Origin of the sequence: Pseudarthrobacter sp. J1763, assembly GCF_050490295.1 — a bacterium.
Taxonomy (GTDB): domain Bacteria; phylum Actinomycetota; class Actinomycetes; order Actinomycetales; family Micrococcaceae; genus JBNPEO01.
Map to the genome: position 1 here is coordinate 230686 of NZ_JBNPEN010000003.1, position 57671 is coordinate 288356.

Sequence of the window (57671 nt, forward strand, 5' to 3'; positions counted from 1 at the left end):
GAGTACAAGCCGGCGTTGAGTGAAGACATGGCTGCAGTGAGGACCACCAAGTTCATGATCGAGTCCATACCCTGAACACCGATGGAGCCGAAGAACGTCACAAAGGGGCTCTCTCCTGCCTTGTATGCGTTGAACGGCAAGAGCATGGAGAGCAACACCAAGGATCCAACATAGAAAACACCAATACGGATGATGACCGTGTTGATGGCCTTAGGCATCACTTTCTCCGGGTTCTGTGTCTCGCCAGCCGCAGTACCAATCAGCTCAATTGAGGCATAAGCGAAGACAACACCCTGCATCACTACCACTACGGGAAGCAGGCCATTAGGAAAGAATCCCCCATGGTCAGTAATCAGGCTGAAGCCAACTTGTTGTCCTTCGACTGGCGTGCCGAAAACAACAAAGTAGATTCCAACCAGCAAGAATCCCACTAGCGCTACAACCTTGATCAGTGCGAACCAGAACTCCATTTCACCGAAGACCTTCACGGAAACCAGGTTGAGCCCCAGAACAAGTAGGAGCGCTGCAAGAGCCCATACCCACTGCGGCACGGACCCAATCCAGGGAACGTACTTTGCGAAGAAATGCATGTACAGCGCGATGGCCGTGATGTCCACAATCGCTGTCATGGCCCAGTTGAGCCAGTAGAGCCAACCGGAAACAAACGCCGCTTTCTCGCCAAAGAATTCTCGGGCATAGGAGACGAACGATCCTGAGGAAGGACGGTGGATCACCAGTTCGCCCAAGGCCCGCAAGATGAGGAAAGCGAAGAGACCACAAATGGCGTAGCTGAACATCAGGCCAGGGCCAGCGCTGGCAAGACGTCCACCGGCGCCCATAAAGAGCCCTGTTCCAATGGCACCACCAATGGCGATCATTTGGATCTGCCGTGATTTGAGTCCCTTATGAAGTCCTGCATCTTCGGCGGTTAATGCCTCATTTGGCGGATCTTGAACCAAATCAGAGGTGTCTATTTTGTTGCTGTTGTGCATAAGCTTGCCTATCTTTTGGTGGTGCGCGCGCCATTGCACGCTGCCCGCTTAGTCGCTGAGGTTGGCCAGGTGTTCGGGACGCAAAAGCTCGTCCAATTGTTCGGCCGTGAGTAGCTTGTGCTCGAGAACCAGTTCGGCCACACCGCGGCCAGTTTTTAGGGCCTCGAGGGCAATCATGGTCGACGCCGTGTACCCCAAGCGGGGATTAAGGGCAGTCACCAAGCCAATGGAGTGTTCCACTTGTGACCGGAGTTTGTCTTCGTCGGCGGTAATGCCCTTGACGCATTTGTCCGCAAGGGTGATGCAGGCGGCTTCGAGGTGGCGCATGCTTTTGCTCAAGCTGTGGACGATGATTGGTTCAAAAGCGTTCAGCTGAAGCTGTCCGCCTTCCGCCGCCAAGGTAATGGTGACGTCGTTACCGATGACCTCGTAGGCCACCTGATTTACTACTTCCGGGATCACCGGATTGATCTTGCCAGGCATGATCGACGATCCTGCCTGAACGGCTGGCAAAGTAATCTCGCCAAACCCTGCGCGAGGGCCTGAAGAGAGCAGCCGCAAATCGTTGCAAATCTTGGAGAGCTTCACCGCCACGCGTTTGAGAACACCCGAGAGGTGAACAAAAGCGCCCACGTCTTGAGTGGCTTCGATCAAATCCACAGCCGTGATCATGGGAAGTCCGGAAATTTCGGCGAGGTGCCGGCAAGCAATTTCCGAGTAACCCTTGGGAGCGTTGAGACCTGTGCCGATGGCCGTGGCGCCCAGATTGATCTCGTGGACCAACAATGTGGCTTCGGCGAGACGGGATTTGTCTTCGCCCATGGTGATTTCGTAGGTTTTGAACTCTTGACCCAAAGTCATGGGGACAGCGTCTTGAAGTTGAGTTCTACCCATCTTGACCACCGTGCGGAATTCCTTTGCTTTTTCAGCGAAGGCGGCAATCAAGTAATCCATTGCTGCAACTAGGGACTGTGACGCGAAGATTGTTGCCACATTCACAGCAGTGGGATACACGTCGTTAGTGGATTGGCTGAGATTTACGTGGTCAATCGGGTGCAGGAAGTTATATTGGCCCCGCTGGTGCCCTAGGATCTCGAGCGCACGGTTGGCGATGACTTCGTTGGTGTTCATGTTCGACGACGTTCCGGCACCGCCCTGAATAACGTCCACCACAAACTGGTCGTGAAGGTTTCCCGCAATCACTTCTTGGCAGGCTTGAATGATCGCACTGGCGCGCTCCTCGTCGAGCAGACCTAGTTCGCGGTTACTTTGTGCTGCAGCTTGTTTGACCATCGCCAGCCCGTTTACCAAATGGGTGTTGGTACCGAGCGTTTGGCCGGTGATGGGGAAATTTTCCACGGCGCGCAGTGTATGAATTCCCCAGTAGACGGTCAAAGGAACGTCGCGGTCCCCAATGAGGTCGTGTTCGCGACGGAATCCGCTGGCTGAGCTCTCTTGGTGATCCAAACTAGCGGTATGTTGTTCGGTCACGGTGCTCCTCGGCTGAAAACTGCTGGACTGGATACAGCTTGGGTACGGCGTTTATCAAAGCAACGCCAAAGGTGAAACTCTGGTAGAGATACTCAGGCGAATAAACTCAGGCCTCGCAGGACGCCAACGGGATTTCCTCCGCCGAAAACTGCAAGGTTGTTGAAGGCATCAAGGTCACTCGCGTCAACGCCGAGGGCCAGAAGTGCTGGAACGGCGGCGGGCATCCGTGCCCGGTCACCGCCGTCGGATATTTTCAGCGCAATGGCTGCTCCGCTGTCAAGGGCCAGCATTTGAATGCCTTCAAAGCCGTCTTTAGCTAGAAGACCAGGCACTGCGCGCATGATGGCCGTAACGTCGCGGCCTTCACCGGCTACAAGTTCCGGATAGGCGCGCATGGCGCCAGCTACTCGGTGTTCTGCGGTACCGGGCTCGGCGGAGACCAATCGACCGAATGCCCGTGCCATTCCGGTCAGCGTCAGGCCAAAAACTTCTGTTCCGCAGCCGTCAGTGCTGATGGTGTTGAGAGTCTCCCCAGTGAGTTCACTGACGGCCTCACGGATGAGCACCGGCAAGGGGTGGTTGTGGTCCAAGTAGCTTTCTACAGGCCAACCGTTGACAACGCAGGTAGCCAACATTGCCGCATGTTTTCCCGAGCAGTTCTGCGCCAACTGAGTGGGTCCGTGGCCAGCTTCAAGCCAAGCCGCACGCTCATTGAGCCCGTAGGGAAGGTCTGTCGAGTTACGCAGCGCGCTGGGGTGAAGACCGGCTGCGGCTAGTGTGCTCGAAGCAATGTCTTGGTGCTGTTGAGCGCCCGAATGGCTCGCAGCTGCAAGGGCGAGTTGTTCATCGCTCAGCTCTACGCCTGCCCGCAGCATGGCTACCGCCATCAGCGGTTTGAGCGCTGACCTGGGGTAGAACAATGCGGTGGGCTCGCCACACGAAAGTACTGTATCGCCGTCGGGCCCTAGAGCGATCAGCGATCCATAGTGAATGCTTTCCACAAGGTCACCACGGCTTTGTGTTGCGAGCGGTGCATGCTGGGGAAGGTCAGCGATTGCCATGCGTTGTTTCTCCAATAATAAGGTTTAGGGCGTCATCAACGGCGTGTAGGTGAATTGCCATCGCTTTGCCAGCAGCTGCACTATCACCGCGAGTAATCGCCTCGAGAATGAGCCGATGCTCAGCATCAGATTTAAGTCTGCGGCCGGTTAAGAGATTGATGGTTTCGGACTGATTAACCATGGCGTCTCTGATGTCGTGAACAATTCGTTCGAAGACACCGTTGCCGCTGGCCGTGGCGATCGCGGTGTGGAAGGCGCCGTCGAGGGTGACCCAAATTTCGGGGTCGTCTTCCTCCCCCATGGCGTCAACAATCCCTCGCATTTGTTCGAGTTGTTCACGGCTACGGCGGGTGGCTGCAAATTCTGCTGCCGGTACTTCGATGTGTGGGCGCGCTTCCATCAGACTGCGTGCCGAGAACTGGCCCAGTGTCAGGTCTTGTTGGGGACGGTTGGCGATAACAAAGGTGCCTTTTCCCGTTTGGGTAGCGGTTAAGCCCAAGGCGGTGCAGGATCGTAGGGCTTCCCGCACCACTGAACGACTCACGCCGTACTGGGCAGCAAGCGCGGTTTCCGAGCTCAACTTGGATCCAACCTCGAGTCGGCCGGATTCGATGGCCCCTTTAATGGCCGTGAATACGGCTTCCGCAGCACTGACACGCACAATCTGTTGCTGTCCGGCTGTCCAGCTGTCTGACAAGTTCACGCAACGAATATGACATGACTCACAGCCCGATGTCAACGCTGCAGCCCCCGCTTAAGGTGCTGCTAACAGCCCGCACTGACCATACGCAACGGCGCCTGGCGGTAGATGTAACGGCCAGTCTCAACGAATCCAGCCTGGGTATAGAGGGCCTGAGCCCCTTGATTTGCAGCTGTGACCAAAAGCCACATCACGCTGTGCCCTTGAGCCTGACTTGCAGCGGTCAGTGCCTCAAGAACCCGGCGAGCGTGGCCTTGGCGCCGGAATTCCGGGTACGTTGCCAGAGAATACAAACCGCCATACGAGTGACCTTCCACCTCACCTAGGGCAAGACGTCCGACGGCGGCGGCTGCCCCTCCAGGTTCACGCACCAAGGCGTACACGGACGGACTTGAGGTCAAAATCCGCCGGGCAATGGCACGTTCCGCAGCACCTCCGCGGCCGTCCACGGACCACCACAGATCCATCCATTCCTCGCTCGGCTCAGAGGAAAATTCAGCCCCAGAATCACTCAGCGCCTGGTCCTGGGCCCGCTGTTCAGCTCCACTCTCAGAAAATGCGCCGCTGTCAGGAAACGAGCTACTGTCAGGAAAAGATTTGACCATGATGATGGTCTCGCTCTGACGGGTATAGCGCTGCCCATCTAAAACCTTGTTCAGGGAATCGTTGGCGGGTGAATCGGTGAGCTGGAAAATCAACGGAAGTTTGCGGTCCCGGTACCACAAGCGCGCCTCTTCAATGGCAGGTTCCACCGGGGTAACTGCGGTTCGTGGCCACACCGAGTTGGCGCGCTGGGTGACGCCCTCTGCTGCCCGCAGCAACCAAGCTCCCGTGTCCTTAACGTCCAATCCCGGCCACGCTGCATTCATCAGTTGCTCGATGGGCAGGGTGACCGGGACAGTGGACATTTTTTTGGGCTGTAAATTAGCTCTGGGCGGAAGCGTCGCCTGAGACCGATGCCTTGACTGTTGCCTTTGCTTCGGGTTTGAAGTCCACACCAGCTTCCTTGCGCTGCTGCGGGGTAATCGCAGCAGGCGCACCGGTTAGCGGATCAAACGCACCAGCCTTCGGGAACGCAATAACGTCGCGGATGGAAGCTGAACCGGTCAGGATGGCCATAATGCGGTCCCAACCGAAGGCAATTCCACCGTGCGGCGGGGCGCCGAACTTGAAGCCCTCGAGCAAAAAGCCGAAGTTGCGCTCGGCGTCCTCTTGGGACAGGCCCATAACCTCGAACACCCGCTCCTGCAGCTCACGCTGGTGGATACGGATGGAACCGCCACCAATCTCGCTACCGTTGCAGACGATGTCGTAGGCCTGAGCCAATGCCTCGCCCGGGTTGGTATGGAAGGTTTCAGCTATCTCAGGCTTCGGTGAGGTGAAGGCGTGGTGCAGGGCAGTCCATGCACCGGCACCCACCGCAACGTCTCCTGCGGCCGTGGCAGCTGCTGCAGATTCGAACATCGGGAAGTCAACTACCCACAGGAACGCGTATTCGCCTTCCTTGATCAACCCAGCACGCTGAGCAATCTCTACACGAGCTGCCCCAAGCAGCTCACGGGCAGGGTTGGACTCGCCAGCCGCAAAGAACACACAGTCGCCGGGCTTGGCGCCAACAAATTCAGCCAAGCCGGCCTTTTCGGTTTCGGACAGGTTCTTAGCCACCGGACCGGTGAGCTCGCCATCTTCCTGAATCAGCACGTAAGCCAAGCCCTTAGCACCACGCTGCTTAGCCCATTCCTGCCATGCGTCCAGCGCACGACGAGCCTGAGAGGCACCGCCGGGCATCACCACAGCGCCGGTGTATTCGGCCTGGAACACACGGAAAGTGGTGTCCTTGAAGAACTCCGTCATGTTGGTCAATTCAAGACCAAAGCGCATGTCCGGCTTGTCTGAGCCGTACTTCTCCATGGCATCCGCGTAGCTCATACGCGGGAACGGAGTCTGGACCTCGACGCCGATCGTCTTCCATACGCTTGCCAGGATGCGCTCGGCCAAAGCGATAACGTCATCCTGCTCCACGAAGCTGGCTTCGATATCGAGCTGGGTGAATTCGGGCTGGCGGTCAGCGCGGAAGTCTTCATCGCGGTAGCAGCGGGCGATCTGGTAGTACTTCTCGAATCCACCAACCATCAAAAGTTGCTTGAACAGCTGCGGGCTCTGCGGCAAGCCGTACCAGTTACCCGGGGACAAGCGGGAGGGAACCACAAAGTCACGTGCACCACCGGGGGTGGATAGCGTGAGCGTTGGGGTCTCGATCTCAACGTAACCGTCAGCATCAAGAACCTCGCGGGCAGCCTTGTTGACCTGGCTGCGCAAACGAATGTTGTGGGCCATGTTCGGGCGGCGCAAATCAAGGTACCGGTGTTTGAGGCGCGCTTCTTCGCCCACCTCAACGTGCTCGTCAATCTGGAACGGAAGCGGCTCGGAGGTGTTAAGAATGGTGACCTGATCAGCGATCACTTCTATCTCACCCGTTGCCAGCGCGGGGTTTTCGTTGCCTTCAGGCCGCTTGGACACTGTGCCGGTGACCTGCAGAACGTATTCGTTGCGCAGACCGTGGAAAACTTCTTCTTCACGGACAACCACTTGAGCCACGCCGGATGCGTCGCGGAGATCCACAAAGGCCACCCCACCGTGATCGCGACGGCGGCCCACCCAGCCAGCCAAGGTAACGGTTTGTCCAATGTGCTCGGAACGAAGGGATCCGAGGTCATGTGTGCGCAGCACAGCATTCCTTTCCGCAAAGTTGAATAGGATCAAAGCAGCGTTCGATCCCGTTCGAGTTTACCCGTGATCTTGTCTCAGCACGGCAACCCTAGAGAGAGGCCCTACTGATGCCCGGCACTGGAGAGCTTCGCCGCAGCCTAGGGGTGCGCGATGCCACGGCGATCGGCCTGGGTTCAATGCTGGGTGCTGGGGTCTTTGTTGTTTTTGCACCTGCAGCAGCCTTGGCCGGTCCTTGGTTGCTGTTTGCGGTCGTTTTGGCCGGGGCCGTGGCCTATGCCAACGCGGTTGCGTCGGCACAATTAGCCAGCGTCTACCCGGCCAGTGGCGGAAGCTACGTTTACGGGCGCAAACAGTTGGGCCAGTGGCCAGGATTTATTGCCGGCTGGGGCTTTGTCACCGGTAAAACAGCGTCGTGCGCTGCCATGGCCCTCGTTTTCGCTGGGTACCTTGCACCGGGCTTCAAAATCCCAGTGGCCATTGCGGCCGTGGTGGCGCTGACCGTAGTCAACCTGTTCGGAATAACCCGCACGGCCCTTTTAACCCGAATTTTGCTTGCACTCACCCTAGCCACCTTGGTCTTCGTCCTGATTGCCTGCCTACTCCCCTACAACCAGTCAGTCCCCGCGGCCGCCAGTTCGGCCACAACTGAAACGCTCGGTAGTTTTTGGGGAATATTTCCGGCCGCAGGGTTGATGTTCTTCGCCTTTGCTGGCTATGCGCGGATAGCAACGCTAGGTGAAGAGATGAGAGACCCTGCGCGCACCATCCCGAAGGCGATCTTGGGCGCGCTGGCAGGGGCCCTTTTGCTGTACCTCGTAATAACCATTGCTCTGTCAGCCCATTTAGGCACAGCGCAACTGGCTGGTAGCAGCGCGCCGTTACTGACCGCCGTCGAACATTCACCCTTGAGCCCCGCAGCGCCGATTGTTCAGGCCGGTGCTGCAGCAGCCAGCCTCGGAGCGCTTTTGGCGCTCGTCACCGGTGTCGGCCGCACTAGCCTAGCCATGGCTCGCGAAGGGGATCTGCCCAAGCCTTTAGCTCGGGTCAGTCACCGCCTAGCAGTTCCGTATGTCGCCGAGATCAGTGTTGCGGTGGTGGTGATTCTGCTGCTGCTCGGGGGAACCACCAATAGCATGATCGGTTTCTCCAGCTTTGGCGTTTTGGTGTACTACGCCGTCACCAATTTAGCCGCAATGACTCTGAGCGAACGGCCTAGCTGGGGACCCAAGTGGCTCAACCTTGTGGGCCTGTGCGGCTGCGTACTTTTGGCGCTGACACTGCCTTGGCAATCCAGCCTGGGTATGACAGCTGTGCTGTTGCTCGGAATTGCTGCGCGGTGGGTTCTCCGCACAGTTGCTAATCTACGCAATCCGTAAACAGGGAACCCACCACTAAGGACTTAGCTGGCGTCTGCTGTTTTCACCACAATTTGTGGTGTGAGATCCTCTGCAGCCGGCATCCACGTTGTGGGATCGGCTTCGTACTGCTCGCCTGAGCGAATGTCCTTGATCTGGTGCGTACCGTCCTCGGAAGTGAACCAGACAAAGGGAATGCCTCGACGGTCAGCAAACTTAATCTGCTTACCGAACTTGTCTGCCTTGGCAGCCACCTCGGTGCTGATACCTCGTGAACGCAAAGCCGCCGCAACGTCTTGTGCTGAACGCCAGCTATCCTCATCACTCAACGCCACCAAAACAACAGTGGGCACTGCGCGGCTGGGAGAAGCAAACTCTTGGCTCAAAATCCTAGAAACCAGACGAGTCACACCAATGGACAATCCAACCCCCGGGAACTTCCGGTTGCCTTTGGTCGCTAGCGCGTCATACCGGCCGCCGGAGCAAATTGAGCCTAGCTGTTCGTGCCCAACCAGGACCGTTTCAACCACCGTTCCGGTGTAATAGTCCAGCCCACGCGCAATGCTGAGATCCGCGATGACCTTGCCCGGTGCTCGGTCAACCGCCGCTGCCACCACTGCTTCAAGTTCGCTCAGGCCCTCTTCGAGGAGATCGTCAGTGACGCCCAGGGCACGAACTTTCTCCACAAAGGAAGTGTCGGTGGTTTGGATACTTGCCAATGAAAGAGCCGCATTGGCCTGCTCATCTGTGGCACCCAACTCAGACTTGAGCAGTTCAGCAACTTTCTCAGCACCGATCTTCTCAAGCTTGTCAATGCTGCGAAGCACCCCAGCTGTGTCAGTCAATCCGATACCCCGGTAGAAACCCTCGGAGAGTTTGCGGTTGTTGATGCGCAAACGGAAATCGGGGATCGGCAGTGCCGAGAGCGCTTCGGCGATGACCACCGCAATCTCCACGTCGTAGCGGAACGGCAGTTCGCCGTCACCCACCACATCAATGTCTGCCTGAGTAAACTCGCGGGCGCGGCCCTCTTGGGGACGCTCGCCGCGCCACACTTTCTGGATTTGGTAGCGGCGGAACGGGAAGGCCAAATAGCCCGCGTTCTCAACCACGTAACGAGCAAACGGAACCGTGAGGTCAAAGTGCAAAGCCAAAGCATTCGGATCGGATTTGGCGCCCGCGGCTTCCTCATCCTGCAAACGGCTCAGACCGTAGACCTCTTTATCGATCTCGCCCTTGCGCAGCAACTGCCCCACTGTTTCGACGGCACGGGTCTCAATGGAGGAGAAGCCGTGAAGCTCAAAAATTCTCCGCAAAGTGTCCAAAACATGCAACTCCACGAGCCGTTCCTCAGGAAGCCATTCGGGGAAACCGGACAGTGAGGCGTTGCGTGCCATGGTGGGAGTACTCCTTAGGAAATGTGCTTAACAAAGTGCAAGCAACACGGGTCCGCGTGTTGGCCTAACGGCGGGCACACAGCGGACCGTGCATAAACTATGTGCGGCAGTCAGTTTATACGTTACGCCGGTGCAACTCTAATGTGCCCTGCGGCAACGCCAATGGTTCAGGAGGGCCCATGGCCGGCACCGGCAAGCAATTACGCGAGCAGAAGCGTCGAATCGCGCAGATGGAAGCCAAGCGTGCCCTCCGTACAGACCAACTGGCCAGGCGCAAGCGGGATAACTTTCTGATCGGTATTGTGGCTGCAGTAGCCGTGGTTTTGGCGGTTGTTCTTCAGCTAACAGCATTTGCCTCCAACCCCACGGAGGCAGAATTTGCCGCGGCCGAGGCCGGCCTGGGTGGCGCCTCGGCTAGCCCCTCGGCCAGCGCGTCCCCAACGAATGGGGCCAACATTCCCAAGCCTGAAACCGCCGCAGGCAAAAAATTTACCGGACAGTTGAGCCTTAACGGCAAAGCAGTGGGTGTTGAACTTGACGGCACCACAGCACCACAGGCCACGGCAGTTTTTGCTTCATTAACCCAACAGAACTTCTTTAAGGGCCTCAGCTGCCACCGGCTCACCACGGGCTCGGCAAGTATTTTGCAGTGTGGTTCAAAGGACGGCAAAGGCAGTGCTGACACCAGCTACGAGTGGGGACCGGTAGAAAACACCCCGGCAGACGGGAAGTACCCAGCTGGCAGCATCGCCGTAGCCCGAGGCGCCACCACCGCCAGCAATGGGACGCAGTTCTTTATTGTCTACAAGGACACCGTGTTGGATCAAAGCACTGGCGGCTACACCATTATGGGCAAGGTGACCTCTGGCCTTGATGTGGTGACACAGATTGCTGCTAAGGGCATCAAAGGCGGGGGCACAGCCACAGACGGCGCCCCTGCTGCGGCCGTCACGATAGACTCGTTCTCTCTGAAGTAAATCTGGGCGCAGCAAGCCAACTACGCACCGGCAACTCGGGCATTATCCTCCAAGCGAAAGACTTTTAGCGGTGACCAACAGTCAGCAATCCGACGAAACACGTGAAGCAGCCAGCACTGAAGAGCAGGTGACTTCTTCCCAAACCGATGCACCCGAGAGCGCAGCGACAGCAACGCCTGCTGCACCAGCTCCTTCTGCGCCTGCTGGCCCTCGGCCCAGCCCTGCCGCCTTTGCAGCACGCCCCAAGCCCGCCGCAGTGGTGCCAGCACCAGCTGCCGCAGCACCCACTGTCAACCTCGTAGAGGCAGCAAAGTGGGGTCGAGTTGAAGGGGACGGTCACGTCTTTCTAACGGTCGACGGCGTTGAGCAGCCAGTGGGTCAGTACCCGGATGTTAGTGCCGACGAGGCCCTGGCATATTTTGCGCGGAAGTACGAAGACGTTGCAGCTCAGATTCTCTTGCTGGAACAGCGTGTGGAATCTAAGGCACCCACCACAGATATGAATAAAACCGTGGGTCACTTGCGTGAAGTCCTCGCCGAGCGACACCTGGTGGGAGACGTCTTGGGTGCTGAGGCCCGCTTGGACGCCTTGTCCACCAAGATTGCTGAACTTGAAGCTGCTGAAAAAGCAGCTCATGAAGCAGCCCGGGCCCAAGAGATTAGCTCCCGTGAGGCGATCGTCGCTGAGGCAGAAGAAATCTCTTCGCAAGACCCGGCTTCTATCCAGTGGAAGACCTCAAGCGCCCGGATGAACGAACTCTTCGAGAGCTGGAAGACGGCACAGAAGTCCGGTTTGCGATTGGGCCGTGCCACTGAGGACACTTTGTGGAAGCGATTCCGCCACGCACGCACCGTCTTCGACAAGCACCGCCGCGCATACTTCTCTCAGCTGGACAGCACCAACGCGGCCGCCAAAAACGCTAAAGAGCAACTGATTACTCAGGCCGAAGAGCTGGCTAGCTCAACTGACTGGGGTTACGCCGCAGGTGAGTACCGTCGATTGATGGACCAGTGGAAGGCCGCTCCGCGTGCCAGCCGCAAGGAAGATGACGCTCTCTGGGCTCGTTTCCGTGCCGCCCAGGACGTTTTCTTCAAGGCTCGCCAGGCAGCCAATGACGAAATCGATCAAAGCTACGCCGCCAACCTTGCGGTGAAGGAAGACCTTCTTGTGGAAGCTCAGTCCATCCTCCCGGTGAAGGATCTGGCTGCAGCCAAGAAGGCACTGCAGTCCATTCGTGACCGCTGGGAAGCTGCGGGAAAGGTTCCGCGCGCAGACATGGGCCGGGTGGAGGCTGGGCTGCGCAAGATCGAAGATGGAGTACGTCAGGCGGAGGACGAGAACTGGCGCCGTACCGATCCTGAAACTAAGGCACGTACCAACAGCATGCTGGACCAGCTTGAGGCTACGATCGCTGGACTGAAGGAAGATCTGGCAGCGGCCGAGAAGTCTTCAGACCAGCGCAAGATCAAGTCGGCTAAGGAAGCTCTTGAAGCACGCGAAGCTTGGCTCGAGACCATTCGTAAGTCAGCTGATGAACTGGCCTAACAGCTTTTTGCAAGCCCCCACGGCGGCTCTGAGCCGCTGAAGATCAAACATTCGCAGGGATCCTGCCCCGTTTTCCACATACGGGGCAGGGTCCCTGTACTCGTTGGCGGGCACACGCCAAGATGTAGTAATGAATTCCGCCTCCGCCACCAGCGCAGCTGACCCGCCTCCCCCAGCATTCGTTCCAAACCCGGACGCAGTGCTGATGCCGGGGACACCGTTCACTTCTGCGGAACTTCAGTCCATGGCTAACGACGGCGTCCTGCAGGCGCTTTACGGGATGAGTTACGTTTCTGCCGCTCTGCCTAAGGCTGCTCGCCTACGTGCCCGTTCGGCCAGCCTGCAAGTGCCAGAACGCGTGCGCCAAAAGGTAGTAGCCGGCCGAATGACAGCTGCGTGGATTCACGGGTGTGCTGATGTTCCAGAGCGGCTAACACTCCTTGTAGACGCCAACCGGAGGCTCTCTAGTCTGCGTCCACACCTTCGCTGCAACCTCCACGAAGTTCATCTGGGGCAAATGGATGTTCAGAGCTTGGGCGGGCTGATGGTCACAAGCCCACTGCGAACAGCAGTTGATCTGGCCATGCACGTCCGGGCAGAGGACAGTCTCCCTGCCCTGCGATTGTTCTTGGACAACCCAGAATTTGGACTAAGCCAACGATTGCTGGTGAGCGCTGTCTCTGCCACACCGCGTGTGCCCAACAAACTCAAGGCCCTCCAAGCACTCTGGTACCTCGAAAATGAAACCGAGCCCTTCACCGCGAAGAAACTGCACCATTGCCAGTCGGTTTAACGCCGCCGATTTCCAGTGGTGCGGTAGACATCAAACACACCGTCGATCCGGCGCACTGCGCTAAGCACGTGGCTGAGGTACTTAGGATCTCCCATTTCAAAGGCGAACTTGGAAATCGCAACACGCTCGGTAGAAGTATGGACACTAGCCGCCAGGATATTCACATGGTTCTCGGAGAGAACGCGTGTTACATCGGAAAGAAGGCTCTTACGGTCCAAGGCTTCAACTTGAATCTCCACCAGAAACACACTCGATTGGGTGGGTGCCCACTCAACTTCCACAATGCGGTCCGGCTGCTCACGCAAACCTGAGACGTTAGTGCAATCAGTGCGGTGCACAGAGACACCCGAGCCACGAGTCACAAAACCCAAGATGGGATCCGGCGGAACGGGGGTGCAACAACGTGCCAGTTTGACCCACACATCGTCCACACCGCGGACCACCACGCCGGAGTCTGAGACGCGCGCCCTGGCTTTGTGGACCGGGACTGTCATCTCCACGAGGTCATCGTCTGGGCTCTCGTGACCACCAAGATTGTCCAGGATCTTTTCAACCACAGACTGGGCTGAAGTGTGCCCGTCGCCCACGCCTGCGTAGAGACCGGAAATGTCTACGTACTTGTAGTCTTCGGCTACTGCCATCAGCGCGTCGTGTGTCATGAGCTTTTGAAGCGGCAGGTTTTGTTTGCGCAAAGCGCGGGTCAGGAGATCCTTGCCCTTTTCAATGGCTTCTTCACGGCGTTCTTTGCTGAACCACTGACGGATCTTGTTTCGTGCCCGTGCACTCTTAACAAAGTTCTGCCAATCCTGGCTGGGCCCGGCGCCTTCTGCCTTGGAGGTGAAGATCTCTACCCAGTCGCCTTGGTTGAGTTCACTGTTGAGCGGCACCAATTTGCCGTTGACGCGCGCACCAATGGTGCGGTGACCAACATCGGTGTGCACGGCATAGGCAAAGTCCACGGGCGTTGAACCAGCCGGCAAAGCCATCACTTCACCCTTGGGGGTGAAAACAAATACTTCTTGAGTTTTGATCTCAAAACGCAGCGAATCGAGGAACTCGCCGGGATCCGAGGTTTCTTCTTGCCAGTCAACTAGGGACCGCAACCAGCCCATGTCGCCGTCGCGCGGACTACCAGGGCCTTGGGCCGTTCGGTTGGGCTGGTCTTTGTACTTCCAGTGGGCCGCCACACCGTACTCGGCGCGGCGGTGCATCTCATGAGTTCGGATCTGGATCTCAACGGGTTTACCACCCGGCCCAATCACCGTGGTGTGAAGTGACTGGTACATGTTGAACTTGGGCATGGCGATGTAGTCTTTGAACCGCCCAGGCAAGGGATTCCAACGCGAGTGCATGGCGCCCAAGGCCGCGTAACAGTCTCGAACGGTATCCACCAAGACGCGGATACCCATCAAATCATTGATGTCATCAAATTCTTTGTCCCGCACAATCATCTTTTGGTAGATCGAATAGTAGTGCTTGGGACGGCCGCTGATGGTGGCCTTGATTTTGGACTGTCGCAGATCCTCGGTGATCTGGTTGCGGATAACCGCAATGTTCTTTTCGCGTTCCGGGGTCCGGTCCCCCACCATGCGCACAATTTCCTCGTACACACGCGGGTACAGAGCTGCGAAGGACAAGTCTTCGAGTTCCCACTTGATGGTGTTCATACCCAGGCGATGTGCCAGAGGTGCAAAGATCTCAAGAGTTTCGCGGGCTTTCTTCGCTGAAGACTCGGCCGAAACAAAACGCCATGTGCGGGCGTTGTGGAGGCGGTCGGCAAGCTTGATCATCAGCACACGAATGTCTTTGGCCATGGCCACAACCATTTTTCGCACAGTCTCGGACTGGGCAGCATCACCAAAGGTGACCTTGTCTAACTTGGTGACCCCGTCCACGAGCATGGCAACTTCAGGACCAAAGTCCTTCGTCAGCTGCTCAAGGGAGTAGTCCGTGTCCTCCACCGTGTCATGCAATAGGGCTGCTGCCAGAGTAGTGCCGGTCATACCCAGTTCAGCGAGGATTGTTGCCACCGCCACCGGGTGAGTGATGTACGGGTCCCCACTCTTGCGCTTTTGGCCTTGATGTTGGCGCTCAGCCACCAAGAACGCGCGCTGGAGTTGTTCTAGGTCCTCTTTGGGGTTGTTGGCCCGCACAATACGCAGGAGTGGTTCCAGAATGGGCGAATAGCCCACCGCTCCCCTGCCCGTAAGTCTTGCCAAGCGAGAGCGGGTACGTTCGCGGCGGCCCGGGAAAGTTGGGCGCATACCGGATCTATCCACGGCTACACCTATGCTTGTGGGCGCAGCGGCAGCGGCGTTTGCTGCGGCATTCGCCGTAGCCTCGCCCGCACTGGAACTAGCACTCTGCCCAGGCGTACGGGACGTGCCCGCACCGCTGTCCTGAGCTGCCGCCGTCGTACTATCTTTCACAGTTGAGCCCTCCGCGCCTGACTTAATTTACCCAGTCTATTCCGCAATAGGGACTAGTGCAGAATGAAGACACCAAAGGGGCCGGTGACTGAGATCTTACCCAGTCACCGGCCCCTTCTGCGCCTGTTCTAAAACGTGTCCAACTACACCGTTGCAGCTTCTGATTCGCGGCGAGCCTCAACCTTGTTCGCCTGCTTGACGAGTTCCGGTTCACCCTCGCGCAGCCACGCGTAGAGCGGGGCGGCGATGAAGATAGTGGCCAAGGTACCGATGAAGATGCCCACAAACAGCGCCAAGGACAGGTCGCGCAGGGTTCCAGCACCCAAGAGCCCGGCACCGATGAACAAAATCGCACCCACCGGAAGGATTGCCACCATCATGGTGTTGATGGAGCGCACCAGGGTTTGGTTGACGGCCAAGTTCACTTCTTCGCCAAAACTACGGCGCGTGGATGTGGAAATGTGTGCGGTGTTCTCGCGAATCTTGTCGAAGACCACCACTGTGTCATAGAGCGAGTAGCTGAGAACCGTCAGAAATCCGATGATTGCCGAGGGAGTCACCTCAAAATCACTCAAGGCGTACACGCCGGCTGTGATGAACATCGTTACCAGCATGCCCGCCAGAGCGGAGACGGACATCTTCCACGTACGGAAGTACAAAGCCATCAGCACGGCGGCGAGCACCACAAAGACCACCAAACCAAGGAGTGCCTGTTGGGTGACGTCCTGACCCCAGGTGGGGCCAACAAAGCTTGAAGTGACTTCGTTTTGGGTCACACCGTAGGCCTTGGCCAAAGAAGCTTTCAGATCCACTGTCTGTTCAGCAGTGAGCTTGTCCGTCTGAATGCGCATGGTGTTGCCAGCAACATTGGCAACACGCGGTACGGAACCGGACACCACATCATGAACCGCTTTTTCGCCCAAGAGAGAGTCGGTGGTTTTGACCTGGGAAACCGTGAATTCGGATCCACCGCGGAACTCGATGCCAAGGTTAAAACCACCCTTGAGGATCGGGACCAAGATGGAGATGAGAACCAGCACCGCTGCGATCGCGAACCAGATCTTTTTGGAATTCACAAAGTTGTAAGAGCGCTTTCCGGTGTAGAGCTCGTTACCGAAGGTTGAAAAGAAGCTAGACATTACTCGCCATCCTTCGCAGTGTTCTTAGCGGAACCGGAAAGCTGGTTCTGCCGTTCGGCCAAGCGTCGCTCGGCAATGGTCATGCGTCGCTCAGCCTCAGCTGCAGCTCCAGCGTTCTTGGGGCGTACGACGGCGGGACGATCGCCCGGTTCGCGTAGCCGGCCAGCGCCACGGTACAGCGGCACAGCGCCCAAACGTTCCGGGTCAAGTCCCGAGAAGCGGTGGCCCTCGCCGAAGAACTTGGTGCGAGCCAAGAGCTGCAGTGTGGGGTGCGTGAACATAAAGACCACCAAGAGGTCAGCCAGTGCTGTCAGACCCAAAGTGAAGGCGAAGCCTCGGACGCTACCTACAGCCACAAAGTAGAGGACCACGGCTGCCAGAAGGTTCACTGCTTTGGACGCTAGAACCGTACGCTTGGCACGCTTCCAACCATTTTCAACGGCGGACACTAGTCCGCGGCCCTCGCGTAGCTCATCACGAATACGCTCGAAGTAGACAATAAACGAGTCAGCTGTCTGCCCGATCGCCACGATGATACCGGCCACACCAGCCAATGACAGACGGTAGTTTTCCGTCCAGCCCAGAATCGCGATAGCGAGGTAGGTGAGGACACCAGCCACCACAAGGGAGGCAATAGTGACAAGACCAAGAGCACGGTACTGGAAGAGAGAGTAAACAACCACCAGCAGCAAACCGATCAAACCGGCCAAGAGACCCATCTTAAGTTGCTCGCCACCAAGGGTTGCCGATATCTGCTGATCAGACTGGATCTCGAAACTGATCGGCAAAGCACCGAACTTCAGCTGATCCGAAAGTGCCTTAGCGGAAGCCTCTGTGAAGTTACCGGTGATCTGCGGCTTGCCGTCGGTGATAACAGCCAAAGAACGCGGGGCAGAGATGACCTTGTCATCGAGAACAATCGCGAACTGAGAACGCGGATCTGTTCCTTGCTCGCCACCAGCAGCAATGTAGAACTGGTTCAAGCGCTGAGTAACTTCTTTGAACTTAGCGGTACCTTCAGCGTTGAACTGAATGTTGACGGCCCAGTCATTAGTCACTGCACCTTGGCGTCCCTGCTGGAGTTGGAACGATGAACCGGAAATATCCTGGCCCTTCACTTCAACCGGTCCAAGGATGTACTTGATCGCAGGTGTGGTAGCCGTTGCTACTTCACAGGTGACTAGTGGTTTGGCCGGATCTGACCGGGCAGCCTTTTGGGCTCCGGTCAGGGTGGAGCAATCCAATGCCTCGAACTGCTTATAAACGTCTGCTGTCACCCAGTTCTGATCGCTGCCATTGGTGGGCTTGGCAGTTGGCTGGGGCAGCTTATCTGCGGCCGTGCGTGAAGCAGCAGGCACAGCTGCCCCGTCGCCGCTCTGAATGACGGGACGGAAGTTCATGTCGGCAGAAGCCTGAATCAAGGCACGAGTCTCGGCGCTGGGAGTGCCGGGAAGGCTCACTACAACATTGCGGCCAGACTGCGTGCTAATTTCAGCCTCGGAAACACCTGAACCGTCAACGCGTTGGCGGATGATTTCCACCGCTTGGTTCAGTTGTTCCTCGTTGACTGATCCGCCGCCCTCTACCCGCGGTGCCAGGATCATCTGGGTTCCGCCTTCAAGGTCCAAAGCGAGCTTGGGCTGCCACGTGGCTTTGTTAGTAACCACACCGCCGGTCAACACCGCCGCGAGGGCCAACAAGATAACGCCCAGCCACAGCAGCGTGCGCCGCGCGGGGTTCTTCGGGCCTTTTCGTGCCATCATCGATCTTTCTTTTGGGTGCCGTCAGAGCGGCAGGATACTCAGAGAATCTTGGACCCATGGAAATTCGACGGCGCGTTCTCGCACCGCCGAATTCCGATCCAGATTGCTGGGTTGACTACTTGTCCTTGTTGCCTTGCTCGTTGAGACGGTTGAGGGTTTCCTCAGGCGTTTCATTGGCAACCGGCGCATCTGCAACGGGGCCCTTGTTCAGGGTTGCATCGTTAGCAGTGGTGTTTTCCTCGGCGACAACCTCATCGGCGGTCAGCGAGGAAGCGTCGTTGGGAACAGCGGCGGTTTCCGGCTCAACAATCTTGGTAACGGCCTGACGGTGAACGGTGGCTAGGTTACCGGGGGAAAGTTCCAGCACTACCTTGTTGTTCTCTTCGTCCATGGACACGATGGTGCCGTAGAGACCAAAGCTAGTCATAACGTCCACACCCGGGGCGAACTGGGACTGAAGAGTCTGTTGAGCCTGCTGCGCCTTCTTATTGCGGCGGAACATCATAAAGATGAACACGGCGAAGATGACAAAAAGCAAGATGGTGGTGATATCCACAGGGAAAATTCCGTTCTTAGATGCAATTCGGTGGTGATACTACCCGTAGATTCCAATGGATCGCAGGTCAAACGGCCGGACAACGAGGCGAAAACGTGCCGAGCGTCATATCAGTCTAAGCGGAAACCCCGTACACAAGGAGTTCCAACAACCCCTAGCCGCGTCGAAATGTCTGGCTATCACCGTAAGCAATGGGTGTCTGCGGCTCGATTGAGCCCTCGGCAGAATCCTCGAACACTTCGCCAAAGAGCTCTGCTTGACGTGCCGCCGAACCAGCCTGGCCAAAACTGCCTTCGGGGGCAGTGAGACCTAGGTGTTCCCACGCGGCCGCCATAGCTATACGACCCCGAGGGGTTCTCCCGAGGAGTCCTTCGCGCACCAAAAATGGTTCGGCCACGGTTTCTACAGTTTCGGGTTCTTCACCAATGGCGATGGCGAGCGTGGACAGGCCCACTGGACCGCCACCAAATTTGTGAACCAGAGCTTCTAGGACTGCACGGTCCAGACGGTCCAACCCCTTGTGGTCCACTTCGTACATGTCCAACGCGGCAGAGGCCGTGCGGGCATCGATCTGCTCGATTCCGTGAACCAACGCCCAGTCACGGACACGGCGCAAGAGCCGGTTCGCGATACGCGGTGTACCACGTGAGCGGCCCGCAATCTGGGAAAAGCCAGCGGAGTTCACCTTCAGGTCCAGCAAACCAGCTGAACGGCGCAAGACCAGTTCCAGTTCTTCCACCGCATAGAACTCCAAGTGCCCGGTAAACCCGAAACGGTCGCGGAGAGGGCCAGGCAGCAAACCGGCGCGCGTAGTTGCACCCACCAGAGTGAAGGGCGGCAGTTCTAGTGGGATGGCCGTTGCGCCTGCGCCTTTGCCCACCACAATGTCCACCCGGAAATCTTCCATGGCCATGTACAGCATTTCCTCGGCCGGACGGGACATCCGGTGGATTTCATCGAGAAACAGCACTTCGCCATCGGAGAGCGAAGACAGAATGGCTGCTAAGTCGCCCGCGTGTTGAATCGCTGGACCACTACTGATGCGCAGTGGGGCATTCATTTCGGCAGCAATGATCATAGCCAGAGTGGTTTTACCTAAGCCTGGCGGGCCGGAAAGCAAGACATGATCAGCGCTGCGCCCACGCATACGGGAGGCTTGCAGGACCAAGTCCAGTTGTTTGCGGACACGATGCTGGCCCACAAAGTCATCAAGGTTTTTGGGCCGAAGAGCTGCCTCAATGAGCCGCTCCTCCGGTTCCTCTCCCCCGTTCATCAGGGACGGTTCACTCACGAGTGCCTACCCCTGCCTTGCCGCAGGTGCGCGGCTTGAGGTTCGGGCGCCATCTTGACCCAACCAACGCAAGGTGGCTCGCAAAATTTCGGCAACATTGCCGCCCTCTGCGATCTCGGGGGAATCCGCCATCGCCTTGTCCACACTGGCGCCAGCATCCTTTTCCGACCAGCCAAGCGATGCCATGGCGGCCACAACTTTGGGTTTCCACAGCGCTTCGCCCACAACGGCAGGCGTTGCTGGGGCGCTGGCCGGCGTGCCGTGAGGGACAAGCTTTCCAGCCAGTTCCAGCACAATCCTGCCGGCGACTTTGGGCCCGATGCCAGGAACTTTGGTAAAGGCTTTGCCGTCACCAGAATGGGCAGCCACCCGAATGGTCTCTGGATCGTGAACGGCGAGCACTGCCAACGCCAAGCGCGGCCCCACACCGCTAACGGTGAGGAGAATATCGAAAACTTCGCGTTCGTCGTCGTCCTTAAACCCGAACAGCGTCAGTGAATCCTCGCGGACAATCATCGACGTGAACAGCTTGGCTTCCTCGCCCACCCGCAAGGTCCCAAGGGTTTGCGGGGTGGCGTTCACTGACATACCCGCACCGTTGAGATCGATGACCGCAGTGGACAAACCAAGGTGCGCCACGGGGCCGCGTAGAAAACTGATCACGAGTTTCTCCTGAACTGCTATCCGAACATATCTACGAATAGCGTAGCGTGCGGCCCTGACAGAAAGAGCCATTCAGTGTTTGCGGCGTGCCTTAGCTTCGGCCTCAGCCCAAGCCCGCTGGGCTGGTGTGAGCGAGTCACTGCCGGGTCCCGTCGTCGAAATCGCTGCGCCGCTTCCAGCCCGCCAAGCGTGCGTAATCGCCAAGGCTAAGGCGTCAGCAGCGTCAGCTGGACGCGGCGAATTTTCCAGCCGCAGGATCTTGGTGACCAGTTTGGTGACGGCTTCTTTATTGGAAGTACCGCTACCGGTCACAGCAGCTTTAACTTCCGACGGCGTATGGAGAGCCACCGGGATACCACGACGCGCCGCCGCCGCAATCACCACGCCTGACGCCTGGGCCACACCCATCACAGTGCTCACGTTGAGTTGGGAGAACACTCGCTCCACGGCAAGGACATCGGGCTGGTAGCGGTCTAACCACTCATCAATGGCGTTGGCAATCACGAGCAATCGCTGATCCAACGTCTGGTCAGGCGTGGAGCCAACAACTCCCACGTCCACCATGGTTGCGCGGCGGTTACGTTCGACATCCACCACGCCCAAACCGCAACGAGTAAGGCCCGGGTCAACTCCCAAAACGCGCAGGGTCAACTCCGGGCCTCCTCAAATTGTTTGCGATTAGTGCACTGTGTTAAGTCCTACTCCGCTTCGAGGGCGGCCTGAACTTCTTCGCTCAAATCGGCGTTGGTGTAGACGTTCTGAACGTCATCCAACTCCTCGAGAGCATCAACGAGCTTCATAAACTTCTTGGCACCCTCAACGTCCAAAGGAACTTCCATGGACGGAACAAACTCGGCTTCATCGGTGTCATACTCGATGCCAGCTTCTTTGAGTGCGTCACGGATAGCCTGCAGGTCCTGCGGCTCGGAGAGGATTTCCCAGGTGTCGCCGTCGTCTTTAACTTCCTCGGCACCTGCGTCCAAAACAGCCATCAGAACGTCGTCTTCACTCAGACCGTTCTTCTGCAGCGCTACAACACCCTTGCGGCTGAAGAGGTAGCTGACCGAGCCGGGATCTGCGATGGTTCCGCCGTTGCGGGAAATGGCCAAGCGAACCTCAGAGGCTGCACGGTTCTTGTTATCGGTAAGGCACTCAATCAACAGTGCAGAACCCTGCGGGCCGCGGCATTCGTACATAATCTCGGTGTAGTCAACAACCTCACCGGTGAGGCCAGCGCCGCGCTTGATGGCGCGGTCAATATTGTCAGCGGGCACCGAAGTCTTTTTTGCCTTGGTCACGGCAAGTTCCAAACCAGGGTTACCGGAGAGGTCCGGGCCGCCCATACGTGCAGCAACTTCAATGTTCTTGATCAGCTTGGCAAAGGACTTCGCGCGGCGGCTATCGAGGATGGCCTTCTTGTGCTTAGTGGTTGCCCATTTGGAGTGGCCTGACATGCTTTACGCTTCTCCTCTGATCATGCGAATAAAAAGTTCGTGGACGCGCAACTCCCCCGTCACTTCCGGGTGGAAGGAGGTAGCCAGCAATTGGCCGGAGCGCACTGCCACAATTCTAGCCTTTCCATGCAAAGTCTCCGTGTGTGCGGCGTTTCGCGGTTCAACTTGGGCCAAGATTTCTACCCCGTCGCCCACACGTTCCACCCAAGGCCCACGGATAAATACTGCATGGACTTTCTCTACCTCGGGGTTGCCGTTACGGCCAGCGCTGAATTCAAGACCAGCGAAGTCTAGGTCCGTTTCAAAGGACTCGCGTTGGCGGCCAAAGGCGTTGCGCCGGACCGTAATATCCAGTCCACCAAAGCTGCCTTGTGGGACACCTTTAAGGTCAGTGGTGGGATCAGCGATCTCATCTGCCAACAAAATCATGCCCGCGCACGAGCCGTAGACCGGTAGCCCCTCACGGATCCGTTCCTTGATGGGCTCAGCCAGATCAAAGATCCTAGCGAGTTTGTCAATGGTGGTGGATTCCCCGCCCGGGATGATCAGCCCGTCAACGCTGGCCAGTTCGCTGGGCCGGCGGACACCAATGGCTCTGGCGCCGGAACGCTCTACGGCCTGGATGTGTTCACGAACATCGCCTTGGAGGGCAAGAACTCCAACATGTGGATCAGCAGTGTGTGCAACTTTCACCTGAACATTCTAGGCGTGTGGTGCGCCCCGGAGCTGCGGAGCACTGAACCCAGTAGCATTGACAAGGATTCAAAAGACGAGCGAAGAGGTAGGCACTATGTGCGGAATCGCCGGTTACCACGGTTTTGGTGAAGATGAAGCGATGTTGCGGGTTATGAATGACTGCATCGAGCACCGCGGCCCCGACGGCGAGGGCTACTTCACCGAAGGCAACGTGGGTTTGGCCCACCGCAGGCTCTCGATTATCGACGTCGCGCACGGCCAAGAGCCGATGATTAGCGCCGATGGCGACACCGTTTTGGTGTACAACGGCGAGGTGTACAACTACCAAGAGTTGCGCGCCGAGCTCGAGGCTTTGGGCCGTTCCTTCCGTACTCAATCGGACACTGAAGTGGTGCTGCAGTCCTATGAGCAGTGGGGCACTGAAGCGTTTGACCGCTTTAACGGTATGTTCGCTTTCGCCATCCTGGACAAGAAAAAGAACGTCACCGTTCTGGCACGCGACCACTTTGGTATCAAACCTCTGTACTGGGCTAACGCCGGAACCGATGCAGCGCCCAAGATCATTTTTGCCTCAGAAATCAAGCCGATTCTTCAGACCGGCAAGGTGGCCCGCAAAGCCAACGAGCGCATTTTGTACCGCTACTTGCAGTACCGCATCCACGATGACTCTTCAGAGACCTTCTTTGACGGCGTCTCCAAGTTGCAGCCCGGCGAGATGATGCACATCAACAATGAGACTGGCACCTTCCAGATCAGCTCATTTACCCGCCTGCGTGAAGAACTCGAAGAGCTCTCCACGGTCAACCGCGAATACACCCCGGCTGTGACCGAGGAGTACCGTCAGCGTTTCACCGAGGCCATTCGCCTGCGCCTGAAATCTGAAGTTCCTGTGGGCTCGGCCCTCTCCGGTGGTTTGGACTCTTCGGCGGTGGTGGTCACCATCAACAAGCTGATGCAGGAGAACGCCGAGTCAACCTCTTCGATTGGTGCAAAGCAGAACACCTTCAGTGCTGTTTTCCCCAATTCGATCAACGACGAAGAGCACTACGCTGACGCAGCTATTGCCAAGTGCAGCGGCAACATCCAAGCCCACAAGATCCTTCCCAAGGCAGAGAATTTTGCTGCCGACTTGGATGACTTTGTGCGGACCATGGAAGAGCCCATCATTTCCTCCGGCCCCTACGCGCAGTACTGCGTGATGAAGGAAGCCTCCAAGCACGTCACTGTGTTGTTGGATGGCCAGGGTGCTGACGAGATGATGGCCGGCTACATTCCGTATTACTTCGCTTACTTGCGCCAGCTCAAGGCCAAGGGTGACTACAAAACCTTCCTGAAAGAAGCCACGTCCTCGCTGGACATCTTCTACCGCTTGGGCCGTTTCCGCCTACAGTCCAAGCTCACCGCCAAAAAGACTGTGGCCATGAGCTCGCTGCTGAACAAGTCCTTCACCGGCCAGTACAAGGGCGAGTCTTTCAGCAACATTGCTGACAACATGAAGCTGCGCCTGATTGACGATTTGTTCCACAAGTCCTTGCCGTCGCTGCTGCGCTACGAGGACAAAAACACCATGCGCTTCTCCCTGGAGGGCCGTGTGCCGTTCTTGGACAAGGAAGTGGTGAAGTTCCTGTTCAGCCTTTCCGATGAAGCGATCATCAAGGGTGGTTGGAACAAGCGAATTCTCCGGGACGCAACGCGTGGTCTGTTGCCTGAGAAGATCAGCAACCGCCGCAACAAGATCGGTTTCACCACCCCCGAGGCGGAGTGGTTCAAGCTGATGAAGGAGCGGATTTACCAGGTCTTTATGTCTAATTCCTTCGCTGAGCGTCCGTATTGGAACCGCGAAGCAGTTCTGACGGCTTTTGAGGAATACCTCAATGACAAAAACGACGCCGACACCATGATTTTCTGGCGTCTGCTTAACGTTGAGTTGTGGTTCCGTGAGTTCATTGATCAGAACGAAACCCCGGCTGACGTTAAGGAAAACAAGAGCGACTACGAACCGAACCCGGGCAAGAACCTGGACATCACGGTTCCGGCTGAGGCTGGTGGGGCAACCTTCCGCCGCTACCCGCTTCAGACTGGTGTTTTCAAGCGTGAAACGGATCTGGATCCCGAGGTTTTGGGTTACGTTCAGCGCTTCTTCAGCGGCCTGGCGGAGGCAGACGAGGCGACTCGAACCGCCGTCGCACAGCAGCCTTGGTACCTACTCGTGAGCGAAAAGATCGTAGCTATCACTCAGGGCCGTTCCTTCCCGGTCTGGGAGATCAATGTTTCCCCCGCAGCCCGTGTACTCAGCAAGTTTGTGAAGCGGACCCCGGCAGGGATCGGTTTGGGCAGCCCGTGGTCCATGCAGATCGCCATCAACGAGGTGGGTTTGCCGCTGATTGTCAAAGCTGCTGCTGCCAGTGTTGTGGGCAAGTTCCAGGGCAAGAGCGGCGTATTCTACAACGTGGTGGGTAACAACATCAACGCCATCGACGGCGCCACCCCCTACTCCTTGGGATCTTCGGCTAACTCGGTGAAGTTGGCTCCCAAGGATCCGGAGCTGGTGGCTCAGCGCTTGAGCAAGCTGATTCGCGCGAGCGTCCCGACCGAGTTCGCTGCAACCTTCGCTGGCACTGCAATCATGGATGCCAACGATCTCGGTGTAGTTGCCATGGGTCATGACACTGACTTGCCCAAGGAAACCATCCAGGCGATCTTCAAGGACAACCCGCAGGGTCAGGGCGCGCAGGCCACCCCGATGTCTTTGGTCTTCAAACAGAGCTAATTACGCCGAACTAGCTCGCGTTTGTGGCTCTACCCAGCTTAGGGTGGAGCCACAAACGCGAGCTTTTTTGTTTACTGTCTTGTTTCTTTAGGTCCTGGTTTCTAGAGGCTCTAGGCACGAGCACCTTGGGTATGAAAGTCTTATTTCATGACTAATCCTCTCCTGAGCCCCAGCACGCTGCCGTACCAGCTTCCCCCGTTTAACGAAATCACCACCGCACATTACGCCGAGGCAGTGGAAGCCGGGCTTGCTGAACATCTCAACGAGATTAACGCGATCACTAGCAATCCTGACGCCGCGAATTTTGAGAATACTGCGCTGGCTATGGAGCGTTCCGGAACCCTGTTGCAACGTGCCGCAGCAGGGTTTTTTACTCTAGTTTCGGCGGACGCTACGGATCAGATTCGCGAGCTCGAAACCAAGCTTTCCCCCCTGTTCTCCCAGCACCAAGACGCAGTGTTTATGAATCGGGATCTCTATGACCGGTTCGCAGCAATTCCTACCCAGAACATTGATCCTGAGTCAGCACGGCTCGTGGAGGATTACCTCAAGGAGTTCCGTCAGTCCGGCATCCAGCTCGAGACCGGTGCTCAGGGCCGTTTACGCGAGTTAAATACCGAGCTTTCGCGCCTTGGCACCGACTTCGGCCAGCGGGCCAAGGAAGCCATGAAAAAGGCTTCGTTAATGCTCGACGACGTTGCAGACTTGGACGGTCTGCCCGCCGACGATGTAAACACCGCAGCCGAGGCAGCAAGCGCCGCAGGGCACCCAGGCAAATACCTCCTCACGCTGATCTTGCCCAGCAACCAGCCAGCCATGGCCAGCCTGAACAACCGTGAGGTCCGTCAGCGTCTCTACCAAGCTTCGATCGGGCGTGGGATTGATGACTCGGATTTGGACGTAAGGGCCACTGTTCTGGAACTCGTCAAGCTCCGCGCCGAAAAGGCAGCACTTCTTGGGTTCGCAAATTACGCGGAACTGGCCCTCGAGGACCAAACTGCTCCTGGCATCAACCAGGTTCAGGAAATGCTCCAGCGCTTAGCGCCGGCGGCTGTCCGGAACGCCAACGGCGAGGCAGAGGCTCTCGCCGAAATCGCTGGCCATCCGCTCGAGGCCTGGGACTGGGCGTACTATTCGGCCAAGGTCCGGAGCAGCCGTTACAACGTGGATGAGCAGGCGTTGCGGCCCTACTTTGAGCTGGAGACCGTCCTGCGCGATGGTGTGTTCTACGCTGCCGAAAAGCTTTACGGTGTCACCTTCACCGAGCGCCCGGACCTCAAGGGCTACCACCCCGACGTTCGTGTGTGGGAAGTCTTTAACGCTGACGGTAGCGGTCTCGGCCTGTTTTTGGGTGACTACTACACCCGTGAGTCCAAGCGCGGCGGTGCGTGGATGAATTCATTGGTGGATCAGTCTGAATTGCTCGGCGGAAAACCAGTGGTGATCAACAACCTGAACATCTCCAAGCCGGCCGCCGGTGAGCCAACTTTGCTCACTTTGGACGAGGTGCGGACGGCGTTCCACGAGTTCGGTCACGCCTTGCACGGACTGTTTTCCAACGTCACCTACCCGCGGTTTTCCGGGACCAGCGTGCCACGTGACTTTGTGGAGTACCCCTCGCAGGTGAACGAAATGTGGATCCTGTGGCCGGAGGTTTTGGCCAACTATGCCAAGCACTACCAGAGCGGTGAGGCTTTGCCGGCTGCAGACGTTCAAAATCTGGTTGATTCCCAGGTATGGGGCGAAGGCTTTGGCACCACCGAATACTTAGGTGCTGCACTGTTGGACTTGGCCTGGCACACCGTCACGGCCGCTGACGTTCCGGGCGATGCCCTTGCTTTTGAGGAATCTTCGCTCGCCGCTGCCGGGTTGGCCCACGATCTCATTGCCCCGCGTTACCGCACGGGCTATTTCCAGCACATCTTCGCCGGCTCCGGCTACTCTGCCGGCTACTACTCCTACATTTGGAGCGAAGTCCTGGACGCTGACACCGTGGAATGGTTCAAGGAAAACGGCGGCCTCACGAGGGCCAACGGCGATCACTTCCGCAAAGAACTACTCTCCCGCGGAAACAGCCGCGAACCGTTAGAAAGCTTCCGCGCCTTCCGTGGCCGCGACGCAGCCCTACAGCCGCTGCTAACCCGCCGTCGTTATTTAGGGCTTTTTACCAGCCGCGATCAGCCAAACGGGTGAACGCGGTGTTGGTCAACTGGCTGGAGTCCTGCGGAGCCTGCGACGGCGGCACGTTGATGCCCACCATGGCCTCGCCCAAACCGCGGGAAACCTTGGCAATGACGTCAGGGTCGTCGTAGAAGGTGGTGGCCTTCACAACCGCTGCTGCACGCTCTGCCGGGTTGCCTGACTTGAAGATACCGGAGCCAACAAATACACCATCGGCGCCGAGCTGCATCATCATGGCTGCGTCAGCGGGGGTAGCAATACCACCAGCGGTGAACAGCACCACGGGAAGCTTACCGGTGGCGGCAATTTCCTTAACCAGTTCATACGGTGCCTGAAGTTCCTTGGCGGCAACGTAAAGCTCGTCTTCCGGCATGGAGGAAAGCTTGGCGATCTCAGCGCGGATCTTGCGCATGTGACCCGTAGCGTTGGAGACGTCACCGGTACCGGCTTCGCCCTTGGAGCGAATCATTGCGGCACCTTCATTGATGCGACGCAGTGCTTCACCGAGGTTGGTGGCGCCACAAACGAAGGGAACAGTGAAGTTCCACTTGTCGATGTGGTTGATGTAGTCGGCCGGGGTGAGAACCTCGGACTCGTCGATGTAGTCAACACCGAGGGACTGAAGGACCTGAGCCTCAACAAAGTGACCGATGCGGGCCTTGGCCATGACCGGGATGGAAACGGCATCAATGATGGCGTCGATCATGTCCGGATCAGACATACGAGACACGCCACCTTGAGCGCGAATGTCAGCTGGCACACGCTCGAGGGCCATAACGGCTACGGCACCGGCGTCTTCGGCGATGCGCGCCTGCTCTACGTTGACAACGTCCATAATGACGCCGCCCTTGAGCATTTCCGCCATGCCGCGCTTAACACGGCTGCTGCCGGTAACTGCGGCAGCGGCGTTGCCGGATTCGCCGGTTACTTCAGGTGTAGACACAAAAACCCCTATGGGTAGAAAAATTGGACTTCGCTGGTGCCGAGCAGCAGCAAAAAGCTGGACGCACCGGATGATCTGACCGAGAAGCCAGACACAAACCATAGTAGTCCCCGCCACACTCCGGGGCTGAATCAGATTACCGAGATTGCTTGTACACGGTGGAAATGCGCTGAACCACTGTCACCAAGCTGGCCGCACCGAGCAGGCAGAGTGTCACAAACAGAACGACTTCCGGCAAGCCCAGACCGGTAAACCCGGTCACCACCAGCACCGAAACCAAACGTTCAGCCCGTTCAGCAATACCAACGTTGGCGGTGAATCCAAGCGCTTCCGCTTTGGCTCGAGCGTAGGAAACCACCATGCCAAGGACCAAACAGACGACGGCGGCAATAGCAATCGCGTGATTGTCACCCCGGGTGAAAAACCAGATGGTCACACCAGCAAAGAGAGCACCGTCGGCAATGCGGTCCAAGGTTGAGTCTAAAAAGTTGCCCCAAGGGCCGCTGCGTCCCTGAATTCTGGCCATCATGCCGTCAAGGACGTCTGAGAAAATGAACGCCGTAATAAACAGGGTCCCCCACCAGAGCTGACCAAGTGGGTAGAACACCAAGGCGCCCACCACAACCCCCAGTGTGCCTACGATCGTCACAGCGTCAGGAGAGACGCCGATCTTCAGGAGCCAACGCGCAAGAGGGCTAAAAAGTCGCGTGAAAAAGCCACGCGCATAGCGATTAAGCATCAGCTGGCCACGCCTCGGCCACTAGCTGGCGTACCTCGCCAAGTGTTTGAGTGATGGCTTTGGTTTGGGCGATGATGGGGAAAAAGTTTCCGTCCCCACCCCAGCGCGGAACCACGTGCTGGTGCAAGTGAGCCTTGATTCCGGCGCCGCCCACCGCCCCTTGATTCATTCCGAGGTTAAAGCCGCCCGGGTTAGACACTTGGCGCAGTACACGCATGGCCGTCTGGCTTAGTGCTGCAAACTCTGCCGTTTCTTCCACCGTGATGTCAGTGTATTCAGGAACGTGCCGGTACGGGCACACCAAGAGGTGGCCAGGGTTGTACGGGTACAGGTTCAAAACCACGTAGCAAGTTTTGCCCCGGTAAACGATCAAGGAATCTTCGTCGCTTCGTGATGGCGCAACGCAGAACGGGCAGTCGTCCTTGCCCTTGAACTGGTCCTGCCCACCTTTGATGTAGGCCATACGGTGTGGGGTCCACAGGCGCTGAAAAGCGTCAGGAACGCCGGGCAGCTGAAAGTCATCGCTCACTTCAGCATCGCCCGGATACTGTTGCTGTGCGCCTGTGGACTCCACCATGTACTTAGGCCGTTCGATTCTTGACGGCGTCCACAATGCGCTGCACGGCTTCTTCAACCGGCACACCATTATCTTGGCTACCGTCACGGAAGCGGAAGGAGACAGCTCCGGCTTCCGCGTCTTCCCCACCGGCAATTAGAACAAATGGAATCTTGTCCTTGCTGACGGTGCGGATCTTCTTCGGGAAGCGGTCCGAGGAAATATCCACCTCGGCACGGATACCCGCAGCCTTAAGGCGAGCGACGACGTCGAACATGTAATCGTTGAAGGCCTCAGCCACGGGTATACCTACCACCTGGACTGGCGCCAGCCAGGCAGGGAACGCACCGGCATAATGCTCGGTCAAAACACCCATAAAACGCTCTACCGAACCAAACAGCGCGCGGTGAATCATCACCGGACGTTGACGGGTTCCGTCGGCAGCCTGATACTCCAATTCGAAGCGCTCCGGCAGGTTAAAGTCGAGCTGAATCGTGGACATCTGCCAAGTACGCCCCAGCGCATCCTTGGCTTGTACCGAGATCTTGGGACCGTAGAACGCAGCTCCCCCGGGATCCGGAACCAGTTCCAGTCCTGACGCTTCTGCTACCTCGGACAGAGTGCGAGTTGCTTCTTCCCAGATGGCATCATCACCAACGAACTTTTCTTCATTCTTGGTGGAAAGTTCCAGGTAGAAGTCGTCCAAACCGTAGTCCTTGAGCAAACCAAGAACAAAGTTCAGCGTGGTGGTGAGCTCATCCTTCATCTGCTCTTTGGTGCAGTAGATGTGAGCATCATCCTGTGTCATACCGCGCACACGAGTCAGACCGTGCACCACGCCTGACTTCTCGTAGCGGTACACGGAGCCGAACTCGAACAATCGCAGCGGCAGTTCACGGTAAGAGCGGCCGCGTGAGCGGAAGATCAGGTTGTGCATGGGGCAGTTCATCGGCTTGAGGTAGTAGTCTTGGCCGGGCTTGCGAACCGTGCCGTCCTCGTTGAGTTCCTCATCCACGTGCATGGCCGGGAACATTCCGTCCTTGTACCAGTCAAGGTGCCCGGAAACTTCGTAGAGGTGGCCCTTGGTGATGTGCGGGGTGTAAACGAACTCGTAGCCTGCATCAACGTGGCGCTGACGGGAGTAGTCCTCCATGGCCTTGCGGATGATGCCGCCCTTGGGGTGGAACACCGGCAGGCCGGAGCCCAGCTCGTCCGGGAAGGAGAACAGGTCCAGTTCCACACCGAGCTTGCGGTGATCGCGGCGCTCGGCCTCGGCCAGACGCTCTTGGTACTCCTTGAGGGCTTCCTTGGTGGGCCACGCTGTACCGTAAATGCGCTGGAGCTGCTGGTTGTTCTGGTTTCCCAGCCAGTAGGCAGCCGAAGAACGAGTCAGCGCGAAAGCGTTGGAGATCATCTTGGTGTTGGGCAGGTGCGGGCCGCGGCACAAATCGCACCACACACTGTCGCCGCTCTTGCGGTCAACGTTGTCGTAGATGGTGATCTCGCCAGCACCAACCTCAACGTTCACACCTTCGGCGGCGTCGACGTCGTCACTGTTGTTCTTTTTGCCCAGCAGTTCGAGCTTGTACGGCTCGTTCTTCATGGCTTCGCGGGCTTGGTCCTCGGTGACCACACGGCGAACGAACTTTTGGTTTTGGTTGACGATCTTGAGCATCATCTTCTCGAGGGTTTTCAGATCCTCGGGAGTGAACGGCTCAGCAACGTCAAAGTCGAAGTAGAAGCCGTCACGGATGTACGGGCCAATGCCCAGCTTGGCATCGGGACGCAATTGCTGCACGGCTTGGGCCATCACGTGGGCAGTTGAGTGGCGCAAAACGTTCAGGCCATCGGGAGAATCAATGGTGACGCCTTCAACCGTTGCACCTGCAGGCAAGGGCTGGTCTAAATCTTTGAGTTCACCATTAACCCGGGCCACAACTACATCGCGGCGCTCAAAAAAGAGTTCCGCGCCGGTGGTCCCGGTAGTCACCATTTTCTCTTCGCCGTCGACGTTAAGGGTGATCTGCTGGACTTCTGACACGGGTGTCTCCTATTCATGTTGAGGCTTCATAGCTTGTGGCATACGTTGACCACAGCCAGCCTCTGTAATCGTATCGGTTCCAGTTGGAGGCGACCAACCGAGCAATTGCCGGAGTTTGAGCCCGGGTTAAAGCCCGACGGCGGTTCGCTTCAGTTCAGGGCTCGAGGCACGGATGCCGCTCAGCTCGCTGGTATTCAATGCGCTGTTATTCAGCTCAGCAAGGTCCCATGCCATGGATGCGGACAGGCTAATCCCCCGGTCCCCTGTCCGGCGTGTGGTTCCTCGAATCAGGAGCAAACGGGTGCCAAAAAGTAACGGTCCCGCCTGTTCTTGGGCTTCGTGGAAGAACACTGAATCCACACACCCTGTGCCGTCATCAATACTGATAAACACCACTCGGCGCCCACCGCGCATGGGCGGGGTTTGGGTGGCCACCCGGATACCAGCAACCAATACCTCGGTTCCGTTGCGCAAGGCCAAAAGCTGGTTTGCGGTGGTGACACCCAGCTGTTCAAGCAACGGTTTGTAGCTTTCCAGCAAGTGGCCGCTGACGTCCATGGCCATAAGGTCCAGTTCGGAGCGGACTTTTTCTCTTTGGCTAGGTTCCGGCAGTTCTGCTTTGAGATTGCGTAGCTCAACATCGCCCAGTGGAAGAGACAGTTGCCCTTCGATGGGGCCGTGCCCCCGTGCGGAGGTGGTTTTGGTGGATAGCTGCTGCAAGTGCTGGACCAAGTCCGCCCGGCTAGAGCGCCCGCCGGACTCTTTATGCAAGGCGTCAAAGGCACCCAACTGGGCGAGGCGTTTGATGTTGGGTTTGGAGATGCGTGCCCGCACCCGCAAGTCCGCCAAAGAATCGTAGGGTTGCCCGGCCACTAGCCGTTTAAGCTCGGCACCAGAGAGTCCGTAGATCCCTTTGAGACTCAGACGGATGCCCAGTTTGCCAGCATCCGGGCCGGTGTGGACCCGTTCCACCCGGTATTCTTCACCGCTTGAATTGATGTCCAAAGGGAGGATGGGAATACCCAAACGTCTGGCCTCAGCCACAAGGAGCCGTTTGGGGTACATGCCTGGATCGTGTTCCCACAGGCCAGCCAAAAATGCTTCTGGGTGGTGAGCTTTAAGCCACGCTGATTGGTAAGTGGGCACGGCAAAAGCAGCTCCGTGGGCTTTGCAAAAACCAAAACTGCCAAAGGCCTTCAGTGTTCCCCAGACTTTGTCCACTACTTCAGGGGTGTAGCCGCGTTTGCGGGCTTCTCGACGGAAAAATTCCTCCACCGCGGGTTCACGATTTTCATTGCCGAGCGCCCTGCGGAACTCGTCAGCTTGGGCCAGATCACAATCGGTCATCACGTTGAAAGTTCGGATGATTTGTTCGTGAAAAACCGTCACTCCGTGGGTTTCTTTGAGCACCTCGCGCAGATCAGGGTGCGGGTATTTTTCTGGAGCGAAGCCGTGCCGGTATTCCAAGAAGGGCCGCACCATGTCAGATTTCATGGGGCCTGGCCGGAACAAGGAAATATCGATGATCAGGTCATTAAAGTTTCGGGGTGCTAGCTTCCCCACCAGCTCACGCTGACCCGGGGATTCGATCTGGAAACAGCCCAAAGTGTGAGTACTGCGAATGAGTTCAAAAGTGGGTTCATCATCCAGCGGAACATCGTTGAGCTCAATGTGCCCGTCTTCGCGGATAAAGCCTGGCGGGTTTCCGTGTTGATCCTTGGGGTGGTTTCCGGCGGCCATCACTTCTTCCCGGGAGGGGTGCAACCGAATCACTTCCCGGACGGCAAAAGCCATGGCACTTTGCATCCGGACGCCCAACACATCGAGCTTGAGCATGCCCATCGGGTCCATGTCATGTTTGTCGAACTGACTCATGGGCAGGCCTAAACCACTGGGTTGCACGGGCGTCCGGTCTAAAAGACCAGCATTTCCCAGGATCACCCCACAGGGATGCATGGAGATGTGGCGAGGTAGGCGGTCCAACCTTTCAGTGAGGTCCACCAACAAATCCAGTTGGGGCTCCCGCACATCCAGATAGTTGCCGTCCCTTGTGGGCACACCGGCACCACCTACGCGTGCAGCAAAGTCCCGAAGTTCTGGTTTTTCTACAAGTGCTTCGCGGAAATTACGGGCCGAAAAACGCCAGAGCTGTTTAGCGATCTCACCGATTTCTTCCTCCTCCATTCCCAAGGCCAGCCCGGCATCACGAACAGCACCGCGAGCGCGGTAGCCGTTTTGCATGCTCATGAGGGTGACTCGTTCGTTGCCGAAGCGGGAAAAGATCTTCCGGTAAACGTTGTGCCTTTCGGCGCTTTCCACGTCGATGTCTATGTCCGGGAGGGTTGACCTATCCCGGGAGAGGAAGCGTTCAAAAAGTAGATCGTGGTGGAGTGGGTTTACGTGGCTGATACCGGTGAGGTAGTTGACCAAGCTGGACGCTCCGGACCCTCGGGCTGCGGCTCTGACGCCCATGTCCGTGATCATGGTGGAGACTTCGGCAACGGTGAGGAAGTAGGAGGCGAAGCCTAGTTTTCCGATGGTCTCTAATTCCATCTCCATACGTTCTTGGACGTGTTCTAGTTCCTTGGCGGATGCGCCGGCAAAGCGCCGCCCTATTCCGCCTTCACAGCGTGCTCGGAGTTCGGTGAGTGGATGGTTGGTGATTCCGAGTACTGAGGCTTCGGGCACTTGGGGTTGCTTCCAGCCCATGTCCGTTACGGGGTCTATCCGGCAGCGATCTGCGAGCGCCTCTGTGGTTTTGAGGAGTGCTGTGAGTTCTTCGGTTCCGGCTGAGGCTGCGTGCATGATTTCTTGGGCGAGGTCACGCATTTGTGCGCTGGTTTTGAGCCATGCTTGCCCGTTGGGTTGCAGGAGCGGTGCTTGGGATAGTTCGGGGAGGGATTTGAGGGCGCGTGCTGCGTCTAGGACGTCTGCGGTGGCGGCGCCGTCTTCTTCGAGGTACCGGACGGCGTTGCTGAGTACTGCTGGGGTGCTGTGTTCGCGGGCTAGTTTGAGCATTCGGACTGCGTGGGCGGTGCTGTAGGGGCGCCCGGGCGCGCTGAGCTGTGTGACAACTTCGGCGGCGAGTGTCCCGATGGGCATAATGCTGAGCCAGTGTTTGAACAGGCTGCGTGGGCGCAGGTATTTGCGCCCTGCCATGGCGCGGCCTACGTCTGAGTCTGGTCCCAGGAGGACGGTGAGTACGGGCTGGAGGGTGTTGGGGTCTAGTGTTCTGGAGGCCAGTTCTCTTCGTGTGACGGCTACGGCGATGCTGCCACCGGCCTTGCCTGAGGTGTGGGCGTGCGCGTCGGAGATCAGCCGGCACAGTGCCTTGTAGCCAGCCCCATTGTTTCCACCGTGGGCTAGTACAACGACGCGTCCGGCTACGCGGGTTCGGTCGCCACCGTCGTCGTCTTCTAGGACCGCAAGGTCCACCCCGACGATGGGGTCTATCCCTGCATCCATACATGCTTTGAGGTGTTTGACTGTGCCGTAGAGGCCGTCCCTGTCTGTGCAGGCGAGCGCGCTTGCACCATCTGCGGCGGCTGCTGCGGCGAGTTCTGCCGGCCAGGAGACCCCGTAGTGGGCGCTGAATGCGGTGGAGACATGAAGGTGGGTGAAGCTCATTGACGTTTTCGCCTCTAGGCGCTGCGGGAGTCGAGGGTGTGGTGTGTTTTGAGTAGTCGCCAGCGGTTGGCCGCTACGTAGTGGACTAGTTCTACGGTGATTTCTTGAGTGCCGGCCTGTAATTGCAGTCGCCAGATTTTGTGGTCAACCAGCCCGGCGCCGCTGCCCAGTGGTGCCCGGGATTCTTCTGCCCACCATTGGCGGCGTTCAAACCATCGCAGGGGTTCGGCACAAACGAGGTATTCCGTTCCTGCCCAGGTCACTGCGAGCGGCTGGCCGGAGGGTGCACATTCAACATGTAGTCCCTCTGAAAAGACGCCCATGGCCTTCTCCTCCTATCCGTGTGGTCTCAGATAACTCATACATTCGAACGTATGTTCGAATGCGTTAACTGTACCCCTCGGGTCAGACAAGAGCACCCGGCTTTTCAGAAAAGAGCTTCTTCCGGGGTGATCAACTCGGCGGAATTATTGCGTACATTCCCCACTGCGGAACCTACTGCATCCAATGTCCACGTTGTTGCAACCTCGTTGGCTTGGGCTCTGATAAGTTCCACAAGTCCCGGAATGTCCTTGGCTTCTGGGTCTAACCAGTCACCGAGCGCCTCTTTGCTTAGCGGAACGGGAAGCCGGTCGTGTAAAGCGCCGAGCTCTGCGAGGACCGGGTCCTGCGAGTCCGGGCTGGGCGCCGCCGTCGTAATAATGGACGTAGACAAGACCCAACGGTCCGGTGCACCGTCTTCTTTGGCCGGGTCTTTCCACCATTCGTAGAGCCCTGCAAAAACGATCCCTGAACCGGTAGCCGGGTGAACGTAATAAGGCTGCTTGGTTTTCCCTTCGCCCTTTTTCCATTCGTAATAACCGTCGGCTGGCACGGCGCAGCGGCGAGATTTAATCGCCGCCCGGAAGGACGGTTTTTCTAGGACCGTCTCGCTGCGGGCGTTGAACATTTTGACGCCGATGCCGGGATCTTTGGCCCAGCCAGGGATCAGACCCCAACGGGCAACGTGTAACTGGCGGTGCTTCTCGCCGTCCACTAAGCGCTCTAGCAGGATAGGCACGTCAGTGGTGGGGGCAATGTTCCAACTGGGCTGCAGCTGGAACTCTTCTTCGAGTTCGGCGCCGAAATCCGCCACCAAATCCCCTACCGCACGGGCCATCACGTAACGTCCACACATGTCACCAGCATAGGCTTTCACCGCTCCGAAGACCCGGCCTAAAGAGTGGCTGCGTGGAATACTAAGCCGCCGGATATCGTTGGGCACCAAGGAAGCGAACCATCAACACTAAGGAGTTCTCATGGATTTCACCCCAGAGGCCGGCACCATCACCATGTTTTCCACCACGTGGTGCGGATACTGCAACCGTCTGAAGAAGCAATTGGATGCTCAGGGAATTGGCTACACCGAGGTCAACATTGAAGAGGTTGAAGGCACCGCGGCCCTGGTTGAGCAGCTCAACGGCGGCAATCAGACAGTTCCTACCGTGTTGTTCCCGGATGGCACGGCCGCTACCAATCCTTCCGCGGCTGAGGTCAAAAAGCGCCTCGCCGTCTAAGCGCGATTCCCCACGACAAACACGTCCGGGCGGTTGTTTTAGATAGTTGTCTGAAGCGTCTAAGGCATCCGCCGGGGCTCTTGTGATAGACAAGCAGAGGTATTGCTGTCGTCGAAGGGACCAATCGTGGCTCACAAGGTCAAGGGAATTATCGCCAAGTCCAAGGGCGCTCCTGTCACTCTAGAAACCGTTATTGTTCCGGATCCAGGGCCCGGCGAAGCACTCGTAGACATCATCACCTCCGGTGTCTGCCACACAGACTTGCACTACAAGCTCGGTGGCATCAGCGACGACTTCCCCTTCCTCTTGGGACACGAAGCCACGGGTGTTATCGCCGCCGTAGGCCCAGACGTTACAGACTTAGTTCCCGGGGACCGTGTGATTCTGAACTGGCGTGCCGTGTGTGGCAGCTGCCGTGCTTGCCTCAAGGGCCAGCCGCAGTACTGCTTCAACACTCACAACGCCACCCAAAAAATGACTCTCGAGGATGGCACCGAGCTCAGCCCCGCTCTGGGCATTGGTGCCTTCATTGAAAAGACTCTGGTGGCCGCCGGCCAGTGCACCAAGGTTGATCCTGAAGCTGACGCAGCTGCCGTGGGACTCCTCGGTTGTGGTGTGATGGCTGGAATCGGCGCAGCCATCAACACTGGAAACGTCAAACGCGGCGATTCGGTGGCCGTGATCGGTTGCGGCGGGGTGGGCACTGCTGCCATTGCCGGGGCTGCGCTCGCCGGTGCAACCACCATCATCGCTGTGGACATTGATCCGCGGAAACTTGAGCGCGCCAAAACCTTGGGCGCCACCCACACCATCGATTCCTCTGGCACTGACCCGGTTGAGGCCATTCAGGCGTTGACCGGCGGTTTTGGTGCAGACGTGGTCATTGACGCAGTGGGACGGCCTGAAACCTACAAACAAGCTTTCTACGCCCGTGATCTGGCCGGGACGGTGGTGCTTGTGGGTGTTCCCACCCCTGAGATGAAGATCGAGTTGCCGCTCCTGGATGTGTTTGGTCGGGGCGGTTCGTTGAAGTCTTCGTGGTACGGCGATTGCCTGCCCTCCCGCGACTTCCCCATGCTGGTGAGCCTGTACCAGCAAGGCAAGTTGGATTTGGATGCGTTTGTGACTGAGCGGATTGGCATCAATGACATTGAAGCCGCGTTCGAGAAAATGCACAACGGCGACGTGTTGCGTTCGGTGGTGGAGCTCTAGTGGGTGCCCGGATCGACAACGTGGTCACCTCAGGAACGTTCTCCCTGGACGGTGGCACGTGGGACGTTGATAACAATGTGTGGATTGTTGGCGACGATTCGCAGTGCCTGATCATTGACCCGGCGCATAACCCGCAGAAGGTGAGTGACGCCGTCGGGCAGAGAAAAGTCACGGCAATCCTGCTCACTCATGGGCACGATGACCACGTCCGTGCAGCACTTGAGGCACAGAAGCTTTTTGATGCTCCCGTGTATTTGAGCCCGGCTGACCGGATGCTGTGGGACACGGTTCACCCAGATACCGCTCCGGACGCTGAGATGAGTGACGGGCAGAAGTTTGAGGTGGCAGGAACGGAGTTGGTGGCTCTGGCTACGCCGGGGCACTCACCAGGCTCGGTGAGCTTCTATATCCCGGAGTTGAGTACCGTCATTACTGGCGACACTCTCTTTAAGGGTGGGCCCGGAGCCACGGGACGTTCTTTTAGTGATTTCCCCACCATCATCGAATCCATCAAGAGTCGATTACTAACCTTGCCAGGTAATACCAAGGTGCTGACCGGGCACGGGGATTCAACAACCATTGGTGCTGAGGCGCCGGATCTGCAGGACTGGATAACCCGCGGGCACTAGCCTGCTTCTTATCCGCAGGCGTTTCTCACCCGCAAACGGACTATTCACCGCGGGATTCCCAGGTGATTAGTCCGTTTGCCGGTGAATACCTTCGAGCCAGTCGAAGCTTTTGAAGCTCAACTCGGTGGTGGCTGCGTAGGCGGCGATCACTGCTTCTTCAATATCGTCCACACCAACATGTGGCACCAAGTCATCCACGGACCCGGCTGTGGTGGGATCCCAATCAAGCCCCAGCTCCGAGTACACGTCTTCTAAAACTCGTCGGATGGGCTGGGAGCGTTCCACCACAATCACCGAGCTGAACAGCCACCCTCCGGAAACAACACGTTGGGCAGTGCCTACGAGTTTGAGCCGGTGCTGGGGGAATATCGGGTCCACCCCGTGAACGCTGAACTCACCGGGGCAATATTCGCCCGGGATCTCCCCCACCCCGGCCACAACTCCGGTGGCCACCAGCGAGTTGGCGAGCAGTTCGCCAAACTGGGCGAACCGTCGTCGTGCTCCAGCAATAGCATCCGGACTGGGTTCCACGTGGTCCACCACTAGGCAGCCTTGGTGGTACGCGGCAGCGCGGCCGCCGGCGCGCCGGACTAGTGGCTCAAATCCGGCGTTGCGTGCGGCAATTTCGGCGGCGGGGAAACCGGGAAGTTTGGTGTCTCGCTGCCCAAACGCCAACGTTGGCTGGGGGCGGTAGAGCCGGACGGTGGGGCCCAACTTTTCTTGCCGGGCGGCGGCCAGCATTTCCAAGGCAAAGTCTAGGTCGGCTTCGGCACCCAGGCTCCGGTCCTGACGAACGATGGAGAGCACTGTTACTTAGACCTTTCGCACGGTAAGAATTTGCTCGGAACGGCCAAAGGGTCCCTGCTCATCGTGCAGGACAGTGGAGGTCAGGCCAATTCCATCGGTGCCAAAGGTAACGGAATTATCCAAGCCCAACCATTCGCCCTCCGGCATCCGGTACATGTGGATTTGCAGGTCCAAGTTGGGGAACGCATAGGTGTTTTCGCCCGGAGCAACGCGGGCAGCGATGCCGTTAGAGGTGTCCACTAGGCCGATGAGTCGCGCGAGATCGGTGCTATCTGCAGCGTCGGTGAGCGGGTATCCGGGTTTGATCCACACTTGGCCGCTGCCTGGCCGGTGATTGGGAGCCACCGCCATCTCGAGGGATTGGATGTATCCGCCTGGCCACACGGTGCTTCCGTCCCAAACTTCGCATTCGCTGCGCGGCGCCATGGTGGTGTCCTCCACAGCTGCAACCTCGCTGGTGTCGCTGGTCATCATGCGCCATGCGGTGGCGCGGATGGCGGTGCGCCCGTTGGCGATCATTTCTGCTTGGATGAGTTCGATGGTTTTGCCGGGCCGTAGGGTGGTGGTTTCAAGGTGGAATTCGCCGCCGGGGATGAGACCTAGAATTTCGTAGCTGATGCGGGCCATGCGCAGATCTTCGCGAGGCTCATGACGAAGTAGCGCTTCGGCGAGCAAACCGGAAGCGGGAGCCATGTGTTGTTCGTGGGGATTCCACGCGCCTTGAACGTGAATCGTGGAGCGATATTTTCCGTCCCCCAGCCATTGGTAGTAGAAGTCACCTTCGGCCAGTTCTGGCAAATCCACCGTTTGCTCCTTCGCTTGTGCAGTATTTACGGCTCCACTCTAGCGTCAAGTGGTTCGCTTCTTTCCGCAGGTGTTGCGCGTCTGCGGCGGACAATAATGGTCAGCGCAATCACTACTAGCAGGAGCCCTAAGCCAGCGAGTGTCCACGGCGATTTGCCCGCCAAAGTGATCCACGCGTCGATCGCGGCCAGCCCTACGGTGGCGTACAGAAACGCCCACATGAGTGAACCTACGACGACGGCTGGCACGTAGCGTTTGAGTGGCATCTTCCCTGCCCCGGCGGTGAGGTTCACCGCGGTTTGGATGCCGATGGTCAGGAACGAGAACATCACGGCCCAGGGCCCCCAACGGGCTATGAGTTTGCGTGCCGTATCGGCTTTGGGACCGGTAAGGTGACGGCCAAGTTTGCTGCGTGCAGCCCCGGCGGTGGCGCCTCGTCCTAGCCAATAGGTGGCGTTGGCGCGCAGCATCACAATCACAAAGAGCGCTGCGACTGCCACTTCGAAGGGCAAGGACATGATCTGATCCACCAATACAGGCTACCGACACTGAGGTAGGTAGACTCAAAAGCGGTCCTTCACACACAACGGGAAGAGGTGGCCAGCTGATCCGGGTCATTAGCTATAACTTGCGCAAACATGCGGCCAGCGGCGAGCTTGAAGACTTGGTAGCGACGTTTAAGGTCGATGCTTTGTGCATTCAGGAATGCACCACCGCTGACATGCCTGAGGCGATTGGCCACTTGCGTTTGGCGGATGCCACCCGTGGGAATCGTTTGGGTTTGGCGATTTATTACGACGCCGAACGGTTCACTGACGCGCACACCAAGGCTTTTTCACTCAAAAAGTCCATGCATGACCATGTCCTCTCCCCCGCCCATGAGCGGCTTTTGGGGACTCGGCTGGTGGATATCGCCACGGGGCATGAACTGGTGCTGGGCTCTTTCCACGCCGCACCGCTGACCGCATCGAACTCTTTGCGGCGTAAGCAGATCCATGCCGCGCATGCGGAACTTTTGGGTTTGGGTGGCGAGAAGATGACACTGATGGTGGGCGACTTCAACTATCCGCTGTTCACCAATAGCCTGACGCGGCACGTGCGGGACACCGGCTTTGATCTTTCACTCAGTGACCGGAAAACGTACACACGATACCGGGTGTTTAAGGGTCACTTCGACTTCGCCACCTCGCAAGGCTTGAATATCACCAAGGTCCAGACACTCCCCCGCGGCGCCTCTGATCATTTGCCGATTATGGTGACGGCCGAATTCGGCGACTAACTTTTCCGAACGAAACGCGAGTGCGCCACTTTCTCTGAGGTGGCGAATTCGGCCAGTTCCAGCGCTGTGGTGTCCACGCCGTCGAACAGGCTTGCGCCGGCACCTAGAATCACCGGAACCGTGGCTACGTGCAGTTCGTCCACGAGCCCAGCGTTGAGGTATTCGCGGACCGTTTCCGCGCCACCGCCTAGGCGAACATCTTTTCCGGCCGCAGCCTCCATCGCTTGGTCATAGGCGCTCTGGATACCGTCGGTGACAAAGTAAAACGTGGTGCCGCCTTCCATCGGTAGCGGGTCCCGGGCGTGGTGGGTGAGCACAAATACGGGGTGCCCGTAGGGTGGGGTTGGGCCCCACCAGCCGTCCCAAGTTTTTGATTCAGGGGTGTCCCAAGCGCCACGGTATGGGGTGAACATGTTCCGGCCCATGATGGTGGCCCCAATGTTTTCTTCTCCCCGGCGCAGCCACTGATCATCAATGCCTGTGGTTCCGCCTTCTTGGCCCATCATGCCCCGGCCAAAGGAGGTTTCAAACACCCATGCGTGGAGGTTCTCGGTGCCGATGCCTAACGGGGCTTCCAGGCTCTGTTCCGGTCCGGCCATGTAGCCGTCTAGGGAGGTGGCCAGGCTGTGGGCGCGTAGTCGGGGCATTAGTGTTTCGCCTTTGAGTGCTTGTTGGATGCGAGAAATTCGAGCAGGAGTGGCGCCAGTGCAGCGGGGTCGGCGTTGTGGGTCTGGTCTTCGAGTTCCGCTGTGGAGCCGTGTTGAACGGCAGCGGCAACTTCCCGTGCAGATTGTTGGGCCCACGCGGGACTGCTGCCACCGTGGACAACTAATACCGGCGCTTTGATGCGAGCTAGCCGTTCCTGAGGGACTACCGCGTCGCCGACTATGTGAAGGTCGTAGAACAAGGTGTGAGCAATGGCAGTGAGTTGGGGCCACCACGGCGCATTGACCATGTCCGGATCGGTGGGCGCCCCAACGTGTGCCATAAATGCTTGGACGGCTTGGTCGCGTTGATCGTTTTCCACTAGTTGTTGTACCCGCTGGGCGAAGGCATCCCACGGTTCATCTGGGTCCTGGGGTGTGCAATATGGGGGTTCGTAAGCAAATACGCCGCCGAACGGTACGCCCGCGGCTGCGGCCTCGAGCGCAAGAATCGCTCCAGAGGAGTGTCCGTAGACGGCCACGTTGCCGTCGATTGCCTGGACAACTGCGGCGATATCTTCAATTTCACGGTCGACGGCGTAGGGCTGAGTATCGGTGCTTTCTCCCCTGCCGCGCCGGTCCAGTCCGTAGACGGTGAATGTGTCTTGGAGGAACGGTACATAGGGCTGTACGGCGTGGCGGTTGCTGAGTGCCCCGCCGATGATTAGCAACGGATCACCGCTTCCGGCAGCCTCAAAGGCAATCGAAGTCCCATCAGAGGAGGTGACGTGCTCAACCATGGTGCAATCCGCCTTTGGAGTCATAAAAATACAAGCAGAATATGTCTACGCCTGGTGGAGAGGATCGGCAAGAGGCACTGGTCGATTTAGTCGAGGACCCGCTGCCGGAGCGCCGCGAGGATCCGCTCAATATCAAGTACGACGGCGGCTCCCGGTGCGAGTGCGTATCCGTCACTTTTGGGGGCAGCGGCGATTTCCTTAGAAAGTTCAGTGAGGCTAGTGCGGACAGTTTCCAATGATGCTTCGTCGGTCCCGCTCTCATCCCACTTCTCCAGTGCTGCCGCCGTGGCATCGAGACAATTGCTCAAGGGGCGGCGCAGATCTTCGATGAGTTCCACTTGTACTGGCGCATCCTGCACTGCGCCGGCCAGCACATCAGTGATGTTCCGGACGTGGAAAGTGATGGCTTCCAATGCGGCGAGGTCTTCAAAGTTGTTGTCTACTAGTTGCTTGCGTGACTTGCGATAGCCACGTGGATTGGCCCGTTGGCTTTCATGGGCTTCATAGGCTGCGGCGCGAATTTCACTGACAGTGCTTGTCATCAGCTCCGCGCGGTCCGCCCAGTCTTGTTCCTCTGGTGGCCAGTGGCCCACAAGCGCGCTGGCCATGTCTCGGAGTTGTTGGACAAGGACTCCACGGCCGCGCGAAGTATGTGACAACGCTGCGTTGAGCCTTATCGGCGGGAGGATGGTCAGATTTACAGCTAGCCCCACCACCACACCCAACGCCATCTGAACCAAATACCCAATGGAATAGTCGTCAGCATTCTGCCCGCCGACGATCAGCACAAAAAGAACAGCCATGGGCACGTATTCGCGTCCGGCTCCCAGCCGGTGATGACCGGATAAAAGCACACCGAGGCCTACCGCAAGGGAAATGGTGATGATGTTCGGGCTGCCAGCGAGGAGAACGCCGCCAGCCAACAAGATGCCAAGAACAAGACCCAGTAGCGTCTGGAAACCTACGCGTACCGAACCCATAAACGTTGGGTACATACTCACAATCGCACCCAGTGGTGCGTAGTACGGGTACTCCTGAGTCACCCCGGGCATCAGACTCGCCAGTTGCCACGCAATACCTACAGCAAGGGCCGTTTTGACGGCCAACAGAAGGCGGCTACCTGCGGCATCGCGATTTTGTGCTGTCCACAGCCCGCGTATGTGTTGCTTTGTTAACACCTGCGCCCCTTAGGGTGGCTGAACCTCCAGCCCAAACCGGGCTAAAGGTATCCCTGCAGTCTAGGCGGTCCTCACAGCCACGTCATCGACGCCCCGTGCCCGTGAGTCCACGCAACTGCCTGACCATCGAGACCAAGTACAAAAGAGGACCGGTCTGGCGGTGATTCAGGCGCCGTGGCAGTGATCTGTGGCAGCACGTTGGTGGCTTCATTTGAGACCCAGCGGCACACTCCCCTAGCAACCAGCTCCATCATGAGCGCATAGAACTCATCCCGCTCTTCGGCCGTCAGGTAAGCAATCACGGCGCTGTGGAACACCACCACCGCGCCGTGTTCTGCAGCTACGTCGATCTGCGCACGAAGAGCCGTCAAGATGTTACCCCGCACCAGTGTGGGCGGTTCAACCCGGGCCATGTCGATAGCAGCGGCCAGACGCGCTCGGCGCTCTTCCTGCTCAGGCCACACAAGGTTCTGTAGCCACGCCATGGCATCAGCGTCATTAACGTCGAGAGGGTTCAGGTCCACACCGCCACGCCACGCAATAGCCGGCAAAGTAGTGGGCAGCGGCTCCTCACCGCTCACAGTGCAACTAAGAGTCGGCCCGGCCGCGCCATAAAGGCGCCCCTGCGGAACCCAGTTGTAGTTGTACTTGTCTGGGTACAAACACAGACCGGCGCTGGCACCTGCCTCAACCAGAGCCAGGGGCCGTCCGGACTCCGAGGCAATACGCGCAAACACGGGAGTTAGGGTGGCCAGCCTGCCCACTTCATTCGTCTGGGTTGCCCGGTCTAGGATCGTCTGCCGAATCCGGCCGTCATCAGCCAAAAGCGCCTCTCGGAGCGCCGCATACGGTCCAGGCGCCGGCACACCAATCCAGCGTGCAGCGGCAAACACCAAGTTCGGTTGTCGCTTGATACCTGGCAGGGACGAAATCCAGGCCAGAACGTCCGGATCGTCGGAGACAGCCTTCGCCCACTGCTCAAAACACGGCGAGTCCCTCGCATCGTGTGAAAAGGCACTGTATTGCTCCGCTACGTCGGTAAACAGATCCATCCACTCATTCTGCACCAGCGGCCAAAACAGTAGTGCCCGGCACCACAAGGCACCGGGCACTCCTAAAAAAATATTGAACTACTGAACTGCCGAACATCACAACGGCAAGGCGATTACCGCCGTCGTTCATTCAAAAACACGAGACTAGAACTCCCAGTCCTCGTCCTCCGTGTTCACGGCCTTACCGATCACGTAGGAGGAACCCGAGCCGGAGAAGAAGTCGTGGTTCTCGTCCGAGTTCGGGGACAGCGCGGAAAGGATCGCCGGGTTCACGTCAGTGACGGAAGCCGGGAACATGGCCTCGTAGCCGAGGTTCATCAAAGCCTTATTGGCGTTGTAGTGCAGGAACTTTTTGACGTCCTCTGCCAGGCCAACGGAATCGTAAAGGTCGTGCGTGTACTGGACTTCGTTTTCGTACAGCTCAAAGAGCAGCTCGAAGGTGTAGTCCTTAATTTCCTGCTTGCGTTCCTCGGAGAGTCCTTCCAGACCCTTCTGGAACTTGTAGCCAATGTAGTAGCCGTGCACGGCTTCATCGCGGATGATCAAACGGATCAAGTCAGCGGTGTTTGTCAGCTTGGCGCGCGAGGACCAGTACATGGGCAAGTAGAAGCCCGAGTAGAACAAGAAGGACTCCAACAGCGTGGAGGCAACCTTGCGCTTGAGCGGGTCATCACCTTGGTAGTAGTCCATCACAATCTGCGCTTTACGCTGCAGGTTCTCGTTCTCAACGGACCAGCGGAACGCCTCGTCAATCTCCTTGGTGGAGCACAAGGTGGAGAAGATCGAGGAGTAGCTCTTCGCGTGCACGGATTCCATAAACGCGATGTTCGTGTAAACGGCTTCCTCGTGCGGGGTGATCGCATCCGGGATCAAAGCCACTGCACCAACCGTGCCCTGGATGGTGTCCAAGAGGGTGAGTCCGGTGAACACACGCATGGTGAGCTTCTGCTCGTCCGGGGTCAGGGTGTTCCACGACTGGATGTCGTTAGAAAGCGGCACTTTCTCCGGCAGCCAGAAGTTGTTGACCAGTCGGTTCCAGACGTCCACGTCCTTGTCGTCCTGGATTTTGTTCCAGTTGATGGCCTCAACGTGGTGAAGCAGCTTTACTTTTTCTGTCATGAGTCCGATTCGCTTTCTGAAGAGTGCCGTGGGGTTGTTGAGTCCTCGACGCAATGCTTGCAGTCGGCTTTCTCTACGCCCTTGTTGGTGTGGTGCCGGGTGTGTGCGCTGCGCTGACTGGACGGCATAGGCCGCCCTTTTCGCACCGCTGACATCTTTGCTCTTGTTTCCTCGCTGGCTGTCTTTCCGAAGTTGGGATTGTTCTGGCCCATCATTCCCTCAGAAAGTGCCTTGCGTTGTTCGTCACTGATCTGCCGTCCGAAGCCAGGATGGTCCGGGCCGAACTTACCGAAATTCGGATTGTCCGTGCCAGAAAATGAACCCTTGCGATCTTCAGCCCATTTCCTGCGTTGTTCTTCAGTGTGTTTCATGCCGTAGAACGGATTCTGCTGACCTGGACGGCTGACGCCTTTTCTCCCGGTGGATCGAATCCGTGCCGCGTCTCGTTGCGCATCCGTCCAGACAACTCCTGTTGGACCAAGTCCGCCTTCGGCAAGATTCAGAAGCCTGTCCCCTTCGCGGCGTAGGTAGCTAATCCAATCCATCTCAGCTTGGCCCAGTTCCGGCAATCCTTCGACCCAATCCAACTCATCGGCGATGACGTCGGCCGGATCTTGTTTCCGGAGCCAATCATAGAAGGGCGTCTTCCGCCCGGAGACCGCTACGCGCAGATGTTGATGGAACCGACGACTGGCCGTCTTGGTGGTTATACCGATGTACCGATATTCGAATTCGCGTCGAAGTCGAATGCCATACACCAGGCCACCCGGCGCCGTCGTCGGTTCCATCACTTTCATCCCCTTGTGAAACTTAACCGATTATGGTTGTTACAACATGCAGGAAACGCAGTTATCCACCTCCGTGCCCTCCAGCGCGAGCTGGCGGAGACGGATGTAGTAGATGGTTTTGATGCCCTTCTTCCAGGCATAAATCTGAGCCTTGTTGATGTCACGCGTGGTGGCAGTGTCCTTGAAGAACAGCGTCAGGGACAGGCCCTGATCTACGTGCTGCGTGGCAGCGGCGTAGGTGTCGATGATCTTCTCGTAACCAATCTCGTAAGCATCCTGGTAGTACTCAAGGTTGTCGTTGGTCAGGTACGGAGCCGGGTAGTAAACGCGGCCCAGCTTGCCTTCCTTACGAATCTCAATCTTGGAAGCCACCGGGTGAATCGAGGAGGTGGAGTTGTTGATGTAGCTGATGGAACCGGTCGGCGGAACGGCCTGCAGGTTCTGGTTGTAAATACCGTGCTCCATCACAGAAGCCTTCAGCTCACGCCAGTCATCCTGGGTAGGGATGTGGATGTTGCCAAAGAGTTCCTTGACGCGCTCCGTAGCCGGAACCCATGCCTGATCTGTGTACTTGTCGAAGAATTCACCCGAGGCGTACTTGGAGTTCTCAAAACCACCGAACTTCTGGCCAGTCTCAATGGAGAGACGGTTTGAAGCGCGCAACGCGTGGAACAGCACGGTGTAAAAGTAGATGTTGGTGAAGTCCAAGCCCTCTTCAGAACCGTAGTGAACACGCTCGCGGGCCAAATAGCCGTGCAAGTTCATCTGGCCCAAACCAATGGCGTGGCTCTGAGCGTTACCCTGTGCCACGGACGGAACCGAGTTGATGTAGGACATGTCAGAGACGGCGCTCAAGGCACGGATGGAGGTCTCAATGGTCTGACCAAAATCCGGTGAATCCATAGCCTTGGCAATGTTCAACGAACCCAGGTTGCAAGAAATGTCCTTGCCCACAGTCTCGTAGCTGAGGTCCTCGCCGTACACGGACGGGGTGGAAACCTGGAGGATCTCCGAGCACAAGTTGCTCATGGTGACCTTGCCGGCAATCGGGTTAGCCCGGTTTACCGTGTCCTCGAACATGATGTACGGGTAACCGGATTCGAACTGGATCTCTGCCAGAGTCTGGAAGAACTCACGGGCGTTGATCTTGGTCTTCTTAATCCGGGAATCATCAACCATCTCGTAGTACTTCTCAGTCACAGAGATGTCAGAGAACGGCACACCGTAGACACGCTCAACGTCATACGGGGAGAACAAGTACATGTCCTCGTTTTTCTTAGCCAGTTCAAAGGTGATGTCCGGAACCACAACACCCAAGGACAGGGTCTTGATACGGATCTTCTCATCAGCGTTCTCACGCTTGGTGTCCAAGAAGCGGTAGATGTCCGGGTGGTGGGCGTGCAAGTACACGGCACCGGCACCCTGACGTGCGCCGAGCTGGTTGGCGTAGGAGAAGCTGTCCTCGAGAAGCTTCATCACGGGGATCACACCGGAGGACTGGTTCTCGATCTGCTTGATCGGTGCACCGTGCTCACGAATGTTCGTCAAGGACAGTGCCACACCGCCGCCGCGCTTGGAGAGCTGCAGAGCCGAATTAATGCCGCGGGCGATCGACTCCATATTGTCTTCCATACGCAGCAGGAAGCAGGAAACCAGCTCGCCGCGCTGTGCCTTACCGGCATTGAGGAAGGTGGGGGTAGCCGGCTGGAAACGGCCGCCAATAATCTCATCAACCAAAGCAGTTGCAAGTTCTTCATTGCCACGAGCCAAGTGCAAGGCAACCATGCACACACGGTCTTCGTAGCGCTCCAAGAAACGCTTGCCATCAAAAGTTTTGAGCGTGTAAGACGTGTAGAACTTGAACGCACCCAAGAAGGTCTCAAAGCGGAACTTCTTTTTGTACGCACGGCTGAACAGACCACGAATGAAGTTCATGGTGTACTGATCCAGCGTTTCGCGCTCGTAGTACTCGTTCTTAACCAAGTATTCGAGCTTCTCTTCCAAGTCATGGAAGAACACCGTGTTGTTGTTAACGTGCTGCAAGAAGTACTGGTGTGCGGCTTCACGGTCAGCCTCGAACTGAATCTTGCCATCGGCACCATAAAGGTTCAGCATGGCGTTCAGCTCGTGGTAACCCAAGCCCTTAAACGCTTCCGGCATGGGCTTTTTGTCCTGGCCCAGGTGCTCGCCAGCAGCAATTGACTTGCCACCCTTGACCTGTGAAGGAGACGCCGCAGCTGAGACCTCCATGCCCGGTGCAGTGGTTTGCACGCCGGATTCTCTTACTTCGGTGTCTGCGACAGTCGTGTCCAAAACATGTCCAATCCTTGATTGACCCGGTCGATGTCTTCCGGAGTCCCCATAAGTTCAAATTTGTAGAGGTGCGGCACTTGGCACTTCTGGGAAATGATTCGCCCAGCCATGCAGTAGTTATCACCAAAATTAGTGTTGCCGGCACTAATCACTCCACGAATCAGTGAACGGTTCTGCTGGTTATTGAGGAACCGAATCACCTGCTTAGGAACCGAACCTTCGCCTCCAGTGCCCCCATACGTGGGCAACACCAGAACAAACGGCTCTTGCGCTAGCAGCGCATCTTCCCTTGTATATAAAGGGATGCGAGCAGCATCCCGGCCCAGCTTGGCCACAAAACGAGCAGTGTTGCCAGAGCTGGATGAAAAGTAAATGAGGTGACTCCCGGTGGTGTTCAGACTCTGGGCCTGAGCACTAGCACCGTCTAGCGTCAGCGATGCCATCGGAGCCACCTCACATACTTAATACTGAAAATACTGAAACTGAAATTAAGCTACAGAGCTAGCGATTACGCTACGGAGCTAGCGGCCTGGCCAGCCAGCTCGGCGATCTTGTCCGGACGGAAACCTGACCAGTGGTCCTGATCGGTGACAACCACGGGAGCCTGCATGTAGCCCAAGGCCTTCAAACGCTCCAAAGCCTCGGCATCCTGAGAGATATCCACGCTCTGGTAGACGATGCCCTTTTTGTCCAAAGCTCGGTATGTTGCGTTGCACTGAACACAAGCCGGCTTCGTGTAAACCGTGACGGTCATGATCGATGTCCCCTTTGTTGACGTCTTTTGTACTGTTTGACCCGGGTGAGAACGGTTGGCCCTCAGGCTGGCCGCTTCCTACCCGAATCCGCCCAAACTAGTTGCTGTACTAGCTGCGGCACCCCCGGTGAGGACTCCCACTCAATCTGTATTTAGATACTACATGTAGTGCAAGGGCCCCGAGCGGACCCCTAGATGATGTATTACAAGTATGTCATTTAATGCACCGGTAGTCCACAGGCAGCGAGGGGTAAATTGTCCGGATTTCTGCAGTTTTTACCCTCGTCATCCACACCCTGTGGAGTAGTTAGACACATTTAAAACTCTGCGTGTCGCCGGCCGCGCGGCGTGTCGCCCACAGCTGTGGAAACTACGACGCCGGGTGGTGACCACTACATGTAGTGGTGGGCAGTAAGGTGGTCACCAGCCCCATCCGAGAGGCAAAGGAATACTTATGGTCAACCCGCTTCATCTGCGCACCTTGCTCGAAGTGACGCGATTGGGCTCGTTTGCGGCAGCAGCAAACCGGCTCGGCTACACAGCCTCCGCCGTCTCGCAGCAAATGTCAGCACTAGAACGTGACTCTGGCGTGGTGCTCTTTGACCGCTCCGCCCGCAGCATTCAAGCCACTGACGCTGCCCTGGTGATGACCCGCCACGCCGTCAAAGTACTAACAGACCTAGACGCCTTACTGGCCGCAGCAGCCAGAACCCAAGCCGCAAGTAATCAAGAACTTCGCCTCGGCCTGTTTCCCTCACTTGCCACCCATATCCTCCCCACGCTGATGCAGGGCCAGCCGTGGCGGGATCTGGGGCTTAGCCTCAAAGTCTCCGTAGCTGAGCCAGCCCAAACCATCCAAGGCCTACGCGAAGGTGGAGAACTCGACGTTGCACTGGTGTACCAGGTAGGCCAATCAGGGCTTGCCTGGCCGCACCGTGTGGACCGGCAATGGATTGGCGACGATCAGTTCCGAGTAGTCCTGCCTGCCTCATGGGGATTTACCGAAGGCGCTCCCGTGGCGGCGCACCATCTCTCTGACACTCCATGGATTATGCACCACCCCGGTACCTCTGACGCCACAGTGATCGAACGGCTTTTTGCCAGCTGCAATCTGCATCCGCGTGTAGTGGCCTACAGCGATGACTTCCAAGCAAGCCTAGAACTCGCTGCGGCAGGCCTAGGCGCAGCACTGGTCCCAGATCTAGCGCTGCGCAAACGCCCAGAGGGTTTAGTGGTTCTGGACGTTCCGGAAATCCGCCTGGCAAGGAACATTTTTGCGCTCCTGATCAATGACAAACAAACAGCGCGAGTCCGGCTGTTTATGGACCTACTGGCTCAAACAATGCAGCTTGAGCCAGCTGCGACAACTACACAGAAGTCCGGCGCCTAAATAATTTGCCCGCCGGTGCAACAACAGCCTTAATGGCCGCCTTGCGGACCTTGTTGTACGGCGGGTAAATCAACTCGAGCGTATCTGGGAACAACGGCTTGTCCAGAACTGACTTGTGGTGTGAGAACGTCCGGATGGAATGCTCCCCGTGATAACCGCCCATTCCGCTATTGCCCACTCCCCCAAAGGGAAGCCCCGGAACCAAAAGATGTGCCGCCGGGATACCAAACACCAAAGCGCCGGAGGACGTTCGCTGCGTAAACGACTTCCGCGTTGAGTCCTGTCCGCTAAAGACATACAAGGCCAACGGTTTTTCGCGCTGGTTGATGAACTCAATTGCCGCATCCTCACTGGCAACTTCAACCAGCGGCAACACCGGGCCAAAAATCTCTTCCTGCATCACTTCAGCATCCCCTGAGGCGCGCACCACGGTGGGTTCAATGTACTTACTCTGCGCATTCTTTGTGCCACCGTGCACCACCTCGCTGCCCGCGATCAGCGCAGACAAACGCTCAAAATGCTGCGCATTAATAATCCGACCATAAGCATCTGCCGCCGCCGGATCTTGGCCCAACTGACGTGCTATCGCATCCACTAACAACGGTTCCAAACGGCGCAATACGGTGGCCGTGCCCAACACATAATCCGGGGCAACACACGTCTGGCCCGCATTCAAGTACTTAGCCCACGCGATTCGACGTGCCGCAATGGCCAAGTCTGCGGATTCGTCCACGTACACGGGCGACTTTCCGCCCAGTTCAAGCGTGACTGGAGTCAAATGCTCTGCCGCAGCACGCATCACAATCTTGGCCACGGCCGGTCCGCCGGTGTAAAAGATGTGGTCAAAACGTTCCTTCAGTAACGCCGTCGTAGTTTCTACAGCGCCCTCCACCACCTGAACCGCATCACCTAAATACTCCGGCACCCAACGCGAGAGAGCTGCGGCCGTGGCCGGTGCGTGTTCGCTGGGCTTAATCACCACCGTGTTTCCCGCTGCGAGCGCACCGGCAGCCGGAGCCAGCGCCAGCTGCAGTGGGTAGTTCCATGGCGAAATAACCAGTACGACGCCGAGGGGCTCGCGTTCGATTCGGGCAGTGGCCGGCTGAAGTGCCAAAGGGACCGACACTTTTTCCGGTTTGAGCCAATCCTCAAGGTGGTCTGCGAGGTGGGTGATTTCCGAGGTGACAAAGCCGGTTTCAGTCAACCACGCTTCGGTGGCTTCCTTGTGCAGATCCTCGTGAAGTGCAGTTGCGAAGTCATCGCTGTGCTCCACCAACATTTTGCGCATGGCTTCAAGCTTTTCAAGCCTCCACGGCAGCGCTCTGCTCACTCCCGAGTTGAAGATGGTCCGGGCTTGGCTTACAACACTGTTCGCAGTCATGTCTCTAAATCTACATTCCTGATCTGGCAATCACATCAGAGAGAAAATGCTCTGGATGCTGGAATGGCTGCGCTGCTAGGTCTATGTTGAAGACATGAGCAAGGTAGCGAGCACCCATTTTGGAGAAGTCGAGCTCAACCACGGCCGGGACCACAATCTCGCCACGGTTCATCAGCTGTCCGGGAAGCCGGTGGAACTTGATCTGAGCATCAAGGCGCACGACCACTTTGACGAAGCAGGTATGCACAAAGTGGATTACCGCTTACGCTTCCTGCCCGAGCTCGTTGACGAGGTGCGCGAAATGATCGCTACCGAGCTTGAAGAAGAAGGCACAGCGCCCCGCCAGTACCGGGACTTTCACTGTTGTGAACTGGCGCCAGCGAAACTTCAAGAGATTTTTGGGGTTGAAGACACCAAAGACCTCACCAATAAAGTTTTCCTCAATGCCCTCAAGCTGGGGCATGTGGGGATTTTCCCAGGCGATCCTGAACGGTACTTTGTTCTGGACTTTACGCTGGGGAGTCACTTTACTGATGAGGTCCTTGTGGCCTCCGCCGATCAGGACGGCGTGGTTGACGACGAGATTGAGTGGACGTCCTAGACTGCTGGATCCAGCAATGAAGCACGAACCTGCTGAGCTGCCTTGACCAAGTTCCGCAAGGAGTCCTCTGTCTCGGCGTAGCCGCGGGTTTTCAGTCCACAGTCAGGGTTGACCCACAGTTGGCGTGAAGGAACATGTTTGACTGCTGTTTCCAGCAGCTCGGTTACTTCCGCTTCGCTGGGAACACGCGGTGAGTGAATGTCGTACACACCCGGGCCCACACCACGACCAAAGCCGTGATCTTCTAGGTCATGCACAACTTCCATCCGCGAGCGCGCAGCTTCAATGGAGGTTACGTCGGCGTCGAGCCCGTCGATGGCGTCAATGATGGCACCAAATTCTGAGTAGCACAGGTGCGTGTGGATCGATGTGGCATCTTGTGCACCTGCAGTGGACAGGCGGAAAGAATTCACTGACCAGTCAAGGTAGGCGGCCTGATCTGCACGGCGCAACGGCAGGAGTTCGCGCAGGGCTGGCTCGTCAACTTGGATGACCTTGATGCCTGCAGCTTCCAGGTCCGTGATCTCATCCCGCAGTGCCAAAGCAACTTGGTTGGCGGTCTCCCCTAGCGGCTGATCGTCACGGACGAAGGACCACGCGAGGATGGTCACCGGTCCGGTGAGCATTCCCTTGACGGGCTTATTGGTCAATGACTGTGCGTAGCTGGCCCATTCAACGGTGATCGGTGCCGAACGGGTAACATCACCCCACAAGATGGAGGGACGTGTGCACCGTGAACCGTAGGACTGCACCCAGCCGTGGACTGTGACGTCAAAGCCTTCAAGGTTCTCGGCGAAGTACTGGACCATGTCATTGCGCTCGGGTTCGCCATGGACCAAAACGTCAAAATCAAGCTCTTCCTGCAGGTCGATGACGCGTTTGATCTCTTGCTTCATCAGCTGCGTGTACTGCTCATTGTTCAACTCACCCTTGTTGTTCCGGGCCCGGGCGGAGCGGATCTCACTAGTCTGCGGGAAAGATCCAATGGTGGTGGTGGGCAGTGCCGGCAAATTGAGCGCCTCGGCCTGAGCGCTTTCCCGTTGCGCATAAGCGGAGCGGTTGAAGTCCTTTGCGCTCAACTGTCCAATACGGTCCCGCACCTCGGCGCGGCGGACACCGGTAGCTTGGGCGCGGGCCGCGATGGTGGCGGTAGCTGCGTCAATGGCTGGCTGAACGCTTTCTGGGTTTTGTCCCAGTAGCCCCGCAAGGGTGAGGACTTCAGTGGCTTTCTGATCCGCGAATGCCAACCAGCTGCGTAGTTCGGCGGAGAGCTGTTGCTCTTCTTCAACATCGTGTGGGACGTGTTGAGTTGAGGTCGAGGTGCTCACGGCGAGGTTCTTGACTGCCGACTTAAGCGCTGTGATCTTGTCAGCAGAAGCCCGCAGATCATTGATCCAGATGTTGTGACCGTCCACCACGCCGGCAACAAGGGTTTTCTCCCCTAGGGCCGCAAGTGCCGCCTCTGAAGGAACAGCTCCCTTGAATACATCCACGTGAAGCGCGTCAATGTTTGTAGCTGCCAGCGTTCCCAAGTACGTATCCAGTGATCCGTAGGGGCTGGAGACCAACAGTTGAGGGCGCTGGGCTGTGTTGGCCAGAACTTCGTAGGCGCGGGCCACTGCTGCCTGAATTTCCGCTTCGCTCACGTCCTGATCAGCAACCAGTGCAGGTTCATCCAGCTGCACCCAGCTGGCGCCAGCTTCAGCCAATTTGGCCAAAAGCTGTGCGTAGACCGGAAGAACATCCTCGAGCCGGGACAAGGGGTTAAAACCGGCCGGTGCGTCATCGCTGGCCTTGCTGAGCAGCAAAAACGTTACCGGTCCTACCAAGTACGGCCGGGTTTCAATTCCCTCGCCCAAAAGGTGAGCGAACTGTTCCACAAGGCGCGTCGAAGTCAGGGAAAAGTTGGTCTCTGGCCCAATCTCCGGAACCAAGTAGTGGTAGTTAGTGTCGAACCACTTAGTCATTTCAAGCGGCTGCTGCTCTTCCGTGCCCCGGGCCAGCGTGAAGTAACCGTTAATGTCCAGCTGACCATCGGCGTCGAGAAGTTCACCAAAACGGGCCGGGATGGCGCCCAGGTGAGTGGCGGCGTCGAGCACTTGGTCGTAGAAGGAGAAGGTGCCCGGAACTGCGGCCGGTTCCACCAAACCCAGCTCTTGCAGCCGGCGGGCTGAACCGAGCTGGATGTCCTTGGACACCGCATCGAGTGCGCTGGCATCGATGCGGCCAGCCCAATAAGACTCGATGGCCTTTTTGAGTTCGCGGCGGCGGCCAATACGGGGGTAGCCCAAAAGAGAAGCGGAAGGGAAAGCTGTGAAAGTCATGATGTGTCCTGACGTGGTCTAAAAAGTGCACAACAAAGGTGCAGAGCAAGAAAAGTGAAAAGAGAACTAACGGGGCAAAAAGCCAGTTAGGAAACGAGCTCCGGAGCAGGCCGGACTGCGGCACGGTTGGGGCGTGGGAGATCAAGACGATCCAGGACGTCCAGGGCGTGCCGATGCTCATTGAAGGTGTAAAGGTGGATGCCAGGGGCTCCTGCATCCAAGGCAGCATTGGCCAAGTCGACGGTGGCTTGAATGCCAATCCGTACTTGTTCAGCCTCGCCGCTGGCGGACGCCAATTGGTCCATTAAGTGCGCCGAAGGCGCAACTCCGCTCAGTTCGCCGAGCCGGTTGAGCCGGCGAACACTCGTCATGGGCATAACGCCCGGAATGATCGGGATGGTCACCCCTGCCCGGCGGGCACGGTGGAGCAACCCAGCATATTGATCGGCATGGAAGAACACTTGAGTGATAGCAAAGTCAGCACCCGAGCGTTGCTTTGCCAAGAGCACTTCAATGTCGTGTTCTTCACTGGGTGATTCAGGGTGACGTGTGGGGTATGCGGCCACCCCAACCGCCACTTTGCCGGCGCACAGTAGAGCTGAGCGGCGCTGTTCTACTCGGCGAATCAGATCAATCAGATCCTGGGCGTACCGCAAAGCCCCGGCAGGGGACGGTTGGGCGTCCTTTGGTTTGTCGCCGCGCAGGGCCAAAATCCCACGCACACCGATGTCTAGGAGTTCGCCGATCACCAGCGCCAACTCATGAGGTGTATTGCCCACACAGGTCAGATGAGCCAAAGGGCGCAGCGTTGTTTCGCTTTGCAAACGGCTAATCAGTTCAATCGCCGTGCCCTTATTGGAACCGCTAGCACCATAGGTTACTGAAACATAGTCCGGGGACGTGGTCTCTAGTTCTTTGATGGTGGTCCACAAAGATTCGGCAGCCCGCGGAGTGCGCGGCGGAAAAAGCTCGTAAGAAAGTGCTACGGGCGTTGTAGGGGTCAGAGATGGATGTTGTTCAATCACACTTGGTGGAGACATTTGCGTCCTTGGCTGTTGCTTATCAGCTGGCCGCTTGAGCTATGGGGTTTGTTCTTTGTGACCCGGCTGGCCACAAAACAAATCACTCAAGCTGACGACTGCGCTGAAAA

At 57.6% G+C, this 57671-nt stretch carries 50 protein-coding genes (1 of these 50 running past the window's edge); 12 read left to right on the forward strand and 38 right to left on the reverse strand.

All coding sequences use genetic code 11. The features are described 5' to 3' along the window. From ACQQCD_RS04610 to aspS, 6 genes are all read right to left on the reverse strand, one after another. On the reverse strand, positions 1 to 992 hold the 5' portion of the coding sequence (locus tag ACQQCD_RS04610) for an amino acid permease (protein WP_430267229.1). Its footprint begins 553 nt before the window's first position; 992 of the gene's 1545 nt are visible here — the first part of the coding sequence; its start codon is at positions 990 to 992; its stop codon lies off the left edge, out of view. 48 nt (positions 993 to 1040) lie between these two features. After that, on the reverse strand, positions 1041 to 2483 hold the full coding sequence (gene aspA / locus ACQQCD_RS04615; protein WP_430267230.1) for an aspartate ammonia-lyase: 1443 nt from the start codon (positions 2481 to 2483) through the stop codon (positions 1041 to 1043). Between the two features lie 92 nt (positions 2484 to 2575). Then, entirely contained in the window at positions 2576 to 3544 is a 969-nt protein-coding gene (locus ACQQCD_RS04620; protein WP_430267231.1) for an asparaginase, read from the reverse strand. Beyond that, positions 3531 to 4247 (reverse strand): FadR/GntR family transcriptional regulator, encoded by a 717-nt coding sequence (locus tag ACQQCD_RS04625; protein WP_430267232.1) that lies wholly within the window; start codon positions 4245 to 4247, stop codon positions 3531 to 3533. The genes ACQQCD_RS04620 and ACQQCD_RS04625 overlap by 14 nt, the downstream gene beginning before the upstream one ends. Positions 4248 to 4309: 62 nt before the next feature. Then, complete coding sequence (locus tag ACQQCD_RS04630) at positions 4310 to 5152, reverse strand: GNAT family N-acetyltransferase (protein ID WP_430267233.1); 843 nt, start codon at positions 5150 to 5152, stop codon at positions 4310 to 4312. A gap of 16 nt (positions 5153 to 5168) precedes the next feature. Continuing rightward, positions 5169 to 6974 (reverse strand): aspartate--tRNA ligase, encoded by a 1806-nt coding sequence (aspS, locus tag ACQQCD_RS04635; protein WP_430267234.1) that lies wholly within the window; start codon positions 6972 to 6974, stop codon positions 5169 to 5171. A gap of 107 nt (positions 6975 to 7081) precedes the next feature. Between aspS and ACQQCD_RS04640 the strand changes: the two genes are divergently transcribed. Beyond that, on the forward strand, positions 7082 to 8350 hold the full coding sequence (locus tag ACQQCD_RS04640) for an APC family permease (protein ID WP_430267235.1): 1269 nt from the start codon (positions 7082 to 7084) through the stop codon (positions 8348 to 8350). Positions 8351 to 8373: 23 nt separating this feature from the next. Here ACQQCD_RS04640 and hisS read toward each other — a convergent pair whose 3' ends face one another. After that, the gene (hisS, locus tag ACQQCD_RS04645) at positions 8374 to 9726 is read right to left on the reverse strand and encodes a histidine--tRNA ligase (protein ID WP_430267236.1); all 1353 of its coding nucleotides are present in this window, start codon (positions 9724 to 9726) and stop codon (positions 8374 to 8376) included. 179 nt (positions 9727 to 9905) lie between these two features. On the opposite strand from hisS, the gene ACQQCD_RS04650 reads away from it, so the two are divergent. The 3 genes from ACQQCD_RS04650 (at position 9906) to ACQQCD_RS04660 (ending at position 13042) form a co-directional block, all read left to right on the forward strand. Beyond that, the gene (locus ACQQCD_RS04650) at positions 9906 to 10703 is read left to right on the forward strand and encodes a peptidylprolyl isomerase (protein ID WP_430267237.1); all 798 of its coding nucleotides are present in this window, start codon (positions 9906 to 9908) and stop codon (positions 10701 to 10703) included. A gap of 70 nt (positions 10704 to 10773) precedes the next feature. Beyond that, a complete protein-coding gene (locus ACQQCD_RS04655) occupies positions 10774 to 12249 on the forward strand; it encodes a DUF349 domain-containing protein (RefSeq protein WP_430267238.1) in 1476 nt (491 codons plus the stop codon). A 130-nt stretch (positions 12250 to 12379) separates the two neighbouring features. Continuing rightward, positions 12380 to 13042, forward strand: coding sequence for a type IV toxin-antitoxin system AbiEi family antitoxin (locus tag ACQQCD_RS04660; protein ID WP_430267239.1), 663 nt, complete (start codon positions 12380 to 12382; stop codon positions 13040 to 13042). On the opposite strand, the gene ACQQCD_RS04665 is transcribed toward ACQQCD_RS04660, so the two are convergent. From ACQQCD_RS04665 to pdxT, 9 genes are all read right to left on the reverse strand, one after another. Then, positions 13039 to 15306, reverse strand: coding sequence for a RelA/SpoT family protein (locus ACQQCD_RS04665; protein ID WP_430267291.1), 2268 nt, complete (start codon positions 15304 to 15306; stop codon positions 13039 to 13041). The genes ACQQCD_RS04660 and ACQQCD_RS04665 overlap by 4 nt on opposite strands. A gap of 308 nt (positions 15307 to 15614) precedes the next feature. Beyond that, positions 15615 to 16610, reverse strand: a complete 996-nt coding sequence (secF, locus tag ACQQCD_RS04670; protein WP_430267240.1) for a protein translocase subunit SecF — start codon at positions 16608 to 16610, stop codon at positions 15615 to 15617. Continuing rightward, complete coding sequence (secD, locus tag ACQQCD_RS04675; protein ID WP_430267292.1) at positions 16610 to 18370, reverse strand: protein translocase subunit SecD; 1761 nt, start codon at positions 18368 to 18370, stop codon at positions 16610 to 16612. Before secD ends, secF begins: the two co-directional genes overlap by 1 nt. A 118-nt stretch (positions 18371 to 18488) precedes the next feature. Next, positions 18489 to 18878 (reverse strand): preprotein translocase subunit YajC, encoded by a 390-nt coding sequence (locus ACQQCD_RS04680; protein ID WP_430267293.1) that lies wholly within the window; start codon positions 18876 to 18878, stop codon positions 18489 to 18491. Positions 18879 to 19083: 205 nt separating this feature from the next. Continuing rightward, the gene (ruvB, locus tag ACQQCD_RS04685) at positions 19084 to 20220 is read right to left on the reverse strand and encodes a Holliday junction branch migration DNA helicase RuvB (protein ID WP_430267241.1); all 1137 of its coding nucleotides are present in this window, start codon (positions 20218 to 20220) and stop codon (positions 19084 to 19086) included. 6 nt (positions 20221 to 20226) lie between these two features. Further along, positions 20227 to 20883 (reverse strand): Holliday junction branch migration protein RuvA, encoded by a 657-nt coding sequence (ruvA, locus tag ACQQCD_RS04690; RefSeq protein ID WP_430267242.1) that lies wholly within the window; start codon positions 20881 to 20883, stop codon positions 20227 to 20229. Positions 20884 to 20955: 72 nt separating this feature from the next. Further along, positions 20956 to 21534 (reverse strand): crossover junction endodeoxyribonuclease RuvC, encoded by a 579-nt coding sequence (gene ruvC / locus ACQQCD_RS04695; protein ID WP_430267243.1) that lies wholly within the window; start codon positions 21532 to 21534, stop codon positions 20956 to 20958. Positions 21535 to 21581: 47 nt separating this feature from the next. Beyond that, complete coding sequence (locus tag ACQQCD_RS04700; RefSeq protein ID WP_430267244.1) at positions 21582 to 22337, reverse strand: YebC/PmpR family DNA-binding transcriptional regulator; 756 nt, start codon at positions 22335 to 22337, stop codon at positions 21582 to 21584. Positions 22338 to 22340: 3 nt separating this feature from the next. Then, positions 22341 to 23030, reverse strand: a complete 690-nt coding sequence (gene pdxT, locus ACQQCD_RS04705; RefSeq protein ID WP_430267245.1) for a pyridoxal 5'-phosphate synthase glutaminase subunit PdxT — start codon at positions 23028 to 23030, stop codon at positions 22341 to 22343. Positions 23031 to 23127: 97 nt separating this feature from the next. Between pdxT and asnB the strand changes: the two genes are divergently transcribed. Both asnB and ACQQCD_RS04715 read left to right on the forward strand, forming a co-directional pair. Continuing rightward, complete coding sequence (gene asnB, locus ACQQCD_RS04710; protein WP_430267246.1) at positions 23128 to 25803, forward strand: asparagine synthase (glutamine-hydrolyzing); 2676 nt, start codon at positions 23128 to 23130, stop codon at positions 25801 to 25803. 147 nt (positions 25804 to 25950) lie between these two features. Continuing rightward, positions 25951 to 27996, forward strand: coding sequence for a M3 family metallopeptidase (locus ACQQCD_RS04715; protein WP_430267247.1), 2046 nt, complete (start codon positions 25951 to 25953; stop codon positions 27994 to 27996). On the opposite strand, the gene pdxS is transcribed toward ACQQCD_RS04715, so the two are convergent. The 7 genes from pdxS to ACQQCD_RS04750 form a co-directional block, all read right to left on the reverse strand. Beyond that, entirely contained in the window at positions 27968 to 28927 is a 960-nt protein-coding gene (gene pdxS, locus ACQQCD_RS04720; protein ID WP_430267248.1) for a pyridoxal 5'-phosphate synthase lyase subunit PdxS, read from the reverse strand. The two genes, ACQQCD_RS04715 and pdxS, sit on opposite strands and share 29 nt — an antisense overlap. A 136-nt stretch (positions 28928 to 29063) precedes the next feature. Continuing rightward, a complete protein-coding gene (gene pgsA / locus ACQQCD_RS04725) occupies positions 29064 to 29666 on the reverse strand; it encodes a phosphatidylinositol phosphate synthase (protein ID WP_430267249.1) in 603 nt (200 codons plus the stop codon). Then, positions 29659 to 30243, reverse strand: a complete 585-nt coding sequence (locus tag ACQQCD_RS04730) for an HIT family protein (RefSeq protein WP_430267250.1) — start codon at positions 30241 to 30243, stop codon at positions 29659 to 29661. Before ACQQCD_RS04730 ends, pgsA begins: the two co-directional genes overlap by 8 nt. Before the next feature lie 4 nt (positions 30244 to 30247). Continuing rightward, positions 30248 to 32215, reverse strand: a complete 1968-nt coding sequence (gene thrS / locus ACQQCD_RS04735; RefSeq protein ID WP_430267294.1) for a threonine--tRNA ligase — start codon at positions 32213 to 32215, stop codon at positions 30248 to 30250. Between the two features lie 174 nt (positions 32216 to 32389). Beyond that, positions 32390 to 35890 (reverse strand): DNA polymerase III subunit alpha, encoded by a 3501-nt coding sequence (locus tag ACQQCD_RS04740; protein WP_430267251.1) that lies wholly within the window; start codon positions 35888 to 35890, stop codon positions 32390 to 32392. Positions 35891 to 35904: 14 nt separating this feature from the next. Beyond that, entirely contained in the window at positions 35905 to 36213 is a 309-nt protein-coding gene (locus ACQQCD_RS04745) for a hypothetical protein (protein WP_430267252.1), read from the reverse strand. A 104-nt stretch (positions 36214 to 36317) separates the two neighbouring features. Continuing rightward, the gene (locus tag ACQQCD_RS04750) at positions 36318 to 37067 is read right to left on the reverse strand and encodes an SOS response-associated peptidase (RefSeq protein WP_430267295.1); all 750 of its coding nucleotides are present in this window, start codon (positions 37065 to 37067) and stop codon (positions 36318 to 36320) included. Positions 37068 to 37188: 121 nt separating this feature from the next. On the opposite strand from ACQQCD_RS04750, the gene ACQQCD_RS04755 reads away from it, so the two are divergent. The 3 genes from ACQQCD_RS04755 to ACQQCD_RS04765 all read left to right on the forward strand — a co-directional run bounded on the left by ACQQCD_RS04755 (position 37189) and on the right by ACQQCD_RS04765 (position 39287). Then, positions 37189 to 37446 carry a mycoredoxin gene (locus tag ACQQCD_RS04755; RefSeq protein ID WP_430267253.1) on the forward strand — a complete coding sequence of 86 codons (258 nt, stop codon included), beginning with the start codon at positions 37189 to 37191 and terminating at the stop codon, positions 37444 to 37446. 126 nt (positions 37447 to 37572) lie between these two features. Further along, complete coding sequence (locus tag ACQQCD_RS04760) at positions 37573 to 38658, forward strand: S-(hydroxymethyl)mycothiol dehydrogenase (RefSeq protein ID WP_430267254.1); 1086 nt, start codon at positions 37573 to 37575, stop codon at positions 38656 to 38658. Beyond that, positions 38658 to 39287: an MBL fold metallo-hydrolase gene (locus ACQQCD_RS04765; protein ID WP_430267255.1), complete on the forward strand. Its 630-nt coding sequence runs from the start codon at positions 38658 to 38660 to the stop codon at positions 39285 to 39287. Before ACQQCD_RS04760 ends, ACQQCD_RS04765 begins: the two co-directional genes overlap by 1 nt. Before the next feature lie 66 nt (positions 39288 to 39353). On the opposite strand, the gene ACQQCD_RS04770 is transcribed toward ACQQCD_RS04765, so the two are convergent. Genes ACQQCD_RS04770 through ACQQCD_RS04780 form a run of 3 tightly spaced genes read right to left on the reverse strand, consistent with a single transcriptional unit; the run spans position 39354 to position 41428 of the window. Continuing rightward, the gene (locus ACQQCD_RS04770) at positions 39354 to 40094 is read right to left on the reverse strand and encodes a lipoyl protein ligase domain-containing protein (protein ID WP_430267256.1); all 741 of its coding nucleotides are present in this window, start codon (positions 40092 to 40094) and stop codon (positions 39354 to 39356) included. Between the two features lie 6 nt (positions 40095 to 40100). Then, entirely contained in the window at positions 40101 to 40898 is a 798-nt protein-coding gene (locus ACQQCD_RS04775) for a thioesterase family protein (RefSeq protein ID WP_430267257.1), read from the reverse strand. Positions 40899 to 40924: 26 nt separating this feature from the next. Further along, a complete protein-coding gene (locus ACQQCD_RS04780; protein WP_430267258.1) occupies positions 40925 to 41428 on the reverse strand; it encodes a DedA family protein in 504 nt (167 codons plus the stop codon). Between the two features lie 77 nt (positions 41429 to 41505). Here ACQQCD_RS04780 and ACQQCD_RS04785 point away from each other — a divergent pair, with 77 nt between their 5' ends. Then, complete coding sequence (locus ACQQCD_RS04785) at positions 41506 to 42177, forward strand: endonuclease/exonuclease/phosphatase family protein (protein ID WP_430267296.1); 672 nt, start codon at positions 41506 to 41508, stop codon at positions 42175 to 42177. Here ACQQCD_RS04785 and ACQQCD_RS04790 read toward each other — a convergent pair. From ACQQCD_RS04790 to nrdH, 9 genes are all read right to left on the reverse strand, one after another. Continuing rightward, entirely contained in the window at positions 42174 to 42824 is a 651-nt protein-coding gene (locus ACQQCD_RS04790; RefSeq protein ID WP_430267259.1) for a dihydrofolate reductase family protein, read from the reverse strand. The two genes, ACQQCD_RS04785 and ACQQCD_RS04790, sit on opposite strands and share 4 nt — an antisense overlap. Then, a complete protein-coding gene (locus ACQQCD_RS04795; RefSeq protein WP_430267260.1) occupies positions 42824 to 43621 on the reverse strand; it encodes an alpha/beta fold hydrolase in 798 nt (265 codons plus the stop codon). The genes ACQQCD_RS04790 and ACQQCD_RS04795 overlap by 1 nt, the downstream gene beginning before the upstream one ends. An 86-nt stretch (positions 43622 to 43707) precedes the next feature. Beyond that, positions 43708 to 44799: an FUSC family protein gene (locus ACQQCD_RS04800; protein ID WP_430267261.1), complete on the reverse strand. Its 1092-nt coding sequence runs from the start codon at positions 44797 to 44799 to the stop codon at positions 43708 to 43710. 71 nt (positions 44800 to 44870) lie between these two features. Further along, positions 44871 to 45851 carry a DUF2332 domain-containing protein gene (locus tag ACQQCD_RS04805; RefSeq protein WP_430267262.1) on the reverse strand — a complete coding sequence of 327 codons (981 nt, stop codon included), beginning with the start codon at positions 45849 to 45851 and terminating at the stop codon, positions 44871 to 44873. Between the two features lie 144 nt (positions 45852 to 45995). Then, a complete protein-coding gene (gene nrdF / locus ACQQCD_RS04810; protein WP_430267263.1) occupies positions 45996 to 46970 on the reverse strand; it encodes a class 1b ribonucleoside-diphosphate reductase subunit beta in 975 nt (324 codons plus the stop codon). Beyond that, entirely contained in the window at positions 46967 to 47758 is a 792-nt protein-coding gene (locus tag ACQQCD_RS04815) for an NUMOD3 domain-containing DNA-binding protein (protein ID WP_430267297.1), read from the reverse strand. Before ACQQCD_RS04815 ends, nrdF begins: the two co-directional genes overlap by 4 nt. Before the next feature lie 39 nt (positions 47759 to 47797). Beyond that, entirely contained in the window at positions 47798 to 49918 is a 2121-nt protein-coding gene (gene nrdE, locus ACQQCD_RS04820; RefSeq protein WP_430267298.1) for a class 1b ribonucleoside-diphosphate reductase subunit alpha, read from the reverse strand. 122 nt (positions 49919 to 50040) lie between these two features. Beyond that, positions 50041 to 50514, reverse strand: a complete 474-nt coding sequence (nrdI, locus tag ACQQCD_RS04825; RefSeq protein ID WP_430267264.1) for a class Ib ribonucleoside-diphosphate reductase assembly flavoprotein NrdI — start codon at positions 50512 to 50514, stop codon at positions 50041 to 50043. A gap of 65 nt (positions 50515 to 50579) precedes the next feature. Then, positions 50580 to 50825 (reverse strand): glutaredoxin-like protein NrdH, encoded by a 246-nt coding sequence (gene nrdH, locus ACQQCD_RS04830; protein WP_430267265.1) that lies wholly within the window; start codon positions 50823 to 50825, stop codon positions 50580 to 50582. Between the two features lie 454 nt (positions 50826 to 51279). Here nrdH and ACQQCD_RS04835 point away from each other — a divergent pair, with 454 nt between their 5' ends. Beyond that, positions 51280 to 52215 (forward strand): LysR family transcriptional regulator, encoded by a 936-nt coding sequence (locus ACQQCD_RS04835; protein ID WP_430267266.1) that lies wholly within the window; start codon positions 51280 to 51282, stop codon positions 52213 to 52215. Here ACQQCD_RS04835 and ACQQCD_RS04840 read toward each other — a convergent pair. Next, positions 52193 to 53596, reverse strand: coding sequence for an aldehyde dehydrogenase family protein (locus ACQQCD_RS04840; protein ID WP_430267267.1), 1404 nt, complete (start codon positions 53594 to 53596; stop codon positions 52193 to 52195). The genes ACQQCD_RS04835 and ACQQCD_RS04840 overlap by 23 nt on opposite strands. Before the next feature lie 94 nt (positions 53597 to 53690). Between ACQQCD_RS04840 and ACQQCD_RS04845 the strand changes: the two genes are divergently transcribed. Further along, positions 53691 to 54197: a DUF2004 domain-containing protein gene (locus ACQQCD_RS04845; RefSeq protein ID WP_430267268.1), complete on the forward strand. Its 507-nt coding sequence runs from the start codon at positions 53691 to 53693 to the stop codon at positions 54195 to 54197. Here the strand turns inward: ACQQCD_RS04845 and metE are convergent. Together metE and ACQQCD_RS04855 are read right to left on the reverse strand one after the other, a co-directional pair. Next, positions 54194 to 56521 carry a 5-methyltetrahydropteroyltriglutamate--homocysteine S-methyltransferase gene (metE, locus tag ACQQCD_RS04850; RefSeq protein ID WP_430267269.1) on the reverse strand — a complete coding sequence of 776 codons (2328 nt, stop codon included), beginning with the start codon at positions 56519 to 56521 and terminating at the stop codon, positions 54194 to 54196. The genes ACQQCD_RS04845 and metE overlap by 4 nt on opposite strands. Positions 56522 to 56607: 86 nt before the next feature. Beyond that, positions 56608 to 57561, reverse strand: coding sequence for a methylenetetrahydrofolate reductase (locus tag ACQQCD_RS04855; RefSeq protein WP_430267270.1), 954 nt, complete (start codon positions 57559 to 57561; stop codon positions 56608 to 56610). Positions 57562 to 57671: the final 110 nt, after the last annotated feature.

Coding starts and splice junctions, on each gene's coding strand:
- ACQQCD_RS04620 (WP_430267231.1), bottom strand. CDS start 3,544: ATGGCAATCGCTGACCTTCCCCAGCATGCACCGCTCGCAACACAAAGC.
- ACQQCD_RS04630 (WP_430267233.1), bottom strand. CDS start 5,152: ATGTCCACTGTCCCGGTCACCCTGCCCATCGAGCAACTGATGAATGCA.
- ACQQCD_RS04640 (WP_430267235.1), top strand. CDS start 7,082: ATGCCCGGCACTGGAGAGCTTCGCCGCAGCCTAGGGGTGCGCGATGCC.
- hisS (WP_430267236.1), bottom strand. CDS start 9,726: ATGGCACGCAACGCCTCACTGTCCGGTTTCCCCGAATGGCTTCCTGAG.
- ACQQCD_RS04650 (WP_430267237.1), top strand. CDS start 9,906: ATGGCCGGCACCGGCAAGCAATTACGCGAGCAGAAGCGTCGAATCGCG.
- ACQQCD_RS04660 (WP_430267239.1), top strand. CDS start 12,380: ATGAATTCCGCCTCCGCCACCAGCGCAGCTGACCCGCCTCCCCCAGCA.
- ACQQCD_RS04665 (WP_430267291.1), bottom strand. CDS start 15,306: ATGCGCCCAACTTTCCCGGGCCGCCGCGAACGTACCCGCTCTCGCTTG.
- secF (WP_430267240.1), bottom strand. CDS start 16,610: ATGTCTAGCTTCTTTTCAACCTTCGGTAACGAGCTCTACACCGGAAAG.
- secD (WP_430267292.1), bottom strand. CDS start 18,370: ATGGCACGAAAAGGCCCGAAGAACCCCGCGCGGCGCACGCTGCTGTGG.
- ACQQCD_RS04680 (WP_430267293.1), bottom strand. CDS start 18,878: ATGATGTTCCGCCGCAATAAGAAGGCGCAGCAGGCTCAACAGACTCTT.
- ACQQCD_RS04700 (WP_430267244.1), bottom strand. CDS start 22,337: ATGTCAGGCCACTCCAAATGGGCAACCACTAAGCACAAGAAGGCCATC.
- asnB (WP_430267246.1), top strand. CDS start 23,128: ATGTGCGGAATCGCCGGTTACCACGGTTTTGGTGAAGATGAAGCGATG.
- ACQQCD_RS04715 (WP_430267247.1), top strand. CDS start 25,951: ATGACTAATCCTCTCCTGAGCCCCAGCACGCTGCCGTACCAGCTTCCC.
- pgsA (WP_430267249.1), bottom strand. CDS start 29,666: ATGCTTAATCGCTATGCGCGTGGCTTTTTCACGCGACTTTTTAGCCCT.
- ACQQCD_RS04730 (WP_430267250.1), bottom strand. CDS start 30,243: ATGGTGGAGTCCACAGGCGCACAGCAACAGTATCCGGGCGATGCTGAA.
- thrS (WP_430267294.1), bottom strand. CDS start 32,215: ATGGTGACTACCGGGACCACCGGCGCGGAACTCTTTTTTGAGCGCCGC.
- ACQQCD_RS04740 (WP_430267251.1), bottom strand. CDS start 35,890: ATGAGCTTCACCCACCTTCATGTCTCCACCGCATTCAGCGCCCACTAC.
- ACQQCD_RS04745 (WP_430267252.1), bottom strand. CDS start 36,213: ATGGGCGTCTTTTCAGAGGGACTACATGTTGAATGTGCACCCTCCGGC.
- ACQQCD_RS04750 (WP_430267295.1), bottom strand. CDS start 37,067: ATGTGTGGACGTTACGTGATGGCCCGTGCGGTAGGGGATTTGGTGGCG.
- ACQQCD_RS04755 (WP_430267253.1), top strand. CDS start 37,189: ATGGATTTCACCCCAGAGGCCGGCACCATCACCATGTTTTCCACCACG.
- ACQQCD_RS04790 (WP_430267259.1), bottom strand. CDS start 42,824: ATGCCCCGACTACGCGCCCACAGCCTGGCCACCTCCCTAGACGGCTAC.
- ACQQCD_RS04795 (WP_430267260.1), bottom strand. CDS start 43,621: ATGGTTGAGCACGTCACCTCCTCTGATGGGACTTCGATTGCCTTTGAG.
- ACQQCD_RS04805 (WP_430267262.1), bottom strand. CDS start 45,851: ATGGATCTGTTTACCGACGTAGCGGAGCAATACAGTGCCTTTTCACAC.
- nrdF (WP_430267263.1), bottom strand. CDS start 46,970: ATGACAGAAAAAGTAAAGCTGCTTCACCACGTTGAGGCCATCAACTGG.
- ACQQCD_RS04815 (WP_430267297.1), bottom strand. CDS start 47,758: ATGGAACCGACGACGGCGCCGGGTGGCCTGGTGTATGGCATTCGACTT.
- nrdE (WP_430267298.1), bottom strand. CDS start 49,918: ATGCCGGAAGCGTTTAAGGGCTTGGGTTACCACGAGCTGAACGCCATG.
- nrdI (WP_430267264.1), bottom strand. CDS start 50,514: ATGGCATCGCTGACGCTAGACGGTGCTAGTGCTCAGGCCCAGAGTCTG.
- nrdH (WP_430267265.1), bottom strand. CDS start 50,825: ATGACCGTCACGGTTTACACGAAGCCGGCTTGTGTTCAGTGCAACGCA.
- ACQQCD_RS04835 (WP_430267266.1), top strand. CDS start 51,280: ATGGTCAACCCGCTTCATCTGCGCACCTTGCTCGAAGTGACGCGATTG.
- ACQQCD_RS04840 (WP_430267267.1), bottom strand. CDS start 53,596: ATGACTGCGAACAGTGTTGTAAGCCAAGCCCGGACCATCTTCAACTCG.
- ACQQCD_RS04845 (WP_430267268.1), top strand. CDS start 53,691: ATGAGCAAGGTAGCGAGCACCCATTTTGGAGAAGTCGAGCTCAACCAC.
- metE (WP_430267269.1), bottom strand. CDS start 56,521: ATGACTTTCACAGCTTTCCCTTCCGCTTCTCTTTTGGGCTACCCCCGT.
- ACQQCD_RS04855 (WP_430267270.1), bottom strand. CDS start 57,561: ATGTCTCCACCAAGTGTGATTGAACAACATCCATCTCTGACCCCTACA.